Here is a 57,671-nt window from a genome sequence, read left to right as displayed (position 1 = left end):
ACTTGCTTGGCGATACTCCGGCCCTTTGTGGCTGCTTGCTTTGCGAGCGGCATCCGTTCGTCTGCGACAAGGAGAGTGCCGACGGCCGATCATCAGGCTGGAGTGTTGAATGGCTTTGCTTAAACGCAGCAAAACGTCTGCGAATGGTTTTGATTGGGCAGGATTACTCTGGTTATTTCTGTTCTTCTGGTATTTCTCCGGTATCACCCAACTACTGATTCAACTGACTGGCACCTCCGGTTTTAGCGGGTTCCGCCAGGCTTTTGTGATGAGCGCCATTTGGCTCGCGCCGATGCTGTTGTTCCCCAAACAAACCCGTGTGATGTCCGCGCTGATCGGTGTGGTGCTGTGGGCCTGTTCGATGGCCAGCCTGGGTTATTTCTTCATCTATCAGCAGGAATTTTCCCAGAGCGTCATCTTCATCATGTTCGAATCGAACGTGTCTGAAGCCGGCGAATACCTGACGCAGTATTTTGCCTGGTGGATGGTGCTGGCGTTCCTCGCCCACACTGCATTCGCGTACTTCCTTTGGACCCGCGTGCGTCCGGTGTACCTGCCACGCGTCCAGGCGCTGATCGCAGCGACGGCGATTGTGCTGGCCGTGATCGGTTACCCGCTGATCAAGCAGACCGCGCACACCGGCAGCCTGGCGGAAGGCTTCGAGAAATTCGAAACCCGCATCGAGCCCGCGGTGCCATGGCAGATGGCCGTGGCCTATCACCGTTACCTCGGTACCCTGGGCAGCATGCAAGGCATGCTCGACAGCGCCAGCAAGATCCCGCCGCTGAAGAACTTCACCGACTCGATGGCCAATCAGCCGGCGACCCTGGTGCTGGTGATCGGCGAGTCCACCAACCGTCAGCGCATGAGCCTGTACGGCTACCCGCGGGAAACCACCCCGGAACTGGATAAGCTCAAGGACCAACTGGCGGTTTTCAATAACGTCATTACCCCACGCCCCTACACCATCGAAGCGCTGCAGCAGGTGCTGACGTTCGCCGACGAAGAAAACCCGGACCTCTACCTGACGACGCCGTCATTGGTCAGCATGATGAAACAGGCGGGTTACAAAACCTTCTGGATCACCAACCAGCAGACCATGACCAAGCGCAACACCATGCTCACGACCTTCTCCGAACAGGCCGACGAGCAGGCGTACCTGAACAACAACCGCAACCAGAACGCCGCCCAGTACGACGGCGATGTGATCGAGCCGTTCAACAAGGCGCTGGCCGATGCGGCGCCACGCAAGCTGATCGTCGTGCATTTGCTCGGCACGCACATGAGCTACCAGTACCGTTACCCGCCGACGTTCAACAAGTTCACCGACCGCAAAGGCGTGCCGGACGGCGTGCGTGACGATCAGGTGCCGACGTACAACAGCTATGACAACGCGGTGCTGTACAACGACTTCGTGGTCTCGAGCCTGATCAAGGACTACGCCAAGACTGATCCGAACGGCTTCCTGCTGTACCTCTCCGACCACGGCGAAGACGTGTTCGACTCCGCTGGCCACAACACCCTGGGCCGCAACGAGAACAAGCCGACCGCACCGATGTACACCATTCCATTCATGGCCTGGGCCTCGCCGAAATGGCGCGAAACCCATGACTGGAGTTTTGCCGCTGATCTGGGTCGACCGTACAGCAGCTCCCAGCTGATTCACACCTGGGCGGATCTGGCCGGCCTGAGTTTCGATGAACTGGACCGCAGCAAAAGCCTGGTCAGCGACAGCTTCAAGCCTCGGCCATTGATGATCGGCAACCCTTACGAGCGTGAGCTGCGGCCGTTGATCGACTTCAGCCTGATAAAACCCAAGGTCGCGCCTGTCACCCCGGCGGTCGTTCAGCAGTAGTTTTGAGGGGCCGACAAATGACTTAAGGGCGTCCTGATCGACGCCCTTTTTTATGGCTCGGAGGACTAAAGCGCTTTGGTCCAGAACAGCATCCGGCCGTGCGCCGGGTCGAACATGCCGGGTGAAAAACCGAATTTGCCATAAGACGCCTGGGCCACTGGATTGCCCTCCAGCACTTCCAGGGTGATTTTGCAGCAGCCGCGCTGACGTGCGATGTCCTCGACTTTGTGCAGCATTTTCTGGCTCAGTCCCAACCCGCGAAACTTCGACACCACGACCACATCGTGCACGTTGACCAATGGCCGACAGGCAAAGGTCGAAAAGCCTTCGAAGCAATTGACCAGCCCTGCCGGCTCGCCACCGACAAACGCCAATACACTGAAGGCATGGGGCCGCTTGGCCAGCTCCCCCGGCAGTTGTTGCAACACATGGGTGGGCAACGACTTACCGCCACCCATCGGGTCTTCGGCGTAATGGTTCAATACAAGACAAATCGCCTCGGCATGTGTCGGGTTGCTGTAACTGGCCTGAAGCACAAGAATTTCTGCGGATTCCATTTCCACCCTCGATCACACATGAAGTTGCCCCAGTTCGCTTCTTGCGCACTGAAAGGTCCTGCGACCTTATCGCGAGCGCCGGGGTGCCGACAACTGGATCCTCTCGCCCCGTTGCACCTTCTCCCGGACATCAAGCCTCGGCAAAACGTTTTAGCTGCATCTCCTGCAAACGGCTGAGGGTGCGGCGAAACGGGAATTCCAGATAACCCTCGGTGTACAACGCCTCCATCGGTACCTGCGCTTCGAGGTACAGCGGCACCTTGCGGTCGTAGCACTCGTCCACCAGGGCAATGAACCGCCGCACACCGTCGTCATGCACCGACAATTGCGGCAACTCGCGATCCCCCGCCGCCACCCGCTCGACACCGTCTTCAGTGCCGCGGGCGATGCGCCCTTCGCGTTTTTGCGCGCTGAGATTGGGCACGTCACTCAACAGAATAGCGCTGAAGGTGTCGCACAGGGCCATGAAGTCCATGGCGGCAAAAGGCTGCTCGCAGACCTCGGCGTAACGGCACCAGAGCACGGTTCGACTGGCCTGCATGACATTGACCGAACGGTAGCCGATCTGCACCGGATCGCTGGACAGCGTCTGGCCGACGGTCAGGGCCTTGAACACGTCGCCAAGGGCACCGGGCTGACCCGGAACGTTCACCCAGTAACGCTGCAGGCCGGCGCCGGGGTGCAGACGATGATCTTCTCCACCGTCCACCGCAATCACCTGCATGTGTTGCTTGATCGCGCTAATCGCCGGCACAAAGCGGTCGCGGTTGAAGCCATCGGCGTACAGCTGATCCGGCGGTTGGTTGGAGGTACAGACCACCACCACGCCTTGCTCGAACATCACCTGAAACAAACGCCCGAGAATGATCGCGTCACCGATGTCGTTGACGAACAGTTCATCGAAACACAGCACCCGCACTTCCTGGCTCAGCTCGCGGGCCAGGGCCTTCAGCGGGTCGGCGGTACCGGTCAACTGGAAGGAGCGCTGATGCACCCAACCCATAAAGTGGTGAAAGTGCTGCCGCCGGGCCGGGACGCGCAGGTTTTGATAGAACTGATCCATCAACCAGGTCTTGCCCCGCCCGACCGGGCCCCAGAGGTACACGCCGGTGATGGGCGCGCGGCCTTCCTGCAAGGCTTCGTGGCATTTTTGCAGCGCCCACACGGCATGTTCCTGGGCTTCGTCCTGGACGAAGCCCTTCTGTTCGATGGCGTGTTGCCAGGCGCTTAAGGGAGAGTCGACATTCATGCGCGGCAGTATACGTCTCTATAGCGGCTCGCCAAGCCCGGGCCGTAGCAGCTGCGTCGCGGTGCTCGACAGCTGCTACATAGGCCGGTGGTTACAGCGAGATGTCCAGCCGGGCGATCTTGCCCTGTTCATTGAGGCGGAACATATAGCGCAGTTCCAGCGGGCTGCCGGGAAAAGTGCCGGAGATCAGGTTGTGCACCAGCACTTTGCCGGTGCGCTGTTGAACGTCAAGCACCTCGACCCTCGGCTGATAACGTTGCGCAGTGTCTTGCATCCATTGGGCAATGGCTTGCGTGCCGACCTGATGCTGCCCCTCATCGAACACGTTGGCATCCTCAGCGAAAAAACTGGCGACCCTCGAGGTGTCGCGAGCATTGGCGGCAGCAATGTAGGCGGCAATGGCGGGGGCCAGTGAAGAGGCTGGATTGGACATGTTTACGGCTCCTTGTGAGTTGTTTCTGGAGCCATGCTAAAACAAGCCAGTGTCAGTTCTTGTCAGGAGTGAAACGCCCTGCTTCGTCCAGTTGCATCTGCTTGCGCCAGGTGCGCAACAGGTCGCTGCGCCGCCCCGGATAGCGCTCACCCTGTTCACTGGCGGCCGAGATCCGGTCGGTGCGGAACGTGCGATAGGCACTGCGCAACTCACACCAGGCGACGATGATCCGCACCTCATTGAGAAACCCCAGGGCCAGTGGCCAGATCAACCGTTGGCTGGGCACTTGGTTGGCGTCTGCGTAATCGATATGCAACTTGGCCTGATCGCGGATGGCCTGGCGAAACACATTCAACGGCACGGCGTTTTGCGGATAGCCATAACCCGGCGGCCCCGGCAACACCGTCGGGTTGCGCAAGGCGTCCTGGGCCGTCGGGTCGAGCACCGCGGCGATTTTCGCCAGGGCATCGGCCGCCGCTTTGCTCAACACCTCATCGCCCCGCTGATCCACGTAGCGCAAACCGAGCACGATGGCTTCGGTCTCATCGGCATTGAGCATCAAGGGCGGCAGAAACAGACCGCTGCGCAACACATAGCCGATCCCCGCCTCGCCAAAAATCGGCGCGCCGAGTGCGGTGAGTTCAGCGATATCGCGGTACAGCGTGCGTTCGGAAATCTCCAGCTCGCTGGCCAATGTCGCGGCAGTCACCGGACGACTTTTGCCGCGTAGCACTTGTAACAAGGTCAGTAAACGAGTGGTTCGCGACACGGTCGGCAGGCTCCTTGCTGGAAGTCGCCGGAGCTTAGCAGAGGCTGCTGTCAGAAAGTGGCAGTAGCGAAACGCCAGACACAAGCCCGCTCCCACATTTTGGCTTGTTACCGATCGACCTTATGCCTGGCCGCATACAAACACAGCATTTCCATGGCCAGGGTCGCCGCAGCCAGTGAGGTAATGTCGGCGTGGTCGTAGGCCGGCGCCACTTCCACCACGTCCATCCCCACCAGGTTGATCCCGCGCAAGCCGCCGAGAATCTCCAGCGCCTGCACCGTGCTCAAGCCGCCGCACACCGGCGTCCCGGTGCCGGGCGCGAAGGCTGGGTCGAGGCAGTCGATGTCGAAGGTCAAATACACCGGGTGATCACCGACCCGCGCACGAATCGCCTCGACAATCGCCTCGCACCCTTGCCGATGAACCTGCCGCGCATCCAGCACCTGAAAGCCCTGATGATCGTCATTGGTGGTGCGCAAACCGATTTGCACTGAGCGCGACGGATCCACCAGCCCTTCCCTGGCCGCATGCCAGAACATCGTGCCGTGATCGACGCGCTTGCCCTCTTCATCCGGCCAGGTGTCGCTATGGGCATCGAAGTGAATCAATGACAACGGGCCGTGCTGGCGGGCATGGGCCTTGAGCAGCGGATAACTGATGAAGTGATCGCCGCCGAAGGTCAGCATCGCGCAACCGTTATCCAGGATGTGCCCGGCGTGGGCTTCAATGCTTTCCGGCACCGAATGCGGCGCGCCGTAATCGAAGGCGCAATCGCCGTAGTCGATCACCGCCAAGTGATCGAACGGGTCGAACGTCCACGGCCAATGGCGTTCCCAGGCGATCCCGGTGGACGCCGCCCGAATGCCGCGTGGTCCGAAACGCGCCCCGGAACGGTTGCTGGTGGCGGTGTCGAACGGCACGCCGCTGACCACCACGTCGACGCCACGCAAGTCGCGGCTGTAGCGCCGGCGCATGAAACTGGTGATACCGGCGTAGGTGCTTTCGGCGGCAGTCCCATAAAGACTGTCGCGGGTCATGGCCTGATCGTTCTGTGCAGGGACGTCCATGGGTGTGTTCCTTATTGTTGGCTTATTGGTGGCTACGGAAAGTGGTCCACAGGCGGGTGCGCTGACGCATGTCCTTGAGGCTCATGCTGCGGTCGGCATACAGCCGCTCACGCACCACGGCCTGCGGGTAGATGTCGGGATTGCTGCGCACCGCCTCATCCACCAGTGGCGTCGCCGCCTCATTGGCCGTGGCGAAGAACAGCGTATTGGTCAGTGCAGCGACGGATTCGGGGCGCAACATGAACTCGACGAAGGCTCGGGCGGCTTCGGGGTGCGGCGCGTCCTTGGGAATTGCCAGGTTGTCCTGCCACACCAGTGTGCCTTCACGTGGAATGCGGTAAGCCACCTCGAACGGTTTATTGGCCTTGCGCGCCTGATCGGCGGCCATGCTCGCGTCGCCGTTGTAGGTCAGTGCCAGGCAAACGCTGCCATTGGCCAGATCGTTGATCTGCCGCCCGGTGGCGACGTAGAGCACCGACGGCTGTAGCTGACGCAACAGGGCGTCGGCGGCTGTCAGATCAGCCTTGTCGGTGCTGTAGGGATCTTTACCCAAATAATGCAGCGCCAGGCCAATCACCTCTTGCGGCGAATCGAGAATCGCGATGCCGCAGTCTTTYAGTTTGCTGGCGTATTCGGGCTTGAACAGCAGGTCCAGGCTGTTGAGCGGTACGTTGGGCAAGCGTTGTTTTACCGCTTCAACATTCATCCCAAGCCCGAGCGTGCCCCAGGTGTAAGGCACGCCATAGCGATTACCGGGATCGACCGCCGCCAGTTTTCCCAGCATGTCCGGGTCGAGGTTGGCGTACCCCTTGAGGCCATCGTGAGGAATTTCCTTCAGCGCTCCCGCCGCCAGGCCGCGCGCCAGGACGCTGGACGACGGCACCACCACGTCGTAACCGCTGCCGCCGGTGAGCAGTTTGGTTTCCAGCACTTCCGGCGTATCGAACGTGTCGTAGCGCACGTGGATGCCGGTTTCCTTTTCGAAGCGCTGCAAGGTCTCGGGCGCCACGTAATCGGCCCAACTGTAGAGATTGAGGACTTTTTCCTCAGCCTGGGCCGGCACGGCCATGGCGAGGAACAGCGCGGGTAAACACAGCTTGAAGAGCGGAGCCATGACGAACACCTGACTGGAGGAAGTGGTTGCAGGATGCGTCGTCGGTTACATTGAAAAAATACCAAGTTAGTTATCCTGACTTTATTGCGGAGTAATGTTTGATGCTCGGCCAACTGCATGATCTGGACCTGCACCTGCTGCGCCTGTTTGTCAGCGTGGTGGAATACGGAGGCTTCAGCGCGGCCCAGGGTGACCTGGGGCTGAGCCAGTCGAGCATCAGCCAGCAGATGGCCAAGCTCGAAACCCGGCTCGGTTATCGCCTGTGCAGTCGCGGCAAGGGCGGGTTCAAGATCACGCCCAAGGGTGAACAGTTGCTCGTTGCCACCCGTGCCTTGTTCCAATCCATTGAAGCGTTCCGCCATCAATCCAACGGTGTGGCCGAACGTTTGATCGGCGAAGTGCGCCTGGGTTTGTCCGAAGCGCTTGATCAGTCCGTGCTGGAACGGGTGGCCGAGGCGATCCGACGCTTTCGCGAACGTGACGAATCGGTGCGCATCGAGTTGATCAGCGCGATGCCCGGCGARATGGAGCGGTTGTTGCTGCAACAACGGCTGGACCTGGCGATCGGCTATTTCTCACAGGCGCAGCGTGCTTTTGACTACCGTGAACTGTTCACCGAAACCCAGCACCTGTACTGCGCCTCCGGGCATCCGCTGTTCACCGATGACGCACCTGACGATCAAGCGCTCCAGGCCTGCGACCGGGTCGATCACCCCTATCGTTTCCTGCGCAGCGATGAGCCGTTTCAGGGGAAGCTCTGTTCAGCGCGATCCGAGCAGGTCGAAGGCACCCTCGCCTTCATTCTGTCCGGCAAGCACGTGGGGTATTTGCCCGATCACTTCGCCCAAAGCTGGGAAGACAAAGGATTGCTCCGTGCCGTGCGCCAGGGTGATATGAGTTTCGAGGTGGCGTTCCACCTGGCGCGCCATCGCGCACAGGTGCCGGGGGATGCGCAAAAGGCCTTTGAAGAGGATCTGCTTGCGGCGTTTGCTTGAAGCTCTGCCGTTGAATGATCACCCCTGTGGCGAGGGGGCTTGTAGTCTTGCGCGAGCTGCCGAAGGCGCTGCACAACATCTTCGAATCGCCGATCACTGTCGGTGCGTTGTGCGCTATCGTGCTGAATATCTTCCTGCCCGAAGAGTTCATCGAGCTGGAAGAAGACGAGTTCGACCCGGAAGCCTCGGTGCTTCAGGTGATGCAGAACCCGGATGTTGCGGCCAAGGGTGAACCCGCGTCACCTGTGGCTGTCGCACAGTTGAACCGTCCGTAATGCTCGAAGGCCGAGCTTTGAGCGGTTCGGCCTTTTTCTTTACGAGAATATGTTCATGCGCAGATTGCTAGCCCTGTCCCTATCCCTTCTATTGCTCTCCCTGAGCGCCTGCGCCCTGTTCCCCAGTCGCGACCCGCTGCACATCAACGTGGTCGGTATCGAGCCGCTGCAAAGCCAGGAGCTGGAAGTACGCTTCGCGGTAAAACTGCGCGTGCAAAACCCCAATGAAACCGCGATCGCCTATAACGGCGTGGCGCTGGACCTGGAGGTTAATGGCCAGCCGCTAGCTTCCGGCGTCAGCGATCAGTCGGGCTCGATCCCACGATTCTCCGAAGCAGTGATCGTGGTGCCGGTGAGCGTTTCGGCCTTCTCGGTGCTGCGTCAGACCCTCGGACTGAGTCAGACGCAGACACTGGACAATCTGCCTTACGTACTGCACGGCAAACTGGCCGGAGGGGCGTTCGGCACCATGCGTTTTGTCGATAGCGGCAAGCTCAGCCTGCCGGGCTCGATCTCTGGCACCTGGTAACGCGCTAGTAACGTAATTCTGTTCACTTACGCCGTAATGCGATCTGTAGCAGCTGTCGAGCCTGCGAGGCTGCGTTCGGCTGCGAAGCAGTCGTGAGTCCGGCTGCCGTGGTGTATCTGATGCACCGCATTGTCTTATTTACCGACTGCTTCGCAGCCGAACGCAGCCTCGCGAGCTCGGCAGCTGCTACAAGGAATGCGTCGCGGCTGAAATCGCTTAAGTGAACCGCAGAACGCTATGTAACGGGGTCGATCACCTGCGTCACACTATGCTTCAGACCTTCTACGTGCCAGTTGGCCCACAGTCGGGTCTTGCCGTTGCCGCCTTCATCCGGCTCGATCGCCAACCAGTTTCGAGCGGCGATCAGGTAACGCCCCCTCGCGCCAACAGGCAACATGGTTCCGGTGATGCCGTAGTCGATCTGTTCCTGGTTCGCACCGATGGACTCCAGAAAGTGCACCGCCAACACTGGCGGCGCAGGATGCACGACGCCGGTGGAAATCAATTGGTAGATTTTCCCCGCGCCATCGCTGCCATGCCGGGGCAACTTCGATTCGATCACACAGGCCCCGGCCACATGAACGTCGCCAGACACCAGCGTGACCTTGCATGATTGGGCTTTGGCGAAATCCAGCAGCCGCATGATCAACCGCTTGCGTTCACTGCGGTGCGGCAGGCTTCGCCAGTGGTCGCGTAAATCGTCCTCGAGCTCCTGTTGCCCCACCATCACGTCCAGCGCCTTTTCGGCCGCCTGTAAATCAAGGTAACCCACCGGAATACTCGACATCAGCAACAGGTGCTTGTGCGCGGGGACCTTGTCCAGCCAGGCATAAATCGCATCCCAACTGACCGGGGAAATAACCCGGGTTTGTTGGGCCTGCGGGGTGGTCAAGTCCGGCGCGCGTTCGCTGCGTAGATCGGGAACCAGCAAGGCCAACTCGCCCAGGCCGGTGAACCCCAGGTGAAAGCCATCAGCAGTGCCGGGAATCGCGCAGGGATGGGTATCAGCGGACGGCTTGAGGTGAGGATGCGTCTGGATCAGTTGCTGCTGGAAAATCCTGAAATAGCGTTTGGCTGTGGCAAACAGCCCCTGGAACACCGGGCTTGAATGCAATATCTCATCGTAGGAACCCCAGCCATCGATGATGTCATGGTCATCCCACATCATCACCGTCGGAATGGCGCCGAACACCTTGGCCATCTCGGGCTGTTTCCAGCATTCCAGGTAGAGCCTGGTGAAAAACTTGTCCARATCGGCTTCGATCACCTTGGTGTAAGCAGCCTTTTGCCGGTCGGCGAAGGGTTTGGCGAACCATGCTTTCATCGACGGCACACTGCTGCGCATGTCGTCGCTGTAAACCTGATCGCCGCCCATCAACAGCAGATGATAGGGCTCGCCCTGGTGAGCACCCCACATGTGCTCCCAACGCTCGTTGTTCCGGTCTACCTTCTCCATCTCCTTGGGGTCGGAGAAACCGTTGCACGACACATACGCAATGCGCGGCGACTGGCCCTTGGCCGGAACGACGAAGTTGGCCTGCGCACCGTCTACGGAAACCGTGTAACTGGTGGCAACGGCCTGATCCTGCGCCGCCTTGAAATCGATGCGCCAGACGCGGGAATTAGGGTTGAGCAGCGGGATATCGGCGATGGCCAAGGGTGTGTCGGCAGTCACACCCTTGGGCACTTTTACCGTGGGAGGTGGCTCGCCCAAGGGTGAAACCACCAGGGCAGACACGTTGTAGACATTATTATTGATGCCACGAAACTGCAGAATCGGGCCTAGTAACAAACTCATGGCGAGTCCATCCGTTGACGGGGGTATGAACGCCTGGAGACTAGACGACAATCACACCCCCCGACGGATTATGTGTTGAACCGCACGCCCGGTTTGGCTCGCTCATCCACCGTCAACTCAAACACGTCCGGGCGCGCATAGTGCCCGACCACGTCGTAGTCGTACCGGGCGCGGATCAGATCATCGGTGTCGATTTCGGCGGCCAGCAATCCCGCCTCGCCACGCAGCGGCCCGGCGAGAATGTCGCCCATCGGCCCGACAATCACGCTGCCGCCGGCAATCAACGGGCGCTCCGCCGGCCAGTTGGCGATGTCCACGCCCAAGGCTTGTGGCGAGTCCTGAACCTGACAGGCACTGACCACAAAGCAGCGTCCTTCATGGGCGATGTGACGCATGCTGACCTGCCACATCTCGCGCTCGTCCACAGTCGGCGCGCACCAGACCTCCACGCCCTTGGCATACATCGCGGTGCGCAGCAACGGCATCATGTTTTCCCAGCACACCACCGCGCCAATCCGCCCGACCTGGCTGTCGATCACCGGCAAGGTCGAGCCATCGCCCTTACCCCAGATCAGTCGCTCGGTGCCGGTGGGCATCAATTTGCGGTGCTTGGCAACCAGCCCTGCCTGCGGGTCGAAATACAGCGCGGTGCAGTACAAGGTGCTGCCGGCGCGCTCGATCACGCCGATCACCAGGTTGGCCCCGGTGCGGGCCGACAACCCGGCCAAGGCGTCGGTCTCCGTACCAGGCACGTCGATGGCATTGGCGAAATACCGGGCAAACGCTTCACGACCTTCCGGCAGTCGATAGCCGAGTTGCGTGCCGAAGCTCTCGCCTTTGGGGTAGCCACCGAGCAACGCCTCGGGCATGACCACCAACGCCGCGCCGGATTCGATAATGGCGGTTTCCCAAGAGAGGATTTGATCGAGGGTGTCGGCCTTGCCGCCGGGCAAGGCGCCGATTTGCAGGGCAGCAACGATTGACTTGGGCATTATGGTGGCTCCGTCAGGAATGAAGTGTTGCTCATTCTCTGGCGCCACAGGATCATGAATAAAGCCCGACTCACTGCTGAATGATATGAACCAAATGAATATCGCCACCGTCGATCTCAACTTGCTCAAAGTCTTCGAAGCGCTGCATGAGGAGTCCAGCGCCAGCCGCGCCGCGCTGCGTCTTGGCGTGACGCAATCGGCGGTCAGCGCGGCGTTGCGTCGGTTGCGAGAGGTGTATGGCGATCAATTGTTCGTGCGCACCGGCCGAGGTCTTGCGCCGACGCTCAAGGCCGACCAGTTGAAACCGGTGGTCAGTGATGCACTGAACAAATGCCGGCAAAGCCTGGCGATGGTCGATCCTGCGGCCCATCATTACGACGGGCGCTCGGTAACCGTGGGTTTGTCGGATGATTTCGAAATCGCCTACGGGCGACGATTGATCGAGGAAATCGCTCACCGAGCGCCGAAACTGCGGCTGATCTTTCGCCAGACCCATAGCCAGATCGTCGCCCGGGCCTTGATGGAACGCAGCATCGATCTGGCGATCACCGCAGGCGGGTTTGCCGAGCGTTTGCTCAGCCGCCAAGTACTGGGTGAAGGGGGTTATCTGTGCCTGGTGGATCCCCTCAGCCTGGCCGAAGGACAACAGAGTCTCAGCCTTGATGAGTTCGTCGCCCGCGAGCACATTCTGGTGTCCTCGGGCGGTTTTATCGGGATTACCGATGAAGGCCTCGCCGCGTTGGGATTGAGTCGACGGGTATGCGCGTCGACCACCCACTTTGCCGCGTTGCCGTATCTGCTCAAGGGCAGTCAGGCGGTGGCGACCATTCCGGCCCATGCGGCGCAAAGTATCGCCGCCCTCAGTGGACTGGCGTTGCTGCCCTGCCCTCTGGCGCTGCCGCGTTACCCGATCGAACTGGGCTGGCGCACCAGTACGCAGCTCGATCCGGTGGTGTTGAAAGTGCGTGAAGCGATTGCCGCGATTTTTTCCGGGGCGTTTATTTAGCGGCCATCAAGCGATTGACTTCACTGCGCACCATGTTCGCGAATTCCGGCGGCGACATGCCGTCGAGTTCGGCGCGTACCCACTCGGCCCATTTGCCTTTGCGCTTGGCGCGCTCACCGAACAACCGAGCGGCTTCGCCCTTGGCTTTGCCCAGGTTGTTTTGCCAGAGTTCGAACAGACGGGATTTTTCATCTTCAAGCGCCGCGCGCTCGGCGAGGGGTTTGTCGGCCAGATTGAAGCTCATGGGGAATTACCTGCTGCGTAAAATAGGCGACATCTTACACTGTAGGAAGAAATGTCCTGCGCTGGATTTTTCGTCAGGGGTGAGTCACCGCGCAAAATGGCTGCAACTTTTGCCACGGCGGCAGACTCCATTGCTCACTGTCCATTCACTGTAAGGAGTACACCAAATGGCTCGCAAAACCGTCGATCAAGTCGCCGATGATCAAATCAAGGATCAGGTCTTCAGCGAACTTCAGGCCCTGATCGAAGAGTCGGAAAAACTGCTGAAAAGCAGTGCCTCACTGGTCGGAGAAGAAGCGGACACCCTTCGCGGGCAAATCGCCCAGAAACTCCAGCAGGCCCGAAGCTCGTTATCCAGTGTTCGTGACCGGACCCAACCCGCGGTCGACGCCACCGAAACCTACATTGGCGGCCATCCATGGCAAACCGTGGCCATCTCTGCGGGTTTCGGCCTGGTGGTTGGTCTGTTGTTGGGTCGGCGTTGAACCATTGATCTGTGGGAACGGGCTCAGGACCCGGCCAGTTCCCGCAGATTCGCCAGCGTCTGTGGATCGAGCGCAATGCCTTCAACATTGGCTTTGGCGCGTTGCAGGTGACGCCGATCCCCCGGTAAACGCTTGAGCCCCACACCATGCATCTGCCGGACCAGTTCCTGGCTGCGTTCGGCAAAATTCTGCCCCGCCGATTTGCTCGGATCGATCACGATCAGCAGTTGCCCGGTCCAGGGGGTTTTGGCCCCCGGATGGTTCGACCAGTCGAACTCGAAAGAAAAGTTGCCACCAGTCAACGCCGCCGCCAACAACTCCACCATCATCGACAGCGCCGAGCCCTTGTGCCCGCCAAACGGCAGCAGCGCGCCACCTTCGAGAATGGCTTTCGGGTCCTGAGTCGGCTGGCCGAGGCTGTCCACACCCATGCCCGCTGGCAAGCGTTCGCCTTTACGCGCGGCGATCTGCACATCGCCATGGGCGATGGCGCTGGTCGCCAAGTCGAAGACAATCGGCGCACCGCCGGCCCTGGGCGCGGCGAAGGCAATCGGGTTGGTCCCGAACAGCGGACGATCGGCCCCGTGCGGTACCACGCAGGTCATGCTGTTGACCACGCTCAGCGCCACCAACCCTTCATCGGCAAACGGCTCGACGTCCGGCCACAAGGCGGCGAAGTGATGGGAATTGCGGATCGCCAACACCGCAATGCCGGCACTGCGGGCTTTTTCCACCAGCAAGGGCCGCGCCGCCGCGAGGGCCGGTTGGGCAAATCCATTGCCGGCGTCAACCCGGACAAAACCCGAGGCCACGTCCTCGACCACCGGCACGGCCTGGCCATTGACCCAGCCACTCTGCAACGTCGACACATAACCGGGAATACGGAAAACGCCGTGACTGTGAGCCCCGTCACGTTCGGCGCTGGCGCAGTTGAGGGCCAGGGTTCTGGCGACATCGGCCGAGGTGCCATGGCGCAGGAAAATCTGTTCGAGCAATTGAACGAGCGCGTCGAAGTCGAGGTTCTGTGTGTTCGAGTTGACGGCCATTTCAGGCGATGCGGTCATCTGAAGCTCCGGTTTTATTATTGGGTATGGGCAACAGGTCAAGCGAGGTTGCAGGACAACCGAAAAAAGTCGTCGATTAAGCGCTGTTTTACCGGCGTCCTGTCAAGCCTGCGACAAAGGATAAGCTCAAGCAATATGTACCGCACCCGGGCTTTTCATTGGCCCTACTGTTTTCCCTCGAGCCAACGACCTGCGATCGCCATCGATCGCAGCCCATCGAGGAAAAATCATGACTGCTCCAGCACTGCCGTATTTTTTCGACGAGGCAGAACGTGCATCCAATGCCAAACACCCCGGTGATCGCGAGAAAGCGCTGCATCTCACTCTTGACGATTTGAAATGGTTGAGGGGTGGTGTCTATCTCGCCACCCACGAGGTTCGCGCAGCCCAAAAGACTCCGATGCAGATAGATCGGTTGATGTTGAAGATGCCCGACGGGACTGACATTCCATTGGCCGGTGCGTTTTGCATGAGTCACCCCAAAGTCGAGGACGATGTCAAAAACGAACACAAGGCCAACGGCGAAGTCATCCTCTACACACCGTGGAAAGGTCTCGTCAAATACGCGGACATGACCGACCTCACCAAGAAACTCGAGGAACTGCTGAGCCAGGACGACGGCAAGCAGGCGCTGTTGCGTTATCTCTCTATCGAACAGCGGGCGACTGCATTGGCTGCCACGGGTTTGACAGTGACGCCGCAAAAAATCGAGGGGGCGGGGTTTCAGGACCAGGAGCAGATCCTCGACCGCAACCAGACGCAGAACATCCAGACGATGCTGGCTGAACTGGTGAAAATTCCGTCGCTGCAATCGATGCTGGACGAGCTGCTCAACATCGCCCTGGCCAAGCGTTTTCCCAAACTGGACCAGCGCCGTACGCAACTGGATAGTTTTATCGACAGCGCTTCTCCCTCCCCCAATACCGACAACCCGGAAAACCGGCGCAAGCTTTCTTCGCTGTCTTTGAGCGATGCCCTGCTGCACTTCTACCTGACCAATCAATGGCCGGATGGCGACATCAGGACCTTCTCCAACCCCGGCCACGGTGTGAGCAGCGACGCGGATAACCAGGCCTGGGAACTCGAGGTAAAAGAGATCGCGCAAAGCTTCACGCCCCACCTGCAAAGTCTGCTCGAAACCTTCTGGAATTCTCCCATGAGCAGCGGGCAGTCCCGTTCCGAACTTTTCGCCGAGGGCATGCGGGATGCCTATCATGTGGATCTTCTGCGAAAACGTCAGCAAGGTATTTTGAACACCACTGAATATCTGGAGTTGATGAGCGTCAGCGGCGCCGCGCCTGCGCCAGCCCTTCCGTTACGGGTCGAGGCCGTACGTGTCAGCGCCCTCTACAAACATTACGTAGAGCTCGCATCCACCTTTATGTGCGGTAACTCGGACACCTTGGGCTACCTGTACACCCACTCCTCAGGCATCCAGGCCAGTACCGATCTTGCAGCGATAAAAGACACGATACTGACCATGCTCAAAAGTGAAGGTCACGAGGACAATCTGCTTAATTTCATGTCCCTCGAGGAACGCGGCACCTTCCTGTCGCTTGAGCCACAGGAGCGCCTGATCATTGCTGAACCGATTAGCGGCCAGGTGTTTGAGCGACTCATGGAAGATGTCCGGGCCAAGCAATGGCAGAACCTGACCTACGCCCTGAGCCGGTACCGGGAAAGCGAGGGCACGCTCAATGTGCATGCGTTGCTCGACAATGCGCTGGATGTACGGGGCCTGATCGACAATCGCCTGTTGACCGGCGATGCAAACGGCCGCTGGAGCACCCGGGCCGATCAGCGATGGAGTGCCCGACCGGCCACCGTGCGGGCAGAATCGGCAAAAGAACAACTGGAAAGTCTCTCCACCGTCAAGCAGGCACTCGAGCAACAGCTGGATAAACACCCGTCCATTTCGGTTAAAACGTTAGCGGCGGCACAAACCCTCACCCGTTCGTCCCTTGAGCAACTGCAACCCAAGTTTGTGCATACCCTGACCACCGCATTGCGTAGCGAGCACAAGCTGCTGGGTGTCATCCGCGCGCTTGGGACGACGGAACTGGCAATGATCAAGACGGTGCTTGAGACGCCGGTCCGGCTGCAACGCGCAGCGCTGAACGGTTTTCTGCCGGACGTCTTTTCCCTTGCGCTGAAGGCCGGCGACTCCAGTGACTTGCTCGATCTCGCCAGTTGTTTTGTGCTCACCGAACGCGGCGGCCTGGACCCGACCCACTCCGGCAAGGCGATTTTATGGACCCCCGCCTCGGGATTCGAAGCCTTTTCCGCCCTCACACCGCTGCTGACAGCGTTCAATAAACGTTTGCAGAGCGAGGACGATCGCCCAGCGATTCTGGAGAATATCGAAAGAAGCCAGCGAACATCAGGGCGCACCTTTACCCTCGCGCCATTACAGCTGATTCATGAGAATTTTCTGGATCACGTACAAAAACCATTTGTTCGGCTGGATCAACTGTCCGTCGAACGCGCATTGGCCTCCCCCCTGACCGAACCGGTCCTGAAGAATCTACTGAGCCTGGTGGCATTGCATAAACCGATGACGGGGCTGCGTCGGGCAACAGACCTCGCGCGCTCTCTGACGACACAACAAAAGCTTCCGGCATGGTTGGCCAAAGCGTCCATACAGGATCAGAGACTGCATGCAGAACTGCTTCAGCAATACCTGAACAATGCCCAGGACGATAAGGATTACCTGAGCGGCGTGCGCTCTCTTGAACGCACGGCACAGTTCGAGTTGAAAGAGTTACTCAAGGCCGATGAATTGACCATTGATCCGGACAACGTCCAGGTGCAGGTTGCCTCGCGCCTGATGTCCACGGCAAAGACGTTAACGCTGTCGGCTTTTGCATTGACTCACTTTGATGAACTGGACAGTGCCGACTTCAAGTTGAAGTCACTCACCTCAGCCGCCATCCCTGCCAAAATGGACAAGCCTTACATCAAGAGCCTGATACGAAAGCTGAATGTCGGTCAGTTCCACAAAAAATTTGTGGAGGCGGCGCTTGCCGAAACCAGCACCACTGCGAAATCCTGCAGACAGCTGTTCGCCGCACAATTGCCCTGGCAACTGCTGCACTACGCGCATTCGCTAAAACTGCAGGAACGCCTGAGCGAAACCGGGCTCGACCTCGTTCGGCAGGTCATGGACATGCCCGATGCAATCGCCCGCGAGGCCGTCAGCGGTACGAATGCGATAATCCGTCCACTTGAGCTTCTCTTCGGTAAAGACCAGTCGATCAAAGTCCCGGGAATGTATTTGATCGGCCCCAAACAGAACACCCCGGGACCCGAGGTGCTTATCGCGCCCTATAGCCCTGAGCATGGCGTGAAGGAATATGAAAACGAAAAGCTGTTGCTGACCGAGCTCAAGTCACAAGGGCCATTACAAAGTTGGGTGCGCAACAGGCTGTCGGACACCGGCCGCACGCATTACGACACCCATGTGACGGGTACGAAAGCGTCCGGCAAGATCAGTCTGGCCTCCAACCCCATCAAGGGCCATCTGTTCAGGCACCTGTTCAACGAAAATATCAAACTCCTCGCGCGACTGTTGGGCACCCAGTCCAACAAAGACGCTCAAGGCGAGTGGGAAACCGTAAAACGTGTACTGGGTGACGATCTGGAACAGGCCTATACATTCCTGATGGGCAAACTGGCCTACCCGATTGTCGTGTGGCGCAGCTATCGTGAGGTCAAGCAGTCTGCGGAGGAGCTTCAACAACACAAATGGGGCCCGGCGATAACATCCTTTATCAGCGGCATCACGCAACTGGCGATGTTGCGCCAGTCAATGGAAGGCCAGGCAGAGCCCTCTGCAGCGGCCAGCGAGTCTTCCCCCTCCCCAGCCAGTGCCAGCCTTAAATGGCAAGACATCGCCACTACCGATCCCGCACGCACCGGTTTGCAGAACCACGAGCACGTTGATGTCAACCTTGGCTCGATGACCCGGGACACCGCCCTTGGGCTCTACACGCACCCGACCACACAGAAAAAATACGGTGCGGTTGAAGGAAAGGTCTATCAACTCGAAAAACGTGGCCTGCGCTGGCGCATCAGCGGTCCGGACGGAAGCGGCCCCCATGTTGCTCGAAACGCTTCAAAGCAGTGGGTGCGGGAACCGGATGAGCTGGTTCGTCAGTACAGCCTGATCAAGAGGTTGAAAACGTGGAACGCTGTCCGTGGCGGGATGAACGTCGAAGCCAACGGAATGGCTCAAATACGCCGGCTCTTCCCTGTGCGGGCGCGGCTGATCGACGAAGGCCKTGACTTCGCAACTACCTATGCGTGGAACGGTTTTCGTAACTTGCAACTGTTGAAAAATTCAGGCGACACAGAGACACCGGTTCATCAGCTCGTCAGGAGGTTTCTTGATGTGTCGGAGATATCGCCCGAGCATGTGACGATGATCCAGAAGGTCGTAGAGGACATTCTCGGTGCCTTGTTGGATCCGACCCTCAGGAACGAGCAGTCGGAACGCTTCGTCACCGGGAGAGCTCATCCCGGTGACCGGGACCATATGTTTGCCTTCACGATCCCTACCGATCAACAGAAAAAAATCTACCTGGCAGAGAAGTATTTTATGCCTTACATGGATCACTACCGTAATTACATGACCGATGCCGCGTTCCCGATCCGTGCCCACGCCCGCGCAACGACGTTGATCCACGAGCTGTCGCATGTAATTTGTGACACGGAGGATATTGCTTATATGGATGCAAGCAGACCGTTTGTCGACCTGATTGATACCACTACGCCCCGTGGCAACCATTTGAGCAAGGCGCTGACACAGCTTCAGAAGGAAGCACTTTCAATCCATACCCCCTTATCCGAACTGTTCGCCGTTTTGAATGACGATACAAATGTATGGGAAGATTTTGGTCAAACCTTCTACGAGGAAACCAACCGTACACGTGACCGGATTTTGAGTTTGACCGGAAAAAAAACCCTGGCCGAAGCACGCACGCATTTCAAAAAGGATGCGACGACAAGACTGGCTGTCCAGCTGGCCAATGCTGACTCTGTCGCTTGGCTTATCTCTCATTTGGGACGTCAACTTCACGTCGACACCCCCTGAAACGCGGTCACCAGGCACTGGCGCAATGTCAGTGCCCTGAAAATAACTTCGACTTTGATGGGGAAATGCCATGACGATTGTTCTCGCAGGCTTTCCCTCAAGGTTAGAATGCAGGAAATCAGGATGAGTCAATGACCGACCACTCTCTCTCGCAAGCCCAATACGACGCCATCACCGATGCCGCTGCGCACTGGTGCATGCGTCTGCACGCCAGCGACTGCACGGCAGAGGAACGCCTGGCGTTCGAGCAATGGCGTGATGCCCATCCGCTGCACGCCTTCGAGTACGAAGCCATGCTGGAGATCTGGGATGTTGCGGGGGATTTGCCTCGTCCTGAATCCGTCACACCGGCTGTTCGGCTCAAACCGACAACACCCTGGCGCACTTTCGGCATCGCAGCCGCGATCTGCGCCCTGGCGCTGCCACTGGCCGCGTATACCGGATGGAACCTGGGGTGGCTGCCCAATGCCTACCAGCATTTCGAGGCGACCGATAATGTTCGTCAGGTCACGCTGGGTGACGGCAGCCAGGTGGAGCTGAACCTGGGCAGTGAACTGACGTTCAGCAATTACAAGGATCAACGTCGTGTCACGCTGAAAAAAGGCGAAGCCTTCTTCAGCGTCAGCCACGACCTGCAGCACCCGTTCATTGTCAGGGCGGGCGACGGCAGGATTCGCGTCACCGGCACCCAATTCAATGTCTGGATGTATGAAGACCTGGTACGCGTGAACCTGATCGAGGGTTCCGTGCTGGTGACCAGCAACGATGCCCTGCCCGGCGACGGTCTACGCCTGGAACCTGCGATGCAGGCACGTTACAGGCACGGCGACTTCACGCCACAAATCAGCCAGACCTATGCCAACGACCAGTCGCTGGCCTGGCGCAGCGGCAAACTGGTGCTTGATAATCTGGCGCTGACCGATGCCCTGCCCTTGATCAATCGTTATCTGAACAAACCGGTGATGCTCGCGGACCACAGCGCTGGTTCGATTCGCCTCGGCGGTATCTACAACATCAAAGAGCTCAATAACCTGGTGGCTTCGCTGCCCAAGGTGCTGCCGGTCTACCTGACCCGCAACCAGGACGGCAATCCGGTCCTCAACTCAATGCCTCAACAAGCCCCAAAAAGCTGAAGGCCGCGACCCTTGCGAGGTGCGGCCTTCACCTTTTCATTTGAAAGCTATCGCTGTTACTGCGCGGCGACCTTCCCCACCTTTTCATCCTGCTCGCGGATCGTCTGAGCCTGGTACTGCGGATCAGCCGTGATCTGCTGCTCGGTGAACGGCAACACACTCAACTGTTTCTTCGAAAAGGCCTGTGTCTGGTCCCGGGAATACTTCGACGCCGGGTCACTGGACAACGAAAACGCCAGCAAACCCTGAGCCTGCGGCCCCTTGTCATCGAACGTCACCACCTGCAAATAGCTGGTGCCACTGACGACTTCACGTTTGCCGTCGGTTCTCGGCACGCTTTGAATGGCGTTATACACCCCCAGCGTGCCCGACCCGCCGTGGATCGGCGTTTGCTGCCCGCCACTGCTGGCCACCTGAATATCGCCCCAGCGGCTGTCGGCCTTCAGGCCAAGGGTCTCGACCTTTTCTACCGAAGCCAGCATCGACGCCCGAACCGCTTTGGCGACTTCCGGCCGTTCGGTGGCCAGGCCACTCGGGGTGTGTTGCGGATCCTTCGGATCGAACGCCACACGCCAGAAGTCAGGGGTTTGCTGCAACGCCAGCATGACGTTCTGAAAATGCACAAAGCCCAGCCCACTGTCCAGATTCACTCGGTGATCCCAAGCCTTGAGACTGGCACACAAGGGCGTCAGCGTCGGCGCATCGGTGCCGAGGTCCGCGGCACAGAATTGCAGCAGGTCCGGCATCACCAGGGCCGCCTGATACACCTGATCGTCCATCACCATGTGTTGCAGATCCGCCGCCGCAATAGGACCCGCCTTGTTTAAAAAGCTCAGGCGCTCCAGGGCGAAGCGCGAACGCAGCCCCAATGGCTGGCTGTCCTGACTGATCAATGGCGAGAAACCAGTGAGCGGTTGTCCCGGGTTGGCCATCCAGGCCGAATCGTTGGAATGCTGCACAAAATCCTTGCGCAACAGTTGCGGCAATTTGTCTGCGGCATAAATGCCTTTTTGCGCGGCGTGCGGGTCGACGTCCCAGGCACAAGCACTGTTGGAGCCGTCGAGCAGGATCATCTGTAACCCCGCTCGCGGATCGCTGCACTTGGCCAACTTGTCAGCGCTGACGTTCGGCACCACTGACAGGTTCATGTAAAGCGTCTGGCCCTGATCGTCCACCGCCAGGGTATTAACCCACGGGATCCCCTGAATCTTGTGCACCGAGGCCTGTAAATCCTTGACGCTGGCGGCACGATTCATCGCGTACCACTGCTGCAAGACCCGGTCGTTATCCAGGTTGGCATCACGCAGGCTGTAGGCAAACTGATTGTTCCAGTCCAGTTTTCCAGGCCATTGCACAATCGGCCCGAACGCCGAGCTATAGACCACATGGGAAATCTGCCGGGTCTGGCCATCGGGTTGCTTCACGCTGACTGTCAGCGTCTGCTTTTTCATTGGCAAAGACTTGCCATCGAGCAGGTAGCGGGTCGGCTCCTTCGGATCGAGTTGCAGGCGATACAAGGTGAAGTGCTTAGACGAGTCTACGGTGTGGGTCCATGCCAGATGCTGGTTGAACCCGATGTTGATCATCGGCAGACCGGGCAACGCGGCGCCCATCACATCCAGTTTGCCGGGAATGGTCAGGTGCATCTGATAAAAACGCATCCCGCCCACCCAAGGAAAATGCGGGTTGGCCAGCAGCATTCCGCGACCGTTGAACGAACGCTCGCTGCCAACCGCCACGGCGTTGCTGCCTCGATCCAGAGCGAAGCGTTGCATGCGTGAAGTCGCCAACTGGAACGACGCCGGGTCGCCTGCCGCATGAGCGACGGCTTTAGGCGGAGTCGCGCCGGCCAGTGCTTCGGCAAACTGGCCCACGCCGCCTTCGACCAACAATCGACGAGTCAACTTGACCAGGTCCTGGGCGGTAATTGCGCGCACCCATTCGCCCTGGCATTGCTGCGGTAAACCTTGCGCTCGACGCTCTGTCAGCGAACGGTTGTAACCCGCCACATAGCCTTCAATGAGCTCACGGACTTCCGGAGTTTGCGCCTGCCAGAAACCGGCGACAGCCTCAGGGGTGTTCAGCCAGTTGAAAAACAGATCGCTGGCCAGGTTACCGCGCTCCTCGAGCGTCACCTGCTCCGGGCCAAAATACCGCGAACGCTCGCCATTGACGGTGACGATCTCATTGGCCAGCAAGCACAAGTTGTCTTGGGCGTAGGCATAGCCAATGCCATAGCCGAGCCCGCGCTCGTTTTCGGCGCGGATATGCGGTACGCCGAAACTGGTTCGACGGATGTCGGCCGTCGCCTGCTCTGGCTGACTGCGCGCGTTTGCCCCAAGGCTCAGCCCCAGAAACACACCCGCCAGGCTCAACCTGGTTAACTGCCTGGAAATAATCACGCTCGCTCCTGATCGAAAAGACGTATGACACGCAATGCGCCTTCCAGAAAAACGAAGCGAACACCAAAAAAATTAGGTCTTCGAGGGCATCCCCAAATGCCCTTCTCACAGAGCGCTGACGTCGCGGCGACAAATTTTCTACATGCAGGTCTTCATTATTTCCCGGCTCGTTCGTCTTATTGATCAAGAGCACCCATCACATTTTCATGATCAGGCTCTGGAAAGGAGTTTTTGCATGTACAACCCGCAACTGCCAACGGATGGTAGCCATGCATCAAAGGGCAGCGCCATGAGCTCCGGTGCCTGCAATCAACAGACCGAACGCCAGGGCAACGAACGGATCAGGTTTTTGCTCAAGTGCTTTGGCCTGCGGACCAGCCTGATTCGCCTGAAAGTCATCGACGCCTTGCTAAGCGCCGCCGAAGGCGACCGCAGCCTGGGTGTGCGCGGTGTGCACAGTCATTTGCTGGACCTGGACATTCCCCTGTCCTTTCTCAGTGTCCGCGAAGTGTTGAAACGCCTGTGCAGTGAAGGCGTTATCACGCTCAATCCAGACAAAAGCTACAGCCTGCATCCACAGGCTGTCGCCGTCCTTCATGGCGAGCAATCAGGCCAGCAGGCGTCGCTCAAGGCTTGACCTTGCGACGCATCACGCCATTGATCACCACCACGACCACCGCCACGCCAATGGCGATGTACTGGAACAGCTTCTCGCTGATGAACCCTGCGTTCTGCAGCCAGGAAAGGCCGAACATGATCCCCAGTACCACCAGGGAAATCAGAATCGAGTATTTCAAACGTTGCGACTGGGTCATTACGGGTTCCTGAACCAAAAAAATGTATCCGGTTTGTATCCGATTGCATACCAAACCACTACAGTTCTGCGCGAATGCGGGGCTGCAAACGGGGTCTCATGTTACAGCCGATGAAGAGTTTTGACTTCATTGCGGCGATAACCATGAGGATTTTTAAAATGTTCCGTCGAATCACAAAGCTGATTCCACTGCTCGCCCTCCTGACCCTGAGTGGCTGCATCATTTTTCCTAATAACGGCTGGCATGGCGGCCACCATTACGACCGTGACGGACACGGCTACTATCAGCGTCGATAACGTTAAACTGCTTTCTTGACCAGTGAATAACTTACCATTCACTCACAAGACGAAGAAATCACCCTACAAGTCGCGTACAAATGCCTGCTCTATAGCGGGCATTTTTGTGTAGGACTATTCTTATTTCTCTGTAATTTTATTTACAAAACCCCACTCCTCTTTCCCCTGAACTTCCAGCCAGACACATAACGAAAAGTATTGAAACTCTTAGCCTCACATAAGCACATGTAATTATTCATGAGCCATGGTTACTCTTGCTCTGCTGCCTTATCCAACTCCAGCACCAACGGGAACGCCATGCGCAAACCTTTGATAGATATAAGTCCGCCTCGATTATTCGGTTTTTGTCTTGCAATCACTCTTTTCGAACTGCTGACTTATATGGCCAGCGATATGATTATGCCGGCCATGTTGACCGTCACCCATCAACTGGATGCCAGTGCGAGTCACGTTCCATATGCCTTCAATCTTTACTTGATTGGCGGCGTTCTTCTGCAGTGGCTTATCGGACCATTGTCCGATCACTTCGGTCGTCGCAGGCTGTTGCTCATCGGTTGTGCGGTGTTCGCCCTGGCCTGTGCCGTGGCGTTCTACGTGCAGAGCATTCTTGCCTTCAACGGCTTGCGCCTGATTCAGGGCATCGGATTGGGTTTTGTCATTGCAGTCAGTTATCCAGCCCTGCAAGAAGTCTTCTGCGAAGCCGACGCGGTAAAAATCATGGCGTTGCTGGGGAACGTTGCGCTGCTCTCCCCGCTGCTCGGCCCCCTGCTCGGCAGCCTGGCGCTGGAATGGCTTTCCTGGCGGGAGCTGTTTTTAGTGTTGGGTGTCGGCGGCGCGACGGTCTGGCTCGGGCTTTACCTGTTCATGCCGGAAACCGTGGGCACCGCGCGCCAGGACGGTCAACAATTGGCCGCAGTGCCCTTTGAATGGAACGGCACCGTGCGCCGATACGCCGCGTTGCTCACCAACACACAATTCCTGAGCGCTACCGTCGCCCTGGGACTAATGAGCCTGCCGTTGATTGCCTGGATCGGTTTGGCGCCAATCTTGCTGATCCAGAGCCAGGGACTTTCTCCTCTGCAGTATGGCCTGTGGCAAATCCCGGTATTTACGGCCGTCATTTTCGGCAATCTGATACTCAACCGATTGATTGCCAACACTGAACTGCCTCAACTGATTCGATATGCGCTCTGGCCATTTTGCGGCGGGCTCATTGCATTGATCACCATAACGTTCACCGGTGCTTCAACGGTGCTGTTGGTCAGTTGCCTATCGCTTTACGCCATCGGTCTCGGCATGAGCAATGCCGCGCTGTACCGGCTCGCCCTGTTCTCCAGCGACGACAGCAAAGGCCTGATCTCGGCCATGATCGGCATGATCTCCATCGCCGTCATGGGTGGCGGCGGCTCAATTATCGCCGCACTGGGTGCCGGTGACAGCCTTGAAGCCTTCGCCCTGATGGCCGGCCTCACGGGACTCTTGTGCCTGGCGCCCTTACGACTGTTTCTGCGTCGCTCTCATATCACGCTTGCCGTCTGATACCACCCCATAGGTCTTTTGATGATCCATCTACCCCACGCCGATGCGCTTTGCGCGTTAACGCAACCCTATTGCCTGGAATCCATGCCGATCAGTCCCACAGGCGAAGGCGCGCTGGAGATGACCTCATCCGGCACCAGCGGTCAGAAGAGTCGCATGCGCTACGACCATCGCAGCATGGTCGCCGCCCAAGGCATGGTGAGCCACATTTTCCGGCACTACGGCTGGGACACCCCGGACAGCCCCTGCAATTATTTGCTTCTGAGCTACGAACCCGAGGCGGTCATTACCCTGGGCACGGCCTATACCGATCAATTTCTGTGTAGCTATGCCCCCGTCAACCGAGCCGCTTACGGCTTGCGTCTGACCGGCAAAGGCCACGAGTTCGACCTCTTCGGTGTCATTCGCGCCCTGCAGGAGTTTGCCGAGGAAGGATTGCCCGTTCGCATTCTCGGTTTTCCGGCGTTCCTTTCCCATGCACTGCAGCACATGGAGGACACAGGCGTGGCCGACTTGCAGTTGCCTGCCCAGTCACTGGTGTTGCTGGGGGGCGGCTGGAAAACCCAGGCGGCACAGGAGACTCCCCTGCATCAGTTGTATGCCCGCATCAACCGGCAATTGGGTATCGACCTGTCCCGCTGCCGGGACGGCTACGGCGCCGTAGAGCATGCCGTGCCCTATATCCAGTGTGCCCACCATCATTTTCATGTACCGATTTACTCGAAGGTTTTCGTGCGCAACCCATCCGATTTCACTGTCCAGCCCTACGGCCAGCGCGGTTTGCTGGAATTCGTCTCCCCCTACATTTCCTCAAGCCCTGCTCATGCTGTGGTCATGGGAGATCTGGCAACGTTGCACCCCGGCGCCAGTTGCGGATGCGGCCTGACGACCGATTGGTTCGAGCTGCATGGACGTGCCGGCACCAGCGCCAGTCGTAGCTGTGCCATGGCCGCTTCAGAACTGATCGGGGGAGCTTGATATGTACCTGATCAATGGCCAACTGCGCGACGACATCTCTGCCCAAAGCGCCCTCGACCTCCTTCAGCAACCGCTGCCCCGGCTGCTGGCTACGCCGATCGACAGCGATATCGTGATCGAGTCCGCCGCTTGCTTTGCCACGCAGTTGCAAGCTCGCAGCCTGGATCTGCCCCTGGACGACGACCAATGTCAGGGGCTTATCGACTTCTGCCAGCGCAGCAACCTGAGCACCAAGCTTGAACGGGAATTGGGCCCGCAACCGCGTTCACTGCGGCGTATCGACTACCGCCAGCCAAGCTTCGAAAGCTGGCATCCATTGGGGCTGGTGGTGCATATCACCCCGGGCAATGCGCCGATGCTGGCGTTCTGCGCGATCCTCGAAAGCCTGCTGGCCGGCAACATCAACTGGCTGCGCCCCAGCTCCAGCGATCAGGGTTTGACCGCACAATTGCTCGCCGCCCTTTTGCGTTGCGAYACCAGTGGCAGACTGGCCGAATTCGTAGCGGTTCTGCCGGTGGACACCTCCTATATCGCTCAACTCTGCGCCAAGGCCGATGGGGTATCCGCCTGGGGCGCAGAAGCGGCGCTTAAATCGATACGCCAGCAGATCCCGTCCGGCTGTCGCTGGATCGATTGGGGACACAAGATCAGCTTCGCCTACCTGTCACCTGATGCGGCGTCGCCTTCGGCGCTCGATGCCCTGGCGGATGAAGTCTGTCGACTGGATCAACAAGCGTGTTCCAGTCCTCAATGGGTGCTGGTGGACAGCAACGATCCGGCCGTCCTGCAGAACCTCGGAGATCGACTGGCCGAAGCCTTCAACCGTCGCGCCCCACACTGGCCGGCATTAACGCCGACAGATCAGGAAGCATCGGAAATCACCACCCGCACCGCCATGGCACGGCTCGATCAGTGCTTTGCCAATCAGACCGGCCAAGTGTGGACTGGCCTCGGATGGCGCGTCATCTGGGAGCACCATCAAAAGCTCGCGCCGTCACCGCTGTTTCGTACGATTGTGCTCAAACCGGTTCCTCAGTATCTGCTCGCCGAGACGCTGCAGCCCTGGCGCAACTTCCTGCAAAGCTGCGCGTTGATGTCCCCCTCGGCAAAAACGCCTGAGCTCGTTCGAACATTGGTCAATGCCGGCGTCAGTCGCATTGCACCTTGCGAATCGATCCATGACGGATACACCGGCGAGCCCCACGATGGCGTCTACGCGCTGTCGCGTCTGAGTCGCCGCCTCTCGGTGAGTTTGCCCCAGCATGTCTTAACAGGTCGTGCAACGCTCGACCCAGTTCCACCCGCCCCCGACACATCCCGTGACCCGATCATGGACAAGGACACTTTTATGGCCCAGCCGATCGGGTCCGCAGCACAGCTGTACTTCCGCTCCGGCGGTAGCAGCGGGACCCCGGCGCTGGCTGGCTTCAGCTATCAAGACTTTCATCGACAAATGCGCGCCTCGGCCGACGGCATGTTCTGCGTCGGGCTCGATCCGTCACTGGACCGGGTGATGAACCTGTTCTACGGCGGCAACCTTTATGGTGGTTTTTTCAGTTGTTCCAACATTCTTGAACGGATGGGGGTTGTGCATTTGCCCATGGGGGCTCCCCAGGACGATGACTTCAGCGAAATCGCCCGACTGATCGTGGAGCAGCGTGTCACCGTGCTGATCGGCATGCCCAGCACGTTGCATCGGCTGTTTCTCAAAGAGCAGGCCCGACTTCGCGCTTATGCCGGTATCGGCAAAGTATTCCTTGGCGGCGAACATCCGGGAGAAGCCAGTCGGCGCCTGATGGAAAGCTGTGGGGTGTCGACGATTCGCTCCGCCATGTATGGCTCCGTCGATGCAGGCCCCCTGGGGCATGCCTGCCGGGCAACGGCGGACGGCGTATTCCACTTGATGAGCGAAATCCAGCATCTGGAAATCGTCCAGCTCGAACAGGATGCGCCGGTACAAGCCAATGAGATCGGCCGCCTGCTGTTTACGTCACGCGCCCGGCAGGGTCAGCACGTGCGCCGATATGACATCGGCGACACCGGCCGCTGGATACCCGGAACCTGCCCTTGCGGACTGGAGACGCCGCGATTCGAACTGCTGCAGCGACACGACAAACTGGTGCGCATTGGCACGGAGTTCATTTCGCCCGCGGCGCTGGAACTCAGTGTGGGATCCCCCATTCAAGTGGTCCTGGACCACACCGCCAACGGGGTCGAACGCATGTACGTTCTCGCGGATGCAGACGCCGAGTGGGTACACGAAAAACTGCTGACCCACGAAGCCTTGGCGAATGCGGTGCGCGCTGAACTTTTAATTGTGGAGGTGACAACATGCGTTGAACAAGCATTCACCCGAAACAAACACAGTGGCAAAACCCCCTTAGTTATCGATCAACGAAAATAAGAGAAGTCGACGCAAGACGCCCACTATAAAAGAGAATCCCGTGAAGCCAACTTATTCGCTTGAACAACTTGTACCTTATATAAGACAACACTCCAACTTCTACCATAAACATCTGGAACACTTGCCCGAGAACGGGCTTACTTTAAAAGATCTGCCATTAACCCATGTGGCCGACTATTGGTCCGGTAGCAACGACTTGAGTCATTGGTCAGTCCTGACCGGAGATGTCGATGATGCACTGGTATTAAAAACCGGAGGCTCGACCAGCCAAGGCAAACTTGCGGTTTACTCCTACGAGGAATGGCAAGCCTTGGTCAGCACGTTCGGCGCCAGCCTCTCAGCTCAACTGAACAATGGCGACCGGGTTGCCAACCTGTTTTTTTCAGGGGATCTCTACGCCAGCTTTCTGTTCGTCCACGACTCCCTGGCCTATGTCGAGCGATCCATCTGCGAATTTCCGTTCACCGGAAACGTCGAGCCGGACGTATTGGCGGATGCCATAGAGCGGCATCGGATCAACGTTCTGGCCGGCGTACCGGCACAACTGCTGCAATTCTGCGCCTACCTGGCGCAGCATCGGCGTGTGTTGTACGGGGTTGAGACGCTGTTATATGCCGGCGAAAGCCTGTTTGCTCCGCAGTTGGCAATCCTTGGGGAAATGTTCCCCAATGCCCGTATCGCCTCGATCGGCTACGCCAGCGTAGACGCCGGGCTGATAGGCGCCAGCGATCGCGACTGCGCATTGGGCGAGCATCGGGTGTTCGATCAACAAACCCTGCTGGAAATCGTCGACGAACACACCGGTGAAGTGATTGAAGAGTGCGATCGCACCGGGTTGTTGGTACTGACCAACCTGACACGCCGGCTTATGCCGCTGCTGCGCTACCCAGTGGGCGACCGTGCCTGTTGGCGTGAGCCGGCCGCAACCCCGAGGCGTAAATTCGCGCTCAAAGGGCGCAGTGCCCACAGTCAACGAGTACGAGTCGGTGTGTTGTCGCTGTTCACTGAAGAAATACACGAGATCGTCCAGCGTGTAGCGCACAGCGAACAATGGCAATTGCTGATCGAGCAGACCGGCCCCAAGGATCTGCTGAGCGTGAAGTGGGTGCCCGAACCTCAGTTACAAGCCGTCGAACCGGTGCTCCGCGAATTGCGTGAAGCGCTGCTCGCCCACTACCCCGCCATCGACGACCTGAGCCGCGAGGGTCTGCTGGAGTTTCGAGTACTGCCTTGCGCAACCACAGACCTGAAACTCCACCCTCGCTCGGGCAAACAACTGCGGGTGCTGGATTTGCGAGTGTATGACGTTCCCTTGCAGGAGTTCGTGTGATGACCCCGTTGATAATTCGCGCCTACCGCCCTTCCGATGCAAACGCAGTGAGTCGATTGTTTCAAGAAGTCTACGGCGATCATTACGCTCAGCCGGATGTTTACCTGCCGAACATGATCAATCAGCACAATGCCGAGGGTCACTGGCAATCAATGCTGGCTGTGGATGACACAGCCGTCCTCGGTCATGCCGCGTTGCGACGCGACACACCTTCGAATACCGCGGAACTGGCCCTCACCGTGGTACATCCCGCCGCGCAGGGGCAGGACATCGCCACTCGTCTGGGCCGCGAACTGCTGAGACAGGCAGGTTCTCTGGGGCTTAAAAGCGCCTCGATCATGCAAGTGACCCACCATCCCTACACGCAACGCATCGCAAAAAAACTCGGTTTCCACAACACTGGACTGCTTCCCGACTACGTCCCCTCGCCATTTGGCGAACCACTTCCGGAAACCATGGTGATGTGTTGCCACATGATCGAAGGACACACACGACCACTCCCCGATATCCAATGGCCCGAAAGCTGCCGGGCGCTTATGCAACACCTGTGCTCGGTATTCGGAACCCACCAGGACACTCCGCGCCTCGCCACGTCCTTGCAAATTGAACAACATCAGCATCGGGTCGACATTATCATTCAGCATTTGAACAATGATTTACTTGAGCAACTCCGGCAACTGCCCGGGCACTGGGTGATCTCGGCACGGCTCGAACTGTCCCGGCACTTCGCCCGGGACTTGTGCAGTTTTTCGGCGCTGGGCTTCGCCTTTACCGGCTTGATGCCTACGTCAGGTGACAATGGCTGGTTCGCCCTGTTTCATCGGGGCGTGCAGGTTCGATCCCTCGATCTGGGCTGCGTATACATGCAACAGTTGCATGACGATTTGCAGCAGAACGCGAGCGCCACGAGAAGCCAGCGCTGCGCCGATGCACCCATTGGAGCCCGCTCAGCCGCGTGAGGGTTTCCTGTAAAAGTCATTACCCGGCTGAGCGCAAAGTTCCACCAGCCAGTCGACAAATACCCTAACCCGCCGGGATAACTGGCGGTGAGGAGGATAGAGCGCCGTCAGCGGCATACCCGGTGGCGGCACATCCCTCAGGACCTCGATCAAACGTCCCTCCTTCAATTGACGGGCAACGTGATAATACGGAGCCTGGACCAAGCCATATCCCGCCTCACACGCCGCCAGATAGCCATCGGAGCTGTTGACCGCGACGTGCTTGGGCAGGTCGATCAACCGCAACTGCCCATCGACGACAAACTCCAGTCCGTAGCGTTTGCCCGTGCTATTGGAAAAGTACTCCACCATCCGATGCCCCTTCAGATCCTCCAGACACCGCGGAGTCCCGCAACGTTGCAAGTATTCGGGACTCGCACACGTGACCTGATCCAGTGTGGCCAGCGGTCGCGCCACCAGTGATTCGTCCAGGGCCGAGCCGCCCCGCAACACGCAATCGACACCTTCGCGGATCAGATCCACAGTCCGGTCATTCAAACCGATTTCCAGCTCGATCAAGGGATAGCGTGCAGTGAATTGCGGCAATGCCGGGATCACCATCAAACGCCCCACTCCCGCCGGCATATCCACTCGCAACAGGCCTTTGGGGTTGTGGCGAGCAGCGGAAAACACGGCTTCGGTTTCCTCCAGATCCGCCAGCAACCGCACGCAACGCGGGTAATAGGCTGCGCCATCGAGCGTCAGGCTGATTTGCCGGGTGGTGCGTTGCAGCAGTTGCACGCCCAGGTGGGCCTCAAGTTGCTTGATCAGAATGGTCACGGAGGCACGCGGTAATTGCAGGCTGTCCGCCGCCTTGGCGAAGCCGCCCAGTTCGACGATTCGCGTGAATACACGCATGGCGTTTAAACGATCCATGGTCAGGACTCGATGATTATTTAGAAATTACGAACAGTGATAGCACTTTTAGCCGGTTTATCTTCGTTCTGTCGAGATCGACACTAAGCGCCTACATCCACAGGGAGTTCATTTCATGCAAACACGTCAACTGGGCAAGAACGGACCACAGGTGTCAGCCATCGGTCTGGGCTGCATGGGCATGACCGATTTCTACACCACCGGCGTGGACACCCGCGAAGCCACGGCAACGCTGCATCGCGCGCTGGAGCTGGGGATCAACCTGCTCGACACGGCAGACATGTACGGCCCACACACCAACGAAGAGCTAATCGGCAAGGCGATTGTCGGCAAGCGCGACCAAGTGTTCCTGGCCAGCAAGTTCGGCATTGTCCGCGACCCGTCCAACCCCGGCGCGCGTGGCGTCAACGGTCGCCCGGAATACATTCGCGAAGCGATCGACGGCACCCTCAAGCGCCTGGGCGTGGAAACCCTGGATTTGTATTACCAGCACCGCATCGATCCGCAGGTGGCCATCGAGGAAACCGTCGGCGCCATGGCCGAACTGGTGAGGGCCGGCAAGGTGCGTTACCTGGGATTGAGTGAGGCCTCGGTCGATACACTGGAGCGAGCGCACAAGGTTCATCCGATCAGCGCCCTGCAAAGTGAATATTCGCTGTGGAGCCGCGATCAGGAAGAGAACGGTTGCCTGGCCGCATGCCAGCGCCTGGGCGTGGCCTTTGTACCTTATAGCCCGTTGGGCCGGGGCTTTTTGACCGGGGCACTGAAAAGCCCGGATGACTTCGCCGCAGACGACTACCGTCGCTTCAGCCCGCGTTTCCAAGGGGAAAACTTTTCCAAAAACCTGTTGCTGGTGCAGCAGGTACAAACGCTGGCCGCCGACAAAGGCGTGACAGCCGGCCAATTGGCCTTAGCCTGGGTCTTGGCTCAAGGGGATTACCTGATCCCGATTCCGGGCACCAAACAACGTAAATACCTGGAGGAAAATGTGGCCGCGCTGGAGGTGAAACTGAGCCGCGAAGAGTTGCAGGCCCTTGAAGCGATATTCCCGGCCAATGCCACCGCTGGCTTGCGCTATCCGGAAGAGGTCATGAAGTTGCTCGACCGGTAGCCGTTGCCCTTGCCGTAGGCTTGCAAATTTTACAGTTCGTAAGTCCCCCTGAGCGCCGGTTTTCGACGCTCAGACGGCACACCTGACATTTTTGTCATTCCTCGCTCATTCAGCTGACAGCATCAACCTGCGATGATCTGGCCAGCCGACCTTGTATAACTTAGAAACACTCGCGCAATGCCCAGTCGGATAAAAGAGTCAAAATGCACCTTTTTGGCCGTAACCCGAGACGAGACTCCCATGCGAACCCACCTGCGTCTGGCCGCCCTGAGCGCCCTCTTCATCTCCTCCCTGGCCCAGGCCGCCGACCTGATCCCGATCGAAGTGCACCGCGACGCCAATTGCGGCTGCTGCAAAAAATGGGTCAGCCATCTGGAAGCCAACGGCTTCAAGGTCGAAGACCACGTCGAAGCCGATATGAGCCAGTTCAAGCAACAACACGGCGTACCGCCTCGCCTGGCGTCGTGCCACACCGCCTTGATCAACGGCAAGTTCGTCGAAGGCCATGTGCCGGCCGACCAAGTGCTGGCCTTGAGCAAACGTGACGATCTGTTGGGAGTTGCAGCCCCCGGTATGCCGATGGGCTCGCCCGGGATGGAAATGGACGGCATGAGCGATGCCTATCAGGTGATCGGCCTGCAAAAGGATGGCACTGACGTGGTGGTGGCGGACTACCCCGCCCATTGATGTTCGGTGCCTACATCGGGTTGTTTCTCGCGGCGTTCGGCGCCGCGAGCCTGCTGTCCTTGCAGTCCGAAGCGGTGCTGGTGGGGTTGTTGCTCAGCGACCGGTATTGGCTCTGGTCGCTGTTGGCAGTGGCAACGCTGGGCAACGTGCTGGGGTCGCTGCTGAACTGGTGGCTGGGACGCGGCATCGAGCGGTTTCGCGAGCGGCGCTGGTTTCCGGTCAGCCCTCGTCATCTTCAACAAGCCCAAATACATTATCTGCGCTACGGTCATTGGTCCTTGCTGCTGAGTTGGGTACCGATCATCGGCGACCCGCTGACGCTGGTGGCCGGCGTCATGCGCGAACCGCTGGGGCGTTTCCTGATGATCGTGACCCTCGCCAAGGGTGCCCGCTATGGCGTACTGGCAATGGCCACGTTGGGCTCGATGGGTTGAACGAAAGGCCCCGTGTATCGGCGTTCGGCGGCGAAGCCTTCGTGAATCCGGCTGACGCAGTTTGCCTGATGCACTGAAAGCTCTGGTTTGACGACTGCTACGCAGCCGAACGCAGCCTCGCAGGCTCGGCAGCTGCTACAAAAAGAGTGCATCGCGAGGGGAATGGCTTGACTGCGTTTAATGTCACCCTAATCACGCCAATCCAGCATCGGCGGATTTCCTGTGGAGTTTCCCCATGTCGCCCATCCTTTCCCGCTGGTTACCCGGCCTGCTGCTAACGGCGGCACTGCCGGTTCTCGTTTATGCCCAGAACCAGGCCCAGGCCGAAACACCAGAATACGGCCTGGAACTCCAGGGCTTTGACTACCCCTACACGGTCAAGCATTTCGCCTTTCAATCCCAGGGCAAATCCCTGCAAATGGGCTACATGGACGTTGCCGCCCAAGGCAAGGCCAATGGCCGCAGCGTGGTGTTGATGCATGGCAAGAATTTCTGCGCAGCCACCTGGGACAGCTCGATCAAGGCACTGAGCGAGGCCGGTTACCGGGTCATCGCCCCGGACCAGATCGGCTTCTGCACCTCCAGTAAACCGGACCACTATCAGTACAGTTTCCAGCAACTGGCGAGCAACACTCAGYAACTGCTCAAAGCCCTCGGCATACAAAAGGCGACCCTGCTCGGCCACTCCACCGGCGGCATGCTCGCCACCCGCTATGCGCTGCAATACCCCGATCAGGTCGAACAACTGGCGCTGGTCAACCCCATCGGCCTGGAAGACTGGAAAGCCCTCGGCGTGCCATATCGCACGGTCGATCAATGGTATGAGCGCGAGCTGAAAGTGACCGCGCAAGGTATTCATGACTACCAACGCACCACCTATTACGACGGCCGCTGGAAGCCCGAGTTTGACCGCTGGGTGAACATGTACGCAGGCCTGGCCAAAGGACCGGGCAAAACAGCGGTGGCGTGGAACTCGGCGCTGATTTACGACATGATCTTCAACCAGCCGGTGTACTACGAGTTCAAGGACCTGAAAGTGCCGACCCTGCTGTTGATCGGCACCTCCGACACCACGGCCATCAACAAAGACATCGCACCGCCCGAGGTCAAGGCGAAAATCGGTCATTACGATGTACTCGGCAAGCAAGTGGCGAAGCTGGTCCCCCAGTCGACACTGATTGAATTCCCGGGTCTGGGCCACGCGCCGCAGATGGAGGAGCCGGCGAAGTTTCATCAGGCGTTGCTCGGCTGGCTGAACAAAACCAATCCCGTTCGTTGATGAGGTAAGGCTGATGGCGGTGCAGATTGCGGTGATCGATGACTGGCAGGACGTGGCGCGCGACGTGGTGGACTGGTCAGTGCTGGACAGCATCGGCCAGGTGAGTTTTTTCCATGACTACCCGGCCGATAACGAAACCCTGGCCGAGCGCCTGGGCGCATTCGAGGTGATCTGTGTGATGCGCGAGCGCACCCGGTTCGACGAAGACCTGCTGCGCCGCTTGCCCACCCTCAAACTGTTGGTCACCGGCGGCATGCGCAACGCCGCCCTGGACCTTAAGGCCGCCGCCGCGCTGGGCATCCAGGTCTGCGGCACCGACAGCTACAAACATGCCGCGCCAGAACTGACCTGGGCACTGATCATGGCCGCGACCCGCAACCTGGTGGCCGAAGCCAACGCCTTGCGCGCGGGCTTTTGGCAGCAAGGCCTGGGTGGCGACTTGCAGGGCAAGACGCTGGCGATCCTCGGCCTGGGCAGTATCGGTCAACGGGTTGCCCAATTCGGCCAGGTGTTCGGCATGCGCGTCATTGCGTGGAGCGAAAACCTCAACAGTGAACGAGCGGCCGAAGTCGGCGTGACCTATGTCAGCAAGCAGGAACTGTTCGAGCAGGCCGATGTGCTGTCGGTCCATCTGGTGCTCAGCGAGCGCAGCCGAGGGCTGGTGGACGCTCAGGCGCTGGACTGGATGAAGCCCACGGCATGGCTGGTCAATACCGCGCGCGGGCCGATTGTCGATGAAGCGGCACTGATCAAGGCCCTGCAGAAAAAACGCCTGGCGGGCGCAGCTCTGGACGTGTTCGAGCACGAGCCGTTGCCCCGCCATCATCCCTTCAGAACGCTGGACAATGTGTTGGCCACGCCCCATGTCGGGTACGTCAGCCGACAGAACTATCAGCTGTTCTTTTCGCAGATGATCGAGGACATTCAGGCTTGGGCGGCCGGGGCGCCGATTCGGTTGCTGGGCTGAGACGGCGTTATCGTTCTTCGCGGGCAAGCCGCGCGCCCACATGTGAAATGCATTCCCCTGTGAGAGCGAGGCCTGCCCGCGAAGAGTCCCTCAAATCCACCACACCCTCCTAAATCCTGCGCACCGCAATGGTGCAACCCCTATTCCATCGTGCCCAACTATCGTGACTTCCCGGTCCCGTCTTGACCCACCCAAAAAAACAAACCTGCCCTTCGTCGGTGCGTTTCCCCATAAAGCCCGTGTGTTTTGTACCCTCCCCCAACCGATTGTCGAACAATTTGTCCGGTTGACCACCCCGCTCTAGGTTCTGGCCTAGACTGTTTTCGGGGAATAAAACCGACTGGTCATTCGGTGAAATAAATAGAAACTTTTCGTATTGGCTTCAGGTCAGCTGAAAGGTAGGGCACAGCGACTGGTGCATTCCTTGCAACAGCCACTTCACCCATTGAGCTTCAGCGCATGGGCAGCACTTGCTCACCGATGCGTAGCGCGTTTGCGCCCGGCCACAGGAATTGGCCAACACCGTTTGTGCCAGGTTTGGAATCAGATCAACAACACGGGGAGATGCATATGATCAATACGGCGTTAGATGTTCAGGGAGAACGTGCTCATCAACAGGTCGGCGAAGCCAGCACCGTGGGAGCCCTTACCGCCAAATCGGTCAGCGTCCCGGTCACCAAGGCGTTGGCACCGGTAGTCCGTCAGAATCCCAACAAGAAAAAAGTGTTGTTCGTCACCTCGGAGATTGCCGATCTGGTGAAGACCGGTGGCCTGGGAGACGTTTCCGCCGCGCTGCCGCGAGCCATGGCTCACCTGCACGATGTCCGGGTGTTGATCCCCGGTTACCCGCAAGTGCTGAACAGCGAAAATCCAATTCATATCATCGGTGAACTGGGCGGGCACGCCGCGTTGCCGCCCTGCAAGATCGGGCGCATGGACATGCCCGACGGCCTGGTCATTTACGTGTTGATCTGCCCTGAACTGTACGAGCGCGAAGGTTCGCCCTACGGCGCCAACAATGGCCGCGACTGGCCGGACAACCATATTCGTTTCGCCCGCCTGGGGCTTGCGGCCGCCGATATCGCCGCCAACCTCGCACAAATTCACTGGTGCCCGGATCTGGTGCATGCACACGATTGGCCCGCGGGCCTGGCCCCTGCCTATATGCACTGGCGTGGCCAACGCACCCCGACCCTGTTCACCATCCATAACCTGGCGTACCAAGGCGTCACCAGCCTCGGCTCATGCCCGGAACTCGGTATTCCCGTGCATGCCTTGCAGCAGGAAGGCATGGAGTTTTACGGCAAGATGTCGTTCCTCAAGGCTGGCATGGCCTACTCGAGCCACATCACCACCGTCAGCGCCACATATGCCCAGGAAATCACCACGCCGGCCTTCGGCTGCGGCCTCGACGGTTTTCTCGCCGCCAAGACCCAGCAAGGTCTGCTCAGCGGGATTCCCAATGGCATCGATGAAAGCTGGGACGCAGCCACCGATCCGCACCTGTTCCACCCGTTCGGCATCGGCGACTGGGACGGCAAAGCGGTCAACGCGGCGCACGTTCGCCGGTTATTCGGCCTGGATGATTCCGAAGGCCCGCTGTTCGCCGTGGTCTCGCGGCTTGTCTACCAGAAAGGCCTGGACCTGACCGAAGCGGTGGCCGAATACATTGTCGCCAATGGCGGCCAGATTGCGATTATCGGCCGCGGCGAACCGGAAGAAGAACAAGCCATGCGTGAGCTGGCGTTGCGCTTCCCCGGGCAAATCGGCGTGCACATCGGCTTCAATGAAACCGACGCCCGCCGGATGTTTGCCGGCAGTGATTTCCTGCTGATGCCTTCGCGTTACGAACCTTGCGGCCTGAGCCAGATGTACGCCCAGCGCTTCGGTTCATTGCCGGTGGCGCGCAATACCGGCGGCCTGGCCGACACCATTGAAAACGGCGTGACCGGTTTTCTTTTCGACGAATCCACCGTGGAGAGCTATCGCGAAGCCCTGAGCCGCGCGTTCAAGGTGTTCGCCTTCCCCGGCCTGCTCAACGCCATGCGTTGCCGGGCCATGGCGGCGCCTTTCAACTGGTGCAAGGCGGTCGAACCCTACGCCGAACTCTACGAACAACTGGTGGCTAAAGCGCTGGGTAAATCGGGCAAACAGTAAGAGGTTTTCAACGATGCCGTTACGGACTCTTGAAACCTGGCCCCACGGCGCAATCATGCTGGACGCTGAACACACGCGTTTTGCCTTGTGGGCGCCAGATGCGTTTTACGTCAGTCTTGAACTGGAAAACGGACAATCCCTGCCGCTGCTGCCTCAGGCCGACGGCTGGTTTGTGATCAAGACCCGCTGTCCCGCGGGTACCCGCTACCGCTACAACATCGATGGCGAACTGGAGGTGCCGGACCCGGCCTCCCGCGCCCAGGCGGGCGATATCGACAGCCCCAGCGTGGTGGTCGATCCCCTCGCCTATCGCTGGCAGCACAGTGCCTGGCAAGGTCGGCCATGGAACGAGGCGGTGATCTACGAACTGCATGTCGGTGCGCTCGGCGGTTTCAGCGAGGTCGAGCAGCATCTGGCGCGCTTGGTCGAGTTGGGGATTACCGCCATCGAACTGATGCCGTTGGCGCAGTTTCCCGGCGAGCGCAATTGGGGCTATGACGGGGTTCTGCCTTACGCACCGCAGGCCTCCTACGGTTCGCCCGAACAACTCAAACACCTGATCGATACGGCCCACGGCTATGGCCTGGCGGTGATTCTCGACGTGGTCTACAACCACTTCGGCCCGGACGGCAATTACCTGCATCGCTACGCCAAAGGTTTTTTCCGCGAAGACCAACACACGCCGTGGGGCGCAGCCATCGACTTCCGCCGGCGCGAGGTGCGTGACTTCTTTATCGACAATGCGCTGATGTGGTTGCTGGAGTACCGTTTCGACGGCCTGCGCCTGGATGCAGTGCATGCCATCGAAGACCCGGACTTCCTTCAAGAGCTGGCGCAACGGGTTCGCCAACATATCAATCCGGCGCGGCATGTGTGGCTGATGGCGGAAAACGAGCACAACCAGGCCAGCCTGCTGGAGCAAGGTTTTGACGCGCAGTGGAACGACGACGCTCATAACGCCCTGCACGTGTTGCTTACCGGTGAAACCGATGCCTATTACGCCGACTATGCCCAAAACCCCACCGAACAACTCGCCCGTTGCCTGAGCCAGGGCTTCGTGTTTCAAGGCCATATCACCCGCCACGGTACGCCGCGCGGTGAGCCGAGCGGTCACTTGCCGCCGACGGCCTTCGTGCTTTTTTTGCAGAACCACGACCAGATCGGCAACCGCGCCTTTGGTGAGCGCTTGCATCAACTGGCCCGGCCTGAGGCCCTCTGTGCCGCCACCGTGTTACTGCTGTTGTCGCCGATGATTCCGCTGATGTTCATGGGCGATGAGTTCACCGCCGAACAACCGTTCCTGTTTTTCACCAGCCACCATGGTGAGCTGGCGGAGTTGGTGCGCGAAGGTCGACGCAACGAATTCGCGGCCTTCAGCGCCTTTGCCGACCCGCACAAACGCGAGCAGATTCCCGACCCGAACGCGATGCAGACTTTCGAAGCGTCGCGGCCGAAGCTGACCGCCACCCGGCAACCGGCCATTCATGAGCTGTATCGTCGACTGCTGCAAATCCGCCATCAACACATCATCCCGCAGTTGCCCGGCGCCCACGCGCTGGGGGCGCAGGTACTGGCCGAGGGCGCGGTGTCGGCACGCTGGCGGCTGGGCGATGGCAGTCAGTTGCGCATTGACCTGAACCTCAGCGACGCAGCCGTGGTCCACTCCCCACAGGCCGACGCGACACTGCTGTTCGAATACCCGCCGCACTCGGCCGGTCTGTTGGATCAGGGCACCCTTGCCCCGTATTGCGCGCTCGTCAGCCTCACAGCCGCAGCCCCTTTGCTACCCCCGGATGGAGAGCGACCATGAGCGATGCGCAACTGGAAATACTGGCCAGCCGAGCCGGCCTGGCCGTCGACTGGATCGACGCCAACGGCCGTCCACAAAAAGTCACGCCGGCGGTGCTGCGTTCAGTGCTGGCCGGGCTTGGCCATCCCGCCAGCACCGCCCAGGAAATCGACGCCAGCCTGCTGCAACTGCTGGAGGCACAGCAAACCCGGCACCTGCCGCCGCTGCTGACCTGCGACGTTGGTGTCGGTCTTGATCTGGCCCACTACTTTGCACCGCAAACCCCGTGTGAGATCCATCTCGAAGACGGCTCGCGGCTCAACCTCAAGCTCGATGACAACGCTGTTTTGCCCGGTTTGGTGCCGGTGGGTTATCAGCACGTCAGCATCGACGATCAGTCGTTCACCCTGGCGGTGGCGCCCGAGCGCTGCTACAGCGTCGGCGAAGCCGTTGACAGTCAAACCCCGCGCGCCTGGGGCCTGAGCGTGCAATTGTATTCGCTGCGCCGCCCCGGCGATGGCGGTTTCGGCGATACCCAGGCCCTCGAAGATCTGGCCCGGGTGGCCGGCGAACGGGGCGCCGAAGCATTAGCGATCAGCCCGCTGCATGCGATGTTCAGCGGCGACACCCAGCGCTACAGCCCTTACTCGCCGTCCAGCCGTCTGTTTCTCAATAGCCTGTACGCAGCGCCCGGCGCGATTCTCGGTGAGCGTGCCCTGCGCACCGCAATCGACGCCACGGGCCTGGCTGGCGAACTCAAGCATCTGGAAACCTTACAGCTCATCGACTGGCCCACCGCCGCCGAGGCCAAACATCGCTTGCTGGAAGCCTTGTACGAAGGATTCACCCACGGCGCACACCCCTTGCATGCCGACTTCAGCAGCTTCCGTCACGCCGGTGGCGAAGCGCTGGAAAATCATTGCCGCTTCGAAGCGATCCAGGAAGCCCGTGCAAGGCGCGGTGAAAGCCTCGACTGGCGCGAGTGGCCCGAGCAATGGCGTAACCCGCGCAGCGCCGCTCTGGCGCAATTTGCCGAAGAGAACTCGGCCCGCATCGGCTATTACGCATTCTGCCAATGGCTGATTGCGCGCAGCCTGGAGCGCGCACAAACCGCCGCCCGTGGTGCCGGCATGGGCATCGGCCTGATCGCCGACCTGGCGGTGGGCGCTGACGGCGGCGGCAGCCAGGCCTGGAGTCGCCAGGACGAATTACTCGCCTCGCTGACAGTGGGTGCGCCACCCGACATCCTCAACCGCACTGGCCAGGGCTGGGGGATTTCCGCGTTTTCCCCCGAAGGTCTGGTGCGTAACGGCTTTCGCGCGTTCATCGAAATGCTGCGGGCCAATTTCGCCCATGCCGGCGGCCTGCGCATCGATCACGTCATGGGCCTGCAACGGCTATGGGTGATCCCTAAAGACGCACCGCCCAGCGACGGAGCGTACCTTTATTATCCGGTGGATGATCTGCTGCGCCTTCTGACCCTCGAATCCCATCGGCATCAGGCCATCGTCCTCGGCGAAGACCTTGGCACCGTGCCTGATGGCCTGCGCGAAAAACTCATCGCGCGCTCGATCCTCGGCATGCGCGTGCTGTTGTTCGAACAGGACAACACACACTTCAAACCGATTCTCGACTGGCCGGACAACGCCCTGGCCACCACCAGCACCCACGACCTGCCGACGCTCAATGGCTGGTGGCATGGCCGCGATATCGACTGGAGCGCACGCCTGGGCCTGGTCGACGCCACGGGTGAAATCGAATGGCGTCAACATCGCGAACGCGAGCGCGAAGGCTTGCGCCGGGTGCTGAGCCAGGACCCGCAAAATTTCCGTGAAGAGTCCCATGAAACCGATCAGGTGCTCGACGCCGCCATCCGCTTCCTCGGTCATACCCGCGCGCCGCTGGTGTTGCTGCCACTGGAGGATGCCCTGGGTATCGAACAGCAGGCCAACCTGCCCGGCACCACCGACACCCACCCCAACTGGTCCCGCCGATTGCCCGGCGACAGCGAAAGCCTGCTCGATGATCCGGACGCCGCCCGCCGCCTGGAACTGCTCGCCTGTGCGCGACTTCAGGCGGCCGAGCGTGACCAATGAATCAACCGCTCAGCCAGCCGCTGCGGGCGACCCTGCGGCTGCAATTTCATAAAGGCTTCACCCTGGATCAAGCGGTGCCACTGGTGCCGTATTTTTCCAGCCTGGGCATCAGCCATCTCTATGCCTCACCGCTGCTCGCCGCCCGCGCCGGCTCCATGCACGGCTACGATGTGGTAGACCCGACCACGGTCAACCCTGAACTGGGCGGCGACGCGGCGTTACGCCGTTTGGTCGCTGCGTTGCGCGAACAGAACATGGGGCTGATCCTCGATATCGTTTCCAACCACATGGCCGTCGGCGGTGGCGACAATCCCTGGTGGCTCGACTTGCTGGAATGGGGACGGCTGAGCCCTTACGGCGAGTTCTTCGACATTCAGTGGCACTCGCCCGACCCGTTGATGGAAGGCCAGTTGCTGCTGCCTTTTCTGGGCAGCGACTACGGCATCGCCTTGCAGGACGGCACCCTGCCCTTGCGTTTCGATGCCCGGCGCGGCGCCTTTCATGTCGTGCACTATGAACACCACTTCCCGATATGCCCCACCGACTACGGCGAACTGCTCAAGGCCAATAACCGATTGAATGCCGAGCAGGCTGAACGGCTCAAATCCCTGGCAGATCGCTTCGACACCTTGAGTTATCAGTCCGACGTGTACAGCCTGGCGATTCCACTGAAAGCCGAGCTGCGGGAACTGGCCAGTGATCCGGCCATTCTGCACGCCATCCAGCACACCCTCGACACTTACGACTCGCTCACTCCCGACGGTTTCCAGCGCCTGCATAACCTGCTGGAGCGCCAGAGTTATCGCCTGGCCAGTTGGCGCACCGCGGCGGACGACATCAACTGGCGGCGCTTTTTCGATATCAATGAACTGGGCGGCCTGCGCGTCGAACGGCCGGCGGTGTTCGAAGCGACCCATGCAAAAATCTTCGAGCTGGTGGCCGAAGGTCTGGTCGACGGACTGCGCATCGACCACATCGACGGCCTCGCCGACCCGCGTGGCTACTGCCGCAAACTGCGACGTCGAGTCGATCGAATGGCACCCGGCCGACACCTGCCGATCTACGTCGAGAAGATCCTCGGCGAAGGCGAAACCCTGCACCGCGACTGGTGCGTCGATGGCAGTACCGGTTATGAATTCATGAACCAGTTGTCGCTGCTGCAACACGACCCCGAAGGCACCCAGACCTTGGGTGAACTCTGGAGCCGGCACAGCGAACGGCCCGCCGATTTCCGCCAGGAAGCACAACTGGCGCGCCAGCAGATTCTCAACGGCTCCCTCGCCGGGGATTTCGAAAGTGTTGCCCACGCCCTGTTGCAAGTGGCCCGGGACGACCTGATGACCCGGGACCTGACCCTCGGCGCGATCCGACGGGCCTTGCAGGAACTGATCGTGCACTTCCCGGTGTACCGCACTTACATCAGCCCGTTGGGTCGTGCGGCCCAGGATGACGTGTTTTTCCAGCAGGCCATGGCCGGTGCCAGGCAAACCCTTGGCGAGGCCGACTGGCCGGTGCTCGATTGCCTGGCCGGCTGGCTCGGTGGCCAACCCTGGCGCAAGCGACCGGTGGGCCGTCCACGCAAACTGCTCAAGCATGCCTGCGTGCGCTTCCAGCAACTGACCTCACCGACAGCGGCCAAAGCGGTGGAAGACACCGCGCTTTATCGCTCGGCGGTGCTGCTGTCGCGCAACGATGTCGGCTACAACACCGAGCAGTTCAGCGCCCCGGTTGCCGACTTCCATGCCGCCTGCGCCAATCGCCTCGCCGAGTTCCCCGACAACCTGCTGGCCACCGCGACCCACGACCACAAACGCGGTGAAGACACCCGCGCGCGGCTGGCGGTGTTAAGCGAGCGCAGCGCCTGGTACGCCGAACAGGTCGAGCACTGGCGAACCCTCGCGGGCGAACTGCGCAGCGACCCCGGCGCGCCCTCGGCGGGCGACGAGCTGATTCTCTATCAAGCAATCCTCGGCAGTTGGCCACTGGAATTGTGTAGCGACGATCAACCTGCGCTCGAGGACTACGCCAAACGCCTCTGGCAGTGGCAACGCAAAGCCCTGCGCGAAGCCAAGTTGCAAAGCAGCTGGAGCGCGTCAAACGAGGCATATGAACAGGCGACCCACGGGTTTCTCGAACGCCTGCTGCTAAGCCCCGAAGGTCAGCCATTGCGCGCGGCCATCGAGGCAGCCGCTCAATGCATTGCCGTCCCGGGTGCACTGAATGGATTGGCGCAAACCTTGCTGCGAATGACCGTGCCGGGGGTGCCGGATCTCTATCAGGGCAACGAGTTCTGGGACTTCTCGCTGGTCGATCCGGATAACCGCCGGCCGGTGGATTACGTCAGCCGTCAGCAGGCCATGCACCTACCGCTTGACCTGCCCGCTCTGTTGGCGAACTGGCGTGACGGACGCATCAAGCAAACCCTGATCGCCCGGGCGCTGAACCGGCGTGCCGAGCATGCCGAACTGTTTCAAAAAGGCACTTACCAAGCCCTTGAAGTGATTGGCAGCCAGGCTCACCGGGTACTGGCGTTTGCTCGAGAATGGCAGGGAAAACTGGCAATCGTGACCGTACCGATACGTTGTGCCGGACTGCTGGAAAACAGTGCCGCCCCCCGGATTGACGCGTCGCTGTGGGGCGATACCCGAATCAAATTGCCGTTCACCGCCACCGAAGAAAATCTGAAGGGACTTTTTACCAGCGTCGCAGTCACAAAACACAAGGAGCTGATGGTCGGCGCCGCGCTGGGGGATTTCCCGGTCAATCTCTTTACCCAAACTTGAGTTCAGTTCAGGAGCATTGCGATGAGTACCGACGAAAAACGCATTCGCGAATTTGCCTATCAAATCTGGGAATCCGAAGGAAAACCCGAGGGCCAGGAAGCCCGCCATTGGGAGATGGCCTGCAAACTCGCCGAGGCCGAAGCCCTGGCGCCCGGCAAACCAGCCAAAGCGAGCAGCAGCAAAACCGCAAGCAAGCCCGCGGCCAGCAAGCCCGACGGCAAGCTGGTCAATGGCAAGGGCCTCGAAACCAAACCCCGCGCCAAGCCCAAAGCCAAACCCGCTGCCGCTTCGGCAGTGATCCCGCCGGGCGAAAAAACCACAGTGAAAAAGCCGCGCACCGCGCGTAAACCACCCGAGGTCTGACGCTTCACTGTCTTGTCCTGATTTGTGGCGAGGGGGCTTGCCCCCCGTTCGGCTGCGAAGCAGTCGTAAACCAGACGCCACGTTGCTGATTAAAGAATTGCGGTGACTGGTTTAAGGGTCGCTTTGCGACCCAACGGGGCGATGCGGCGTTCCGACAAGCCCCCTCGCCACAGAGCGCCCTCGAAAAATACCGTTGCAGGAGCAGCTATGACCAGTCCAAAGAAAACCGCGCCCGAACCTCACGAGRCCTCGCGAATCCGTGAAGGCTTGCCCTTCCCGCCAGGCGCGACCTGGGATGGCCTGGGGGTCAATTTCGCGCTGTTTTCGGCTCACGCGACCAAGGTCGAACTGTGCATCTTCGACGATGCCGGTGAGGTGGAACTTGAGCGCATCGAGCTGCCGGAATACACCGATGAGACCTACCACGGCTACTTGCCCGACGCCCATCCGGGGCTGATCTACGGCTATCGCGTGTACGGGCCGTACGACCCGGCCAACGGTCATCGCTTCAACCCGAACAAACTGCTGATCGACCCCTATGCCAAACAGTTGGTCGGCCAATTGAAATGGTCCGAAGCGTTGTTCGGCTTCACCATCGGCCACCCCGACGCCGACCTCAGTTTCGATGAGCGCGACAGCGCGCCCTTCGTGCCCAAGTGCAAAGTGATCGACCCGGCCCACACCTGGGGCCATGACCATCGGGTCAGCGTGCCATGGGACAAGACGATCATTTATGAGACTCACGTACGCGGTTTCAGCATGCTTCACCCCGCCGTTCCCGAGAACCTGCGCGGCACCTTCGCCGGGTTGATGGTCGATGATGTGCTGGAACACATCCGCAAGCTCGGCGTATCGACTGTGGAGTTGCTGCCGATCCATGCCTTCGTCAACGACCAGCATCTGCTGCACAAAGGCATGACCAATTATTGGGGTTACAACAGCATTGCGTTCTTTGCCCCGGACCCGCGCTACCTGGCCAGCGGCAAGATCGCCGAGTTCAAGGAGATGGTCGCGCATCTGCACGAGGCCAATCTGGAAGTGATCCTCGACGTGGTCTACAACCACACCGCCGAGGGCAACGAACAAGGCCCGACCCTGTCCATGCGCGGCATCGACAACGCCTCTTACTACCGCTTGAGGCCCGACGACAAACGCTACTACATCAACGATTCCGGCACCGGCAACACCCTGGACCTGAGCCACCCGTGCGTGCTGCAAATGGTCACTGACTCGCTGCGTTACTGGGCCACGGAAATGCACGTGGACGGTTTCCGTTTCGACCTGGCAACCATCCTCGGCCGCTACCATGACGGCTTCGACGAACGGCACAGCTTCCTCGTCGCCTGTCGCCAGGACCCGGTGCTGCGTCAGGTGAAATTGATTTCCGAATCCTGGGACTGTGGCCCCGGCGGTTATCAGGTCGGGAACTTCCCGCCGGGCTGGGTCGAATGGAACGACAAATTCCGCGACACCGTGCGCGCGTTCTGGAAAGGTGACGACGGCCAGCTCGCCGACTTCGCCAGCCGCATGACCGCCTCCGGTGAGATGTTCAACCAGCGCGGCCGTCGACCGTATGCTTCGCTGAACTTCGTCACCGCCCATGACGGCTTCACCCTCAACGATCTGGTGTCGTACAACGACAAGCACAACGAGGCCAACGACGAGAACAATCAGGACGGCAGCAACAACAACCTGTCGTGGAACCACGGCGTCGAAGGCCCCACCGACGATCCCGAGATCAATTCCCTGCGCCTGCGGCAGATGCGCAACTTCTTCGCCACATTGCTGCTGTCCCAGGGTACGCCGATGCTGGTGGCCGGCGACGAGTTCGCCCGCACCCAGAAAGGCAACAACAATGCCTATTGCCAGGACAGCGAGATCGGTTGGGTCAATTGGGACATGAGCGAAGACGGCAAGGCGCTGCTCAAGTTCGTCAAACGCCTGATCAAGTTGCGCCTGGCCTATCCAATCCTGCGGCGCGGGCGCTTCCTGGTGGGTAATTACAACGAAGACATCGGCGTCAAGGACGTGACCTGGCTGGCCCCGGACGGCAGCGAAATGTCCAATGAGCAATGGGAAGAAGGCCACGGTCGCTGCATGGGCATACTGCTCGATGGCCGCGCCCAGGAAACCGGCATTCGCCGCAAGGGTGCCGACGCGACCCTGCTGCTGGTGGTCAACGCGCACCATGACATCGTCAACTTCCTGCTGCCGGAAGTGCCTGACGGCGGTTTCTGGACCTGCATGATCGATACCAATCAACCGTCGATTCGGGGCCAGGAACGCTTTGAGTTTGGTCGCCAATACTCGGTTACCGGCCGTTCGCTGCTGTTGTTTGAACTGCAGCATGAGGAAGAAGAGTGAGAGTGATCACCATAATATCTGTAGCAGCTGCCGAGCCTGCGAGGCTGCGTTCGGCTGCGCAGCCGCCGTAAAACCTGAGTGCACGGTATATCTGCAAGATCGCATCGTTTGACTTCACGACTGCTTCGCAGCCGAACGCAGCCTCGCAGGCTCGGCAGCTGCTACCAAAGGACGGTTTCGGTGACTTTTTGCGAACCCCGACACAGCCAGGGTTAAAAAAACCGCATCAGACCAAAGGCTGAGGCGACGAATAGCGTTTCATGAGCAATACTCTGAACGCGGCAATCCAGGGTTCGGAGCGCCGCACATTGCTATCTACCCGCCTTCACGGGTCTGCCAGGCTTGCTCCCGTAAGCATTGCGCACGACTGAGGGCCAGACAGAACAAGGACGTAGCGCCTATGAGACCGGTTTCCATCAGCGAAAACAGCTTGCCTGCGCAGATCTGGAACAGCGCCCCACAACTGGACAACATCCCCGTCATCAACACCGAAACACTGGTCCCTGCTGGAGCTCGCGCGGTGGTGATCGCCCCGCATCCCGGCGATGAAGTGGTGACTTGCGGTGGCCTGCTGCAACTGTTGTGCTCCCTTGGTCATCCTCTGCAACTGATCTCGATCACCGACGGCAGCGCCAGCCATCCGGGGTCGCGTCAGTGGTCGGAAAAGCGCCTGAGCGTGTTCCGCCCCCAGGAAAGTGTCGAAGCCTTGCGTCGACTCGGCTTGCCGATGCACAGCCTGAAGTGGATTCGCGGCGGCTTCACCGACAACGCTCTGGCCGAGCGAGAGTCTGAATTGACCCAATTCATCGTCCGCTACCTGCGCCCCGGCGATGTGGTGTTCACCACCTGGCGCGAAGACGGCATCGTCGACCACGACGCTGTCGGCCGTGCCAGCGCCAGGGCTGCCGCCCTGGTAGGGGCGACGCTCAACGAAATACCGGTCTGGGCCTGGCACTGGCCGATGCGCGAGCACGGGCTGATCCCCTGGCATCGCGCGCGCAAGCTACGCCTCGACACCTGGACTGTCGCGCGCAAAAGCCACGCCACCTATGCCTACGCCAGCCAGCTCGACGGCGAACCGGCGATCGGCATCGCCCCGCTGCTGCCACGAGTGATTCTGGAACGCATGCGGTTGCCGTATGAAATTGTGTTTGTCTGATGCCATGCAGCAACCGGACTCGTTTGTAGCAGCTGCCGAGCCTGCGAGGCTGCGTTCGGCGGCGTAGCCGTCGTGAATCCGGCTGACGCGGTTTGCCTGCTGCACCGTAGGTTCTGGTTTTACGACGGCTACGCCGCCGAACGCAGCCTCGCGGTGCTCGACAGCTGCTACGGGGTTGTGGTGAATGTGTTTGAACTGCTCGCCCACGCATCAGTCGCATACATACAGCAGCCCTGATTCAGAGGAGTGAACGTGACCCACGATGCCGAACGCCAAGCCGTCGAATCAGTGCCATCGAACACGCCCCCGGCGATTCGCCGACTCAGAGTACTGACGGTCAATACTCACAAGGGTTTCACCGCCCTCAACCGACGTTTCATCCTCCCGGAACTGCGCGAAGCGGTACGCAGTACGTCGGCGGACCTGGTGTTTCTGCAGGAAGTGGTCGGTGAGCATGACCGGCATTCTTCCCGTTACAACGACTGGCCACCGACCTCGCAGTACGAATTCCTGGCCGACAGCATGTGGAGCGATTTCGCTTACGGTCGCAACGCGGTCTACCCCGACGGCCATCACGGCAATGCCCTGCTGTCGAAATACCCGATCCGCGAATTTCGCAACCTCGATGTCTCGATCACCGGCCCCGAGCGGCGCGGCTTGCTGCACTGTGTGCTGGATGTGCCGGGCCATGCCGAAGTGCATGCCATTTGCGTGCACCTGAGCCTGTTGGAAAGCCATCGACAACTCCAGCTGCAGTTGCTCTGCCTGTTACTCGAATCGTTGCCAGAGGACGCCCCGGTCATCATTGCCGGCGACTTCAACGACTGGCAGTTGCAAGGCAATGCCACCCTCGCCCGACGCGACTACCTGCATGAAGCATTCGAACGCCACCACGGCCGCCCGGCGAAAACGTACCCGGCACGGTTTCCCCTGCTGCGCCTGGACCGCATCTACCTGCGCAATGCCAGCAGTCATGAGCCGCGCATACTCGGCTACAAGCCCTGGACGCACCTGTCGGACCATTTGCCGCTGGCGGTGGAGGTACGCCTGTAACACCGTCAAGCGACAKGCGCCAAGAACTGCAGCCTGAAGCAGAAAAAATGACAGTAATCACGTCACGGACTTGCTCATGGATTTTGCACTGTTCATCCGTCACGCAACCGATAGCCCACTACCCAATACGTCTGGATTGCACCTTTCAGGATGATTTTTCGTACAAACAACAACTTAGATCAGCGCCAATAATCAGTCACTTACAGAGTCTGAAATAGCCGTACCACTTATCGGCCATTTTCTTGACGCAGCGTCATCGGTCTTCTTAGCTAGTCCTTACTACCCCCGGAAATCCATCAGGGGCAAGCCTCCAGACCCCCGTAAAACGGGCGGGTCGGACCTTGCCTCAATCCATTCGGTCGCCCCTCATTCGGGGTAGGAGAGACGCCACAGCGAGATACGCATGCGATTGCAAGGTAGACCTCCATGAGAACTTCATTCACCCCACAAGAGATAAAATTCACTTTTTGCGTCGTCTCCGGTTCACTCCTGCTGTGCTCATCCATGGAGGTGCGAGCGTCGTCTGCCGAGGACGAAACAACGCCCTGGTACAGCCAGCAACTGCCGACAATTACCTTGCCCTTCGGCTTGGCCACGTATCCCGACCGCTTACGCGTCAACTCAGACTTACCCAGCTCACGCCTGACGATCGAAGACGCCGCCCCCCTGGCCTGGGACCACGTCTATGGCCCGACGTCGCGGCAGGCCCAAACCGATTATCTGGCCCAGGGCACGATCCCCGGAGCCAGCGAATTCAAAGGCCCGGCGCTCCTGACCGTGCAAAGCAACAGCGGTAGTACCCAACGGGTCGGACTGATCGGCGGCACCGCTCAATTCCAGGGTAACGACAACGGCCTGCTGACCAGCCGCGCCCTCGCCGACCCCAGCCATGACACGCTCAACCTTCAAGGCCAAAGCCTGGGTGCCTACTGGAGCCTGACCGGGGCGCAAGGCTGGCACGTCGACTTGACGGCCAGCGGCGGCCGGGTCAGCGGTTTTAGCCGCAACGACCAGGGCGTGCGACAAACCACCGAAGGCAGCGCGATGACAGTGTCGGTGGAAGGTGGTTTCCCGATTGGCCTGGGCGACAACTGGGTGGTTGAACCCCAGGCGCAGTTGATCAATCAACGCATCACGCTGGATACGCCATATGCCGGGTCAGGCAACGCCTCGTCCAGCGACCTGACCTCCTGGAGCGGTCGGGTCGGTGCACGCTTGAAAGGCAATTACGATATCAACGGCCTGCCGGTCGAACCCTATGTGCGGACCAATTTGTGGCACACGGTGTACACGGGCAACACAGTGAGCCTGGATCAGGTCGACAAAATCAGCAGCAGTCGCAATTCATCGACAGTAGACGTGGGTCTGGGGTTGGTGGCCAGAGTGACGCCTTCGGTCAGCCTGTATGTCAGCGCCGACTACAGCAGCAATGTGGTTGAAAATGATTTGAACGGGTTGATTGGCAGCCTTGGGGTGCGGATGCGTTGGTAAAAAAATCAAAAGATCGCAGCCTTCGGCAGCTCCTACAGTTCAACGTTGTCCCGCCCACCTGGGACGGTCCCGATCCTGCAGGAGCTGGCGAAGCCTGCGATCTTTTCGATCAACCCTCCGGTCGCAGAATCAACACCGCCAACGGCGGCAAATTCAACACCAGGGAAAGTGCCTGCCCATGGCTCGGTTCTTCCTCGGTGAACACCCCGCCACCGTTACCGTAATTGGACCCGGCATAGGTGTCGGCGTCGCTGTTGATCAACTCGACCCAGCGCCCGGCAAACGGCACGCCGACGCGGTAGGACTGACGCGGCACCGGGGTGAAGTTGGCCACCACCAATACCGGCCTGCCCTCCTTGCTCCAGCGTAGCCAGGCATAAACGCTGTTGATCGCGTCGTCGCCGATCAACCACTGGAAGCCCTGCGGTACATCGTCCTGATCGTGCAGGGCAGGCTCTTCGCGATACAACCGATTCAAGTCGCCGACCAGCTTGCGCACACCCTGGTGTTCCGGATATTGCAGCAAGTACCAGTCCAGCTGCTGATCGTGATTCCACTCCCGCCACTGGCCGAACTCGCAGCCCATGAACAACAGTTTCTTGCCCGGATGGGTCCACATGAAACTCAGGTAAGCCCGCAGGTTGGCAAACTTCTGCCAACGGTCGCCGGGCATTTTGTCGATCAGCGAATGCTTGCCGTGTACCACTTCGTCGTGGGAAATCGGCAGGATGAAACGCTCGGACCAGGCATACACCAGGCCGAAACTCAGTTCGTTGTGATGATGGGCGCGGTACACCGGATCCTGCTGAATGTAATGCAGCGAATCGTGCATCCAGCCCATGTTCCACTTATAGGCAAAACCCAGCCCGCCCTGTTGCGTGCTCTGGCTGACACCCGGCCACGCCGTGGATTCTTCGGCAATCACCAGTGCGCCCGGTGCTTCCAGTGCCACTACGTCGTTGAGATGGCGCAGAAAATCGATGGCTTCCAGGTTTTCCCGACCGCCGTGACGGTTGGGCACCCACTCGCCGGCCTTGCGCGAATAATCGCGATACAGCATCGACGCCACCGCATCGACCCGCAGGCCATCGACGTGGAAATGCTTGAGCCAGTGCAGCGCCGACGCCAACATGTAGCCGTGTACCTCGGTGCGGCCCAGGTTGTAGATCAGCGTGTCCCAGTCCTGGTGAAAACCCTCCATGGGGTTGCCGTATTCGTACAACGCCGTGCCGTCGAATTGCGCCAGGCCATGGGTGTCGGTGGGGAAATGCGCCGGCACCCAATCGAGGATCACGCCGATTTCGGCCTGGTGGCAGGCGTTGATGAAAGCAGCGAAGTCATCCGGCGAGCCGTAACGGGCGCTCGGGGCGAATTGCGACAGCAGTTGATAACCCCAGGAGCCACCGAACGGATGTTCCATGATCGGCATCAGTTCGATGTGGGTGAAACCCAGCTCTTTGACGTACGGAATCAGCCGCTCGGCCAGTTCAGGCCAGGTGTACTGACGGGCGACTTCGCCCAGGTCATCCAGCTCGCATTGCCAGGAACCGGCGTGCAACTCGTAGATCGACAGCGGTGCGCTGGTTCGCTGACGCTCGCTGCGGGACAGCATCCAGTCCTGGTCCTGCCAGTCGACTTTCAGCGGCGAGGCGACTTTTGATGCGGTATCCGGCGGCAGCGCGGTGGCCAGGGCCACCGGGTCGGCCTTGAGCGGCAGAATGCCGTGGGCGCCGAGGATTTCGTATTTGTAGGCCTCCCCCGCTTGCAGGCGCGGGATGAACAACTCCCAGACCCCAGTGGGATGGCGCAGGCGCATCGGATGCCGACGACCGTCCCAGACGTTAAAATCGCCGACCACCGAGACCCTTCTGGCGTTCGGCGCCCACACGGCGAAGCGCACACCCTCCACGCCATCGACTGTCTTCAGTTGCGCACCGAGGCAACTGCTCAGATCCCGGTGATTGCCCTCGGCGAACAGGTACAAGTCCATCTCGCCAAGTAACGGGCCAAAGCTGTAAGGGTCTTCGGCGAGTTGCTCACCGCCGGCCCAACGGGTTCGCAGCAGATAAGGCTGTGCCCGCTCGAAGTGCCCGACGAACAACCCCGGCGTCTGGGTCGCCTCAAGGCTGCCGAGTTCTTCTCCGGAGGCCTTGTCCACCACTTGCACACTCAAGGCATCCGGCAGATACGCCCGAATGAATTGCCCGCCAGCGCCATCGCTGTGCGGGCCGAGAATTGCGAAGGGATCCTGATGTTCGGCGCGTACCAATGCGTCGATATCCCGCGCCTTGGGCAGCAGCGCCTCTTTAACGTGCCCCTGTTCCTTGTTCGAGAAACTCATGACTACTCTCCACCAAGATCGGAAAAGGGTTTAAGCCCACTCAATAATCCATATAAACCGTGCAACGGCACCGGTAGCCAAGTGGGGCGGTTTTCAGCCTCATAGGCCACTTCGTAAGCCGCCTTCTCCAGACCGAACAACGCCAGCGCAGCATCCTCGCCTTCAGGATCTTGCCATGCATGAGCAAGACTAGCTGCCGCCAGCCGATAAGCGTCGACAAATGATTGTCGCGCCTCTTTCAAATAGCGATCGGCGACCCGTTGACGCGCCGCCTGGGCATCCGCCGTGTTGTCGACGTTGTGTACATTTATCGCCATCGCCGCGGCGTAATCGAAGGAGCGCAACACGCCGCTGACGTCTTTATAGGGGCTGTGTTTACCGCGGCGCTCACACAGCGGCCGCGCGGGTTCACCCTCAAAATCGATCAGATAAGCATCACCCTTGATCACCAGCACTTGCCCCAGGTGCAAGTCGCCATGGACGCGGATACGCAAGCCGCCAGCGGCCTTTTTGCCCAGCTCCTGGATATGTCCGAGGATGGCTTTCTTGTTGTCCAGCAAGCGGCTGACCAATGTCTGGTCCGCCACGCTCAGTTCGGTTTGATGTTGCTTGAGCAGCTTCAGTGCATGCTCCAGCTGCGCCGCCACGTCCTTGGCCGAGGCCAGGGCATCTTTCTGACTCATGATGTGTGGGGCAAAGTCCGGGTTGGCGCTCGGGGTCGCCAGTACCTGATGCATCTCCCCCAGGCGCTGGCCGAGCATGCCGGCAAAATCCTTCAGCTCGCCGAGGGCGTTGTAGTGCTGTTCCTGCTCGGACACGGCATCGGCGAGCTCGTCACGAAGCGCCCGTTCGAGGTTGTTCTGGGTCCATTCCCACGCGTCGCCCTGATTGCTCAAGTAACCTTGGGCGATCATCAACAGCGTGTCCTCGCCCGCCGCATCGCGACGAATCACCGCTCCCAACAGCGGCGAAATATTTTTGAAACCGGCATGGGTCAGGTACGCGCTCATTTCCAGTTCCGGGTGCACCCCTGACGCGACCTTGCGGATTAGCTTCAGCACCAGGCTGGTGCCGATCACCACCGAACTGTTGGATTGCTCGGCAGACAGGTAACGCACCTGCGACTCGGCACTCAGCCCCAGTTTGGCCAATTCATCAGTAGGCTCGAAACGGATCTCGCCACCGTCCGAGGGCAACACCGTACTGGCCTGCATGCCCTGCAACACTGCATGAACAAAGCTGTCGAGGCTGAAGGCGTCGGTGATCAGGCCGACCTGACGACCGCGACGGACCCTGGCCAGCGCCAATTGCTGCGGCAACGCGGCGCCGACCTGTTCCTCGGAAATAAAGCCGAATGGCAATTGATAGCGGCTGGTCTGGCCAGCGCTGGTGACGTCGATTTCACTCAACAGCACCGGATGCTGCGGGTCGCCGAAGCGCACGCCGTAAGCGAGGTTGACGCTGTCGATGGTGCCGTCCTTGCCGGCGAACCAGCGGCGATTCTGCAACCAGCTCGGCAAAATGCCCTGCTCCAGTGACTGCCGAGACGGCGCTTCGAGCAGCTCTTCCATGCGCTGCTTCAGCACCAGCGTGGTGAAGTCCGGCAGGCTTTGCGCCGGCTCCACGTGCCAGCTCGGCATCTGGTTCTCCGCTGCCAGGCCGAACCAATAGAAGCCGTAAGGCGCCAGCGTCAGCAGGAAATTCAACTGGCCGATCGGCGGGAACGCATTGCCGCCGAGCATCTCCACCGGGACCATGCCGACATACGCCGACAGATCCAGCTCCGCCGCTTGCGCGCTGCGGGACACGTTGGCCACGCACAGAATGATCTCGTGCTTGCCGTCCGCGCCGGTGAATTCACGGGTGTAAGCCAGGATCCGGCGATTGCTCGGCGACAGCATCTTCAGCGTGCCGCGACCGAAGGCCTTGGACTGCTTGCGTATCGCGAGCATGCGCCGGGTCCAGTTCAACAATGAATGAGGGTCGCCGGCCTGGGTTTCGACGTTGACCGACAGATAGCCATACTGCGGGTCCATGATCGGCGGCAACACCAGACTGGCCGGGTCGGCGCGGGAGAAGCCGCCGTTACGGTCGATCGACCACTGCATCGGCGTGCGCACACCGTCGCGGTCGCCGAGGTAAATGTTGTCACCCATGCCGATTTCATCGCCGTAATACAGGGTCGGCGTGCCGGGCATCGACAGCAACAGACTGTTGAGCAACTCCACGCGACGACGATCGCGTTCCATCAACGGCGCCAGACGCCGGCGAATCCCCAGGTTGATCCGCGCCCGACGGTCGGCCGCGTAGTAATTCCACAGGTAATCGCGCTCCTTGTCGGTGACCATTTCCAGGGTCAATTCATCGTGGTTGCGCAGGAAAATCGCCCACTGGCAGTTGGCAGGGATTTCCGGAGTCTGGCGCAGAATGTCGGTAATCGGGAAACGATCTTCCTGGGCCAGCGCCATGTACATGCGCGGCATCAGCGGGAAGTGAAACGCCATGTGGCATTCGTCGCCGTTCTGGCCTTTGGCGTCGGTGTTACCAAAATACAGCTGAGTGTCTTCCGGCCACTGATTGGCCTCGGCCAGCAGCATGCGATCGGGGTAATTGGCGTCGATCTCGGCGCGGATCTGCTTGAGGACGTCGTGGGTCTCGGGGAGGTTTTCGTTGTTGGTGCCGTCGCRCTCGATCAGGTACGGGATCGCGTCCAGCCGCAGGCCGTCGATGCCCATGTCGAGCCAGTAGCGCATCACCGACAGCACCGCTTTCATCACTTGCGGGTTGTCGAAATTCAGGTCCGGCTGGTGGGAATAGAAGCGGTGCCAGAAGTACTGACCGGCCACCGGGTCCCAGGTCCAGTTGGACTTCTCGGTGTCGAGAAAGATGATGCGGGTGCCGTCGTATTTCTGATCGTTATCGGACCAGACATAGAAGTCGCGGGCCGCCGAGCCGGGCTTGGCCTTGCGCGCGCGCTGGAACCAGGCGTGCTGGTCCGAGGTGTGGTTGATGACCAGTTCGGTGATCACCCGCAGACCGCGTTTATGGGCTTCGGAAATGAAGCGTTTGGCATCGGCCAGGGTGCCGTAGTCGGGGTGCACGCCACGGTACTCGGCGATGTCGTAGCCATCGTCGCGTCGTGGCGAGGGGTAGAACGGCAACAGCCAGATGGTGTTGACGCCCAGATCGGCAATGTAATCGAGCTTGGCGATAAGGCCGGGAAAGTCGCCGATCCCGTCATTGTTGGAGTCGAAAAAAGACTTAACGTGAACCTGGTAGATCACCGCATCCTTGTACCAGAGC

At 59.7% G+C, this 57,671-nt stretch carries 43 protein-coding genes and 1 pseudogene; 29 read left to right on the top strand and 15 right to left on the bottom strand.

Translation table 11 applies throughout. From position 1 onward, the window contains the following. Positions 1-109 precede the first annotated feature (109 nt). Entirely contained in the window at positions 110-1,855 is a 1,746-nt protein-coding gene (locus AC1DIS_RS24495; protein ID WP_477743025.1) for a phosphoethanolamine transferase CptA, read from the top strand. A 65-nt stretch (positions 1,856-1,920) separates the two neighbouring features. On the opposite strand, the gene AC1DIS_RS24490 is transcribed toward AC1DIS_RS24495, so the two are convergent. From AC1DIS_RS24490 to AC1DIS_RS24465, 6 genes are all read right to left on the bottom strand, one after another. Next, positions 1,921-2,412 carry a GNAT family N-acetyltransferase gene (locus tag AC1DIS_RS24490; RefSeq protein ID WP_018926090.1) on the bottom strand — a complete coding sequence of 164 codons (492 nt, stop codon included), beginning with the start codon at positions 2,410-2,412 and terminating at the stop codon, positions 1,921-1,923. 130 nt (positions 2,413-2,542) lie between these two features. Continuing rightward, positions 2,543-3,661, bottom strand: coding sequence for a cell division protein ZapE (zapE, locus tag AC1DIS_RS24485; protein ID WP_064618122.1), 1,119 nt, complete (start codon positions 3,659-3,661; stop codon positions 2,543-2,545). Between the two features lie 91 nt (positions 3,662-3,752). Continuing rightward, entirely contained in the window at positions 3,753-4,094 is a 342-nt protein-coding gene (locus AC1DIS_RS24480) for a nuclear transport factor 2 family protein (RefSeq protein ID WP_008010768.1), read from the bottom strand. Between the two features lie 52 nt (positions 4,095-4,146). Beyond that, positions 4,147-4,863 (bottom strand): helix-turn-helix transcriptional regulator, encoded by a 717-nt coding sequence (locus AC1DIS_RS24475; protein ID WP_019579228.1) that lies wholly within the window; start codon positions 4,861-4,863, stop codon positions 4,147-4,149. A gap of 107 nt (positions 4,864-4,970) precedes the next feature. After that, on the bottom strand, positions 4,971-5,930 hold the full coding sequence (gene speB, locus AC1DIS_RS24470; RefSeq protein WP_018926093.1) for an agmatinase: 960 nt from the start codon (positions 5,928-5,930) through the stop codon (positions 4,971-4,973). Between the two features lie 22 nt (positions 5,931-5,952). Next, a complete protein-coding gene (locus AC1DIS_RS24465; protein ID WP_018926094.1) occupies positions 5,953-7,044 on the bottom strand; it encodes a polyamine ABC transporter substrate-binding protein in 1,092 nt (363 codons plus the stop codon). Positions 7,045-7,145: 101 nt separating this feature from the next. Between AC1DIS_RS24465 and AC1DIS_RS24460 the strand changes: the two genes are divergently transcribed. The 3 genes and pseudogenes from AC1DIS_RS24460 to AC1DIS_RS24450 all read left to right on the top strand — a co-directional run bounded on the left by AC1DIS_RS24460 (position 7,146) and on the right by AC1DIS_RS24450 (position 8,843). Continuing rightward, the gene (locus tag AC1DIS_RS24460) at positions 7,146-8,039 is read left to right on the top strand and encodes a LysR family transcriptional regulator (RefSeq protein ID WP_477743023.1); all 894 of its coding nucleotides are present in this window, start codon (positions 7,146-7,148) and stop codon (positions 8,037-8,039) included. A gap of 44 nt (positions 8,040-8,083) precedes the next feature. Beyond that, positions 8,084-8,314 (top strand): annotated as a pseudogene (locus tag AC1DIS_RS24455) (xanthine permease XanP); the annotation flags it as partial. Positions 8,315-8,369: 55 nt separating this feature from the next. Then, entirely contained in the window at positions 8,370-8,843 is a 474-nt protein-coding gene (locus tag AC1DIS_RS24450) for an LEA/WHy family protein (RefSeq protein ID WP_064621286.1), read from the top strand. 235 nt (positions 8,844-9,078) lie between these two features. Here AC1DIS_RS24450 and AC1DIS_RS24445 read toward each other — a convergent pair whose 3' ends face one another. Together AC1DIS_RS24445 and AC1DIS_RS24440 are read right to left on the bottom strand one after the other, a co-directional pair. Then, positions 9,079-10,641 carry an alkaline phosphatase D family protein gene (locus AC1DIS_RS24445; protein ID WP_477743022.1) on the bottom strand — a complete coding sequence of 521 codons (1,563 nt, stop codon included), beginning with the start codon at positions 10,639-10,641 and terminating at the stop codon, positions 9,079-9,081. Between the two features lie 68 nt (positions 10,642-10,709). Next, the gene (locus tag AC1DIS_RS24440; RefSeq protein ID WP_018926099.1) at positions 10,710-11,633 is read right to left on the bottom strand and encodes a carbon-nitrogen hydrolase family protein; all 924 of its coding nucleotides are present in this window, start codon (positions 11,631-11,633) and stop codon (positions 10,710-10,712) included. 85 nt (positions 11,634-11,718) lie between these two features. On the opposite strand from AC1DIS_RS24440, the gene AC1DIS_RS24435 reads away from it, so the two are divergent. After that, positions 11,719-12,639 (top strand): LysR family transcriptional regulator, encoded by a 921-nt coding sequence (locus tag AC1DIS_RS24435; RefSeq protein WP_477743021.1) that lies wholly within the window; start codon positions 11,719-11,721, stop codon positions 12,637-12,639. On the opposite strand, the gene AC1DIS_RS24430 is transcribed toward AC1DIS_RS24435, so the two are convergent. Continuing rightward, on the bottom strand, positions 12,632-12,883 hold the full coding sequence (locus tag AC1DIS_RS24430; protein WP_007983592.1) for a hypothetical protein: 252 nt from the start codon (positions 12,881-12,883) through the stop codon (positions 12,632-12,634). The genes AC1DIS_RS24435 and AC1DIS_RS24430 overlap by 8 nt on opposite strands. A 166-nt stretch (positions 12,884-13,049) precedes the next feature. Between AC1DIS_RS24430 and AC1DIS_RS24425 the strand changes: the two genes are divergently transcribed. Continuing rightward, a complete protein-coding gene (locus AC1DIS_RS24425) occupies positions 13,050-13,367 on the top strand; it encodes an ElaB/YgaM/YqjD family protein (protein ID WP_018926101.1) in 318 nt (105 codons plus the stop codon). 23 nt (positions 13,368-13,390) lie between these two features. On the opposite strand, the gene AC1DIS_RS24420 is transcribed toward AC1DIS_RS24425, so the two are convergent. Beyond that, on the bottom strand, positions 13,391-14,431 hold the full coding sequence (locus AC1DIS_RS24420; protein ID WP_018926102.1) for an Ldh family oxidoreductase: 1,041 nt from the start codon (positions 14,429-14,431) through the stop codon (positions 13,391-13,393). Positions 14,432-14,660: 229 nt separating this feature from the next. On the opposite strand from AC1DIS_RS24420, the gene AC1DIS_RS24415 reads away from it, so the two are divergent. Beyond that, a complete protein-coding gene (locus tag AC1DIS_RS24415; RefSeq protein ID WP_477781131.1) occupies positions 14,661-19,523 on the top strand; it encodes a dermonecrotic toxin domain-containing protein in 4,863 nt (1,620 codons plus the stop codon). A gap of 131 nt (positions 19,524-19,654) precedes the next feature. Further along, entirely contained in the window at positions 19,655-20,656 is a 1,002-nt protein-coding gene (locus AC1DIS_RS24410; protein WP_477743019.1) for a FecR family protein, read from the top strand. A 56-nt stretch (positions 20,657-20,712) separates the two neighbouring features. Here AC1DIS_RS24410 and pvdQ read toward each other — a convergent pair whose 3' ends face one another. Further along, positions 20,713-23,058 carry a bifunctional acylase PvdQ gene (pvdQ, locus tag AC1DIS_RS24405; RefSeq protein WP_477743018.1) on the bottom strand — a complete coding sequence of 782 codons (2,346 nt, stop codon included), beginning with the start codon at positions 23,056-23,058 and terminating at the stop codon, positions 20,713-20,715. 235 nt (positions 23,059-23,293) lie between these two features. Between pvdQ and AC1DIS_RS24400 the strand changes: the two genes are divergently transcribed. After that, positions 23,294-23,695 carry a hypothetical protein gene (locus tag AC1DIS_RS24400; protein ID WP_018926106.1) on the top strand — a complete coding sequence of 134 codons (402 nt, stop codon included), beginning with the start codon at positions 23,294-23,296 and terminating at the stop codon, positions 23,693-23,695. Here AC1DIS_RS24400 and AC1DIS_RS24395 read toward each other — a convergent pair. Then, complete coding sequence (locus AC1DIS_RS24395; RefSeq protein WP_018926107.1) at positions 23,685-23,873, bottom strand: hypothetical protein; 189 nt, start codon at positions 23,871-23,873, stop codon at positions 23,685-23,687. The two genes, AC1DIS_RS24400 and AC1DIS_RS24395, sit on opposite strands and share 11 nt — an antisense overlap. Positions 23,874-24,031: 158 nt before the next feature. Here AC1DIS_RS24395 and AC1DIS_RS24390 point away from each other — a divergent pair, with 158 nt between their 5' ends. The 6 genes from AC1DIS_RS24390 to AC1DIS_RS24365 all read left to right on the top strand — a co-directional run bounded on the left by AC1DIS_RS24390 (position 24,032) and on the right by AC1DIS_RS24365 (position 31,379). Beyond that, the gene (locus AC1DIS_RS24390) at positions 24,032-24,169 is read left to right on the top strand and encodes a hypothetical protein (RefSeq protein ID WP_018926108.1); all 138 of its coding nucleotides are present in this window, start codon (positions 24,032-24,034) and stop codon (positions 24,167-24,169) included. A gap of 297 nt (positions 24,170-24,466) precedes the next feature. After that, positions 24,467-25,708, top strand: coding sequence for an MFS transporter (locus AC1DIS_RS24385; protein ID WP_477743017.1), 1,242 nt, complete (start codon positions 24,467-24,469; stop codon positions 25,706-25,708). 21 nt (positions 25,709-25,729) lie between these two features. After that, complete coding sequence (locus AC1DIS_RS24380) at positions 25,730-26,686, top strand: LuxE/PaaK family acyltransferase (RefSeq protein WP_477781130.1); 957 nt, start codon at positions 25,730-25,732, stop codon at positions 26,684-26,686. Position 26,687: 1 nt separating this feature from the next. Next, a complete protein-coding gene (locus AC1DIS_RS24375) occupies positions 26,688-29,090 on the top strand; it encodes an aldehyde dehydrogenase family protein (RefSeq protein WP_018926111.1) in 2,403 nt (800 codons plus the stop codon). 40 nt (positions 29,091-29,130) lie between these two features. Next, complete coding sequence (locus AC1DIS_RS24370; protein ID WP_167331179.1) at positions 29,131-30,420, top strand: phenylacetate--CoA ligase family protein; 1,290 nt, start codon at positions 29,131-29,133, stop codon at positions 30,418-30,420. Further along, on the top strand, positions 30,420-31,379 hold the full coding sequence (locus AC1DIS_RS24365; RefSeq protein WP_018926113.1) for a GNAT family N-acetyltransferase: 960 nt from the start codon (positions 30,420-30,422) through the stop codon (positions 31,377-31,379). Before AC1DIS_RS24370 ends, AC1DIS_RS24365 begins: the two co-directional genes overlap by 1 nt. On the opposite strand, the gene AC1DIS_RS24360 is transcribed toward AC1DIS_RS24365, so the two are convergent. Then, positions 31,368-32,294: a LysR family transcriptional regulator gene (locus AC1DIS_RS24360; RefSeq protein WP_064618143.1), complete on the bottom strand. Its 927-nt coding sequence runs from the start codon at positions 32,292-32,294 to the stop codon at positions 31,368-31,370. The genes AC1DIS_RS24365 and AC1DIS_RS24360 overlap by 12 nt on opposite strands. A gap of 115 nt (positions 32,295-32,409) precedes the next feature. Here AC1DIS_RS24360 and AC1DIS_RS24355 point away from each other — a divergent pair, with 115 nt between their 5' ends. The 14 genes from AC1DIS_RS24355 (at position 32,410) to AC1DIS_RS24290 (ending at position 52,027) form a co-directional block, all read left to right on the top strand. Further along, positions 32,410-33,405 carry an aldo/keto reductase gene (locus AC1DIS_RS24355; protein WP_192350653.1) on the top strand — a complete coding sequence of 332 codons (996 nt, stop codon included), beginning with the start codon at positions 32,410-32,412 and terminating at the stop codon, positions 33,403-33,405. 240 nt (positions 33,406-33,645) lie between these two features. After that, positions 33,646-34,092, top strand: a complete 447-nt coding sequence (locus tag AC1DIS_RS24350; RefSeq protein ID WP_018926116.1) for a DUF411 domain-containing protein — start codon at positions 33,646-33,648, stop codon at positions 34,090-34,092. Further along, positions 34,092-34,526, top strand: coding sequence for a YqaA family protein (locus AC1DIS_RS24345; RefSeq protein WP_477743016.1), 435 nt, complete (start codon positions 34,092-34,094; stop codon positions 34,524-34,526). The genes AC1DIS_RS24350 and AC1DIS_RS24345 overlap by 1 nt, the downstream gene beginning before the upstream one ends. Positions 34,527-34,761: 235 nt before the next feature. After that, positions 34,762-35,805, top strand: coding sequence for an alpha/beta fold hydrolase (locus AC1DIS_RS24340; protein WP_477781129.1), 1,044 nt, complete (start codon positions 34,762-34,764; stop codon positions 35,803-35,805). A 13-nt stretch (positions 35,806-35,818) separates the two neighbouring features. Beyond that, positions 35,819-36,772: a D-2-hydroxyacid dehydrogenase family protein gene (locus tag AC1DIS_RS24335; protein WP_477743014.1), complete on the top strand. Its 954-nt coding sequence runs from the start codon at positions 35,819-35,821 to the stop codon at positions 36,770-36,772. Positions 36,773-37,342: 570 nt separating this feature from the next. Then, positions 37,343-38,929, top strand: a complete 1,587-nt coding sequence (gene glgA / locus AC1DIS_RS24330) for a glycogen synthase GlgA (protein ID WP_018926120.1) — start codon at positions 37,343-37,345, stop codon at positions 38,927-38,929. A 13-nt stretch (positions 38,930-38,942) separates the two neighbouring features. After that, on the top strand, positions 38,943-40,739 hold the full coding sequence (gene treZ, locus AC1DIS_RS24325) for a malto-oligosyltrehalose trehalohydrolase (RefSeq protein WP_477743013.1): 1,797 nt from the start codon (positions 38,943-38,945) through the stop codon (positions 40,737-40,739). Next, positions 40,736-42,814: a 4-alpha-glucanotransferase gene (malQ, locus tag AC1DIS_RS24320; protein WP_018926122.1), complete on the top strand. Its 2,079-nt coding sequence runs from the start codon at positions 40,736-40,738 to the stop codon at positions 42,812-42,814. The genes treZ and malQ overlap by 4 nt, the downstream gene beginning before the upstream one ends. Further along, entirely contained in the window at positions 42,811-45,597 is a 2,787-nt protein-coding gene (locus AC1DIS_RS24315) for a malto-oligosyltrehalose synthase (RefSeq protein ID WP_477743012.1), read from the top strand. Before malQ ends, AC1DIS_RS24315 begins: the two co-directional genes overlap by 4 nt. A 21-nt stretch (positions 45,598-45,618) precedes the next feature. After that, positions 45,619-45,960, top strand: coding sequence for a DUF2934 domain-containing protein (locus tag AC1DIS_RS24310; protein WP_111453571.1), 342 nt, complete (start codon positions 45,619-45,621; stop codon positions 45,958-45,960). A 207-nt stretch (positions 45,961-46,167) separates the two neighbouring features. Beyond that, positions 46,168-48,324: a glycogen debranching protein GlgX gene (gene glgX, locus AC1DIS_RS24305; protein WP_477781128.1), complete on the top strand. Its 2,157-nt coding sequence runs from the start codon at positions 46,168-46,170 to the stop codon at positions 48,322-48,324. 400 nt (positions 48,325-48,724) lie between these two features. Then, on the top strand, positions 48,725-49,483 hold the full coding sequence (locus AC1DIS_RS24300; protein WP_018926126.1) for a PIG-L deacetylase family protein: 759 nt from the start codon (positions 48,725-48,727) through the stop codon (positions 49,481-49,483). A 252-nt stretch (positions 49,484-49,735) separates the two neighbouring features. Then, positions 49,736-50,536, top strand: a complete 801-nt coding sequence (locus AC1DIS_RS24295) for an endonuclease/exonuclease/phosphatase family protein (protein WP_018926127.1) — start codon at positions 49,736-49,738, stop codon at positions 50,534-50,536. 426 nt (positions 50,537-50,962) lie between these two features. Next, positions 50,963-52,027: an autotransporter domain-containing protein gene (locus AC1DIS_RS24290; protein ID WP_477743010.1), complete on the top strand. Its 1,065-nt coding sequence runs from the start codon at positions 50,963-50,965 to the stop codon at positions 52,025-52,027. A 109-nt stretch (positions 52,028-52,136) separates the two neighbouring features. On the opposite strand, the gene glgB is transcribed toward AC1DIS_RS24290, so the two are convergent. Together glgB and treS are read right to left on the bottom strand one after the other, a co-directional pair. After that, a complete protein-coding gene (gene glgB / locus AC1DIS_RS24285; RefSeq protein ID WP_477743009.1) occupies positions 52,137-54,368 on the bottom strand; it encodes a 1,4-alpha-glucan branching protein GlgB in 2,232 nt (743 codons plus the stop codon). A 2-nt stretch (positions 54,369-54,370) separates the two neighbouring features. Further along, on the bottom strand, positions 54,371-57,671 hold a 3,301-nt coding region (treS, locus tag AC1DIS_RS24280), incomplete at its 5' end, for a maltose alpha-D-glucosyltransferase (protein WP_477781127.1).

This window comes from Pseudomonas sp. 05N433 (assembly GCF_056396925.1).
The sequence above is the reverse complement of the archived record's forward strand: the minus strand, read 5'-3'. Positions and strand labels throughout refer to the sequence as shown.

What these genes read in the sequence shown, in the direction of transcription:
- AC1DIS_RS24495 (WP_477743025.1), top strand. Translation starts at nt 110, where the DNA reads ATGGCTTTGCTTAAACGCAGCAAAACGTCTGCGAATGGTTTTGATTGG.
- AC1DIS_RS24490 (WP_018926090.1), bottom strand. Translation starts at nt 2,412, where the DNA reads ATGGAATCCGCAGAAATTCTTGTGCTTCAGGCCAGTTACAGCAACCCG.
- zapE (WP_064618122.1), bottom strand. Translation starts at nt 3,661, where the DNA reads ATGAATGTCGACTCTCCCTTAAGCGCCTGGCAACACGCCATCGAACAG.
- AC1DIS_RS24480 (WP_008010768.1), bottom strand. Translation starts at nt 4,094, where the DNA reads ATGTCCAATCCAGCCTCTTCACTGGCCCCCGCCATTGCCGCCTACATT.
- speB (WP_018926093.1), bottom strand. Translation starts at nt 5,930, where the DNA reads ATGGACGTCCCTGCACAGAACGATCAGGCCATGACCCGCGACAGTCTT.
- AC1DIS_RS24450 (WP_064621286.1), top strand. Translation starts at nt 8,370, where the DNA reads ATGCGCAGATTGCTAGCCCTGTCCCTATCCCTTCTATTGCTCTCCCTG.
- AC1DIS_RS24440 (WP_018926099.1), bottom strand. Translation starts at nt 11,633, where the DNA reads ATGCCCAAGTCAATCGTTGCTGCCCTGCAAATCGGCGCCTTGCCCGGC.
- AC1DIS_RS24435 (WP_477743021.1), top strand. Translation starts at nt 11,719, where the DNA reads ATGAACCAAATGAATATCGCCACCGTCGATCTCAACTTGCTCAAAGTC.
- AC1DIS_RS24430 (WP_007983592.1), bottom strand. Translation starts at nt 12,883, where the DNA reads ATGAGCTTCAATCTGGCCGACAAACCCCTCGCCGAGCGCGCGGCGCTT.
- AC1DIS_RS24425 (WP_018926101.1), top strand. Translation starts at nt 13,050, where the DNA reads ATGGCTCGCAAAACCGTCGATCAAGTCGCCGATGATCAAATCAAGGAT.
- AC1DIS_RS24420 (WP_018926102.1), bottom strand. Translation starts at nt 14,431, where the DNA reads ATGACCGCATCGCCTGAAATGGCCGTCAACTCGAACACACAGAACCTC.
- AC1DIS_RS24410 (WP_477743019.1), top strand. Translation starts at nt 19,655, where the DNA reads ATGACCGACCACTCTCTCTCGCAAGCCCAATACGACGCCATCACCGAT.
- AC1DIS_RS24400 (WP_018926106.1), top strand. Translation starts at nt 23,294, where the DNA reads ATGTACAACCCGCAACTGCCAACGGATGGTAGCCATGCATCAAAGGGC.
- AC1DIS_RS24395 (WP_018926107.1), bottom strand. Translation starts at nt 23,873, where the DNA reads ATGACCCAGTCGCAACGTTTGAAATACTCGATTCTGATTTCCCTGGTG.
- AC1DIS_RS24390 (WP_018926108.1), top strand. Translation starts at nt 24,032, where the DNA reads ATGTTCCGTCGAATCACAAAGCTGATTCCACTGCTCGCCCTCCTGACC.
- AC1DIS_RS24385 (WP_477743017.1), top strand. Translation starts at nt 24,467, where the DNA reads ATGCGCAAACCTTTGATAGATATAAGTCCGCCTCGATTATTCGGTTTT.
- AC1DIS_RS24380 (WP_477781130.1), top strand. Translation starts at nt 25,730, where the DNA reads ATGATCCATCTACCCCACGCCGATGCGCTTTGCGCGTTAACGCAACCC.
- AC1DIS_RS24365 (WP_018926113.1), top strand. Translation starts at nt 30,420, where the DNA reads ATGACCCCGTTGATAATTCGCGCCTACCGCCCTTCCGATGCAAACGCA.
- AC1DIS_RS24360 (WP_064618143.1), bottom strand. Translation starts at nt 32,294, where the DNA reads ATGGATCGTTTAAACGCCATGCGTGTATTCACGCGAATCGTCGAACTG.
- AC1DIS_RS24355 (WP_192350653.1), top strand. Translation starts at nt 32,410, where the DNA reads ATGCAAACACGTCAACTGGGCAAGAACGGACCACAGGTGTCAGCCATC.
- AC1DIS_RS24350 (WP_018926116.1), top strand. Translation starts at nt 33,646, where the DNA reads ATGCGAACCCACCTGCGTCTGGCCGCCCTGAGCGCCCTCTTCATCTCC.
- AC1DIS_RS24345 (WP_477743016.1), top strand. Translation starts at nt 34,092, where the DNA reads ATGTTCGGTGCCTACATCGGGTTGTTTCTCGCGGCGTTCGGCGCCGCG.
- AC1DIS_RS24335 (WP_477743014.1), top strand. Translation starts at nt 35,819, where the DNA reads ATGGCGGTGCAGATTGCGGTGATCGATGACTGGCAGGACGTGGCGCGC.
- glgA (WP_018926120.1), top strand. Translation starts at nt 37,343, where the DNA reads ATGATCAATACGGCGTTAGATGTTCAGGGAGAACGTGCTCATCAACAG.
- treZ (WP_477743013.1), top strand. Translation starts at nt 38,943, where the DNA reads ATGCCGTTACGGACTCTTGAAACCTGGCCCCACGGCGCAATCATGCTG.
- malQ (WP_018926122.1), top strand. Translation starts at nt 40,736, where the DNA reads ATGAGCGATGCGCAACTGGAAATACTGGCCAGCCGAGCCGGCCTGGCC.
- AC1DIS_RS24315 (WP_477743012.1), top strand. Translation starts at nt 42,811, where the DNA reads ATGAATCAACCGCTCAGCCAGCCGCTGCGGGCGACCCTGCGGCTGCAA.
- AC1DIS_RS24310 (WP_111453571.1), top strand. Translation starts at nt 45,619, where the DNA reads ATGAGTACCGACGAAAAACGCATTCGCGAATTTGCCTATCAAATCTGG.
- AC1DIS_RS24300 (WP_018926126.1), top strand. Translation starts at nt 48,725, where the DNA reads ATGAGACCGGTTTCCATCAGCGAAAACAGCTTGCCTGCGCAGATCTGG.
- AC1DIS_RS24290 (WP_477743010.1), top strand. Translation starts at nt 50,963, where the DNA reads ATGAGAACTTCATTCACCCCACAAGAGATAAAATTCACTTTTTGCGTC.
- glgB (WP_477743009.1), bottom strand. Translation starts at nt 54,368, where the DNA reads ATGAGTTTCTCGAACAAGGAACAGGGGCACGTTAAAGAGGCGCTGCTG.